Below are 55,816 nucleotides of genomic sequence, written 5' to 3' on the forward strand. Positions count from 1 at the left end.
TGGCCGAAAGCCCCTCTGGGTAGACGGTCCGCGACGGGAAGGCGAGGAGCCGTAGCCGTCGATGCACGATCCGGAGAAGTCTGACTCTGCCGTAGTAGCTGGGAAGTCGCCGAACAAAGCCGGGCCACCGGCGGCGGAGGCGGCGGAGCAAAGGGCAGGGACCAAGGGGAATGCGGATCAGCAAAGCACGCACCGGACGCAGACCCGGGCGCGCGTGACCCAGGCGCTGAGCCGCGTACGGCAAGCCGCAAGGCAAAGGAAGAAGGAGCGGTTCACCGCGCTTCTCCATCAGGTCAACGTCGACACGCTCCAGGTGGCATTCTACGCGCTCAAACGCAAAGCTGCCGCTGGAGTCGATGGGGTGACCTGGCAGGACTACGAAGTGAACCTTGAGCGCAATCTCGAGGATCTCTGCGGAAGAGTCCACCGAGGAGCGTATCGGCCTCATCCATCGCGTCGGACGTACATACCGAAGGCGGATGGCCGACAACGGCCGCTGGCGATCGCGGCCCTGGAGGACAAGATCGTCCAGGGCGCTTGCGCCATGGTGCTCAACGCCATCTACGAGGAGGATTTCCTCGGGTTCTCGTACGGGTTCCGACCTGGACGAGGGCCGCACGATGCGCTGGACGCCTTGGCGGTGGCGGTCACCAGCCGGAAGGTGAACCACATCCTTGACGCCGACATCCGGGACTTCTTTGGCAGCGTCAACCATGACTGGTTGATCCGCTTCCTGGAGCACCGCACCGGCGACAAGCGCATCATCCGTCTGATCCGTAAATGGCTCAAGGCGGGCATCCTCGAAGACGGGATCGTATCCGTAGCTGACAGTGGGACTGGCCAAGGTTCGGTGATCTCACCACTCCTCGCCAACATCTACCTGCACTACGTGTTCGATCTGTGGGCCGATCGCTGGCGACGGCAAGAGGCCCGCGGCGACATGATCGTCGTGCGCTATGCAGATGATCTGGTCGCAGGCTTCGAGCATGAGGACGACTCCCGTCGATTCCTTGATGCACTGCGTGAGCGGTTCGGGGCATTCTCGCTGTCGCTCCATCCGGGCAAGACCCGCTTGATTGAGTTCGGACGCCATGCGGCAGTCGAGCGCAAGAAGCGTGGCATCGGTAGACCGGAGACCTTCGCGTTCCTGGGCTTCACCTTCATCTGCGGGAAATCTCGACGGGGTGCCTTCCAATTACAGCGGAAGACCCGGCGCGACCGCATGCGGGCGAAGCTGCAGGAAATCAAGGCGGAGCTGCGGCAAAGAATGCATCAGCCTATCCCGTCTCAGGGACACTGGCTAAGGCAAGTCATCACAGGCCACTTCGCCTATTATGCCGTGCCCACAAACAGTCGGGCGCTCTCAGCGTTCCGGCATTACGTGGCCGACCTCTGGCGCCGCACGCTTCGGCGGCGCAGCCAGAAAGACGGCTTCACGTGGGAGCGAATGACGAAGTTGGTCGCCGACTGGCTTCCCGCGCCGCGCATCCTTCATCCATGGCCCGACCGGCGCTTCGCCGTTAAACACCCGAGGTAAGAGCCGGATGCTCGAATCGGGCTTGTCCGGATCTGCGCGGGGGGTGTCCAGCAATGGGCATCCCTACCGCGAACCAAGACCCGGAGCAGAAGTCTAACCGCACCGCGGCAAGCAGGTCGAGGAGGCGTCAGCCGGAGAACGGCAACCGCCACCGAACTTTCGGCAAAGGTGGGATGAAAGTGGTACTGTTCCCCTTGCGTGCCGTGAGCCGCAGAGGGTTTATCGCCGGGAGGGAAACCCGGATGGCTTCGGATCAGGTCAAGCGCCAGCTCGCCTCCAATTTGGCCGAGGCGTGGCATTACGGCGGCTGGGTGAAGAACTTTCTCGGCGAGCCGGAACCGGCGATCGAACGCTTCGCGCGCGCCATGCGCCTGATCCGTGGGCGATAGGAATGCGAGTCGGGACCACGTCTGCACATTTCTTCCTGGGCCGCTATGACGAAGTGGCATCATGGGCGGCCATGGCGTTGCAGGACAATCCGGACTTTCAACCTGGATTACGTATCGCCGCCGCCAGCAACTCAATGGCCGGGCTGCCGGAGCAAGCACATAAGGCCGCCGCTCGGCTGCGGCAACTGAATCCCGCGCTGCGTGTTTCCACTCTCAAAAACGTGCTGGGCCCTTATCGGCGTGCTAAAGACCTCTCGCGATTTGAAGAAGGATTGCGGCGAGCTGGGTTGCCCGAATGACAATCGCAGCCAAGGTGGCTGCGACGCGGCGACGAGCTGAGAGTGCGACGTCCGCTAGTGGCACCAGTCGGAAGCCGCAGGTGCGACTCACTAAAGATCAGTAGTCGGTCGACAACACCGCACGCGGAGACGGCAATGCTGAGGGACGACAACGGTAATGGAGGTGGTCGGTCGAGCACACCCCGTAACGTGCTAGGTGAGCGGCTCGAAATCTGCTCGATAAGCCCAATGACGGGGTTCTTTCGAGACGGCTGCTGCGACACTGGGCGAGAGGACATCGGTAGCCACACGGTCTGCGCCGTCATGACCGCCGAGTTTCTCAAGTTTTCCAAATCCAGCGGCAATGATCTTTCGACACCGATGCCGGAATTCGGCTTTCGTGGCCTGAAACCCGGCGACCGTTGGTGCCTCTGTGCTCCGCGTTGGCAAGAAGCACTCGAGGCGGGCCAGGCGCCCCGCGTCGTCTTGCGCGCCACTCACGAAGGCGCTCTGGGCCACTGCTCGCTCGCCGATCTCAAGCGCCTCGCAGTGGACCTAGCCTAACTCCTGCACTTGCCGACGAGGTGATCGGATAGGCAAGCCGATGTCGGTTCCTGGCCCTCATGCGAAGTCCGGTGTGGCTCTCAAATCGTCTGCTTATCGGTGAAACCGGAAGAAGCCGACTGACTTTCAGAACGACGCTTTTGACCCTGGCTGTGTGAAAACACTGGGCTGCTGTTATGATTCTCCTGTGATTCTTTGGAGGAATCGATGAGGCGCTTCGTTGAAGAGGCGGATCGTGGGCAGCGGACGATGTTGCCCGAATGGCTCGATGACTTCATTGACGAGAGCAATCCAGTTCGCGTGATCGACGTGTTTGTCGATGCGCTCGGTTTGGCTGAGATGGGTTTTGAGGGTGTTGAGCCGGCGGCCACCGGTCGGCCGTCGTACCATCCCTCGGTGCTCCTTAAGCTTTACATTTACGGCTATCTGAATCGGGTGCAGTCGAGCCGGCGGTTGGAACGAGAGGCCGGGCGCAATGTCGAGGTGATGTGGCTGCTGGGTCGGCTTGCTCCCGATCACAAGACGATTGCGGACTTCCGCAAGGACAACGGCCTGGCGCTGCGCAAGGTATGTGCGGGCTTCGTCGAACTCTGCCGAGAGATGGGTCTGCTGGCGACGGCGAGCGTCGCCATCGATGGCAGCAAGTTCAAGGACCGTGAACAACCGGGACAGGAACTTCACGCGCGCGAAGATGGAGCGACGGCGTGCTCAGTTGGAGGAGAGCGTAGCACGCTATCTGAGCCAACTTGACACGGCCGATCGCCAGGAACCGACGGAGGCGCTGGCCACGAAGGTGACGAGGCTTACCGAGAAGCTGACAAAGCTGAAGGAGGAAATGGGCAAGCTTGCCGTCTATGAGAAGCAAATGCTTGCTTCGCCTGACCAGCAAATCTCGCTGACCGACCCCGACAGCCGTTCGATGGCGACGAGCGGCCGCGGCTCTGGCGTTGTCGGCTACAACGTACAGGTCGCCGTAGACACCGAGCACCATCTGATTGTGACGCACGAGGTGACGAACAGCGGCTCGGATCGGGCACAACTTGCCAATATGGCCAAGCAGGCGAAGGCTGTTCTGAAGACTGAGACGCTCGAAGCTGTAGCCGATCGCGGCTACTTCAACAGCCGAGAGATCCTCGCGTGAACCGCTAACGTCCGGCGCTAAGCAGACGGACGCTTCGGTAAACAGGATTTTGCCTATTTGTTAGAGGAGGACGCTTATCGCTGCCCGGCCGGGGAGCGGCTATCATATCGCTATACGAATGAAGAAGACGGCAAGGTGCTGCGGCGCTACTGGACCACGGCCTGTCAAAGGTGTTCGCTCAAGACCCAATGCACGCCAGGGTCAGAACGGCGGATTACGCGATGGGAGCATGAGCATCTGCTCGAGGCTGTGCAGCATCGCCTTGATGCAAACCCGCTCGCCATGCGTCAGCGTCGCGAAACAGTCGAGCATCCGTTCGGCACCATGAAAGCCCGCATGGGAGCGACACACTTCCTTACCAAAACGCTTCCGAAAGTGGCGGCCGAAATGGCGCTCTCCGTCCTGGCCTACAATCTGACACGGGTCATGAACATCGTCGGGATCAAGCCACTGATGGCTGCAATCGCGGCCTGACACCAAGCCAGTCATGGCTTCCGCCCGACGGCCTAAGGACCGGCGTTTTTACACGACCAAGACCCAGAGCTGACGTTGTCAGAGCGCCACGGCGGAGGCAGCCTTGCGTTCTCCAGTATCGTCACGCAAGCTTGGTATGCCCTCTCTGGAGACTTGAATATGCGGATACTCTTTATCGGCGATGTCGTAGGTACGTCAGGAGTCACCGTCCTATCTGAAATGCTTCCAAGCCTGAGGTCGCGCTGGAGCATCGATCTAACGGTGGTGAACGGTGAGAACTCCGCAGAGCAAGGGTTCGGCATCACGTTCGAGACATATCGAGCCATCAGAGATGCTGGCGCTGACGTTGTGACACTCGGAAACCATTCTTGGAACCGCAGGGAGGCACTCGAACTGGCAGCGCGGGACCATCGTCTTGTACGGCCCATCAACTACTTGCCCAATACGCCGGGGGCCGGCTTCGTCAAGGTTGACACCGCAAATGGAAAGCATGTTCTCGTCATTAACGCATTGGGGCGGCTATTCATGGAGCCGGTGGATGACCCTTTCGGCGCCATCTCTCGAACCTTGGACCTCTATCCATTAAGCTATGAAGTTGATGCGACCGTGCTTGATTTTCATTGCGAAGCGACTGGGGAAAAACAAGCGATGGGACGTTTCTGCGACGGGAGGGTCAGCGTGATTGCGGGCACTCACACTCACACTCCCAGTGCAGATCACCGTATCCTGCCTAACGGCTCAGCTTACATCACGGACGTGGGCATGACCGGAGACTACAACTCGGTCGTGGGCATGGATTGGCGTGAGCCGGTCAACCGCTTTGTCACAGGTCTGACAAACGGCCGGTTTTTGGCTGCTAAAGGCGCTGCCACGCTATGCGGTTTGGCCATTGAGGTCGAAGACCGCACAGGTCTGGCAGCGCGAATAGCTCCGATTAGGATCGGGCCGCATCTTGAACCACACGAACCCACGTTCTGGGCTTGAACTACTTTGGTCATGGGGTTTCTGCTGTTGGCCCTTCGCGTCATTTGCCGCGGTTGCACAAAGGCGGTCGCTATCGGGACCGAAGCGGACATCGATTGCTAGCGAGCGCTGCCCGGCTCAGTCGCGAATGACCCGAAGCGGCTGTTGGCGTCTCCACAGGAGGCCACAAAGAAGCGGTGGAGCGCTGTCCAAGACTGCACTCATTTTGGCAGCTTGCCTACCCATTCCCAGACAGACTGCAGCGACAGCGGCCGGCAAAACCGCAGCTCCTCCTGCAAGACATAAAAATGGTCGACGTAAAAGCATCCCCCGTCGGCGGCCGCGTAAGATGGGCCGTAGCCGCACAGTCCAACGATTTTCTCGTGCCCGCGACAGATGGTGCTTACGGAAGGAGCGAGCCGATGCTAAGTTCGCAATCTATGAATGCTGTATTGAGCAGACCCTGCTAGAGATGTTCATGACAGCTCGTCGCTCTGTACTGCTACTTCTGATCGCCGTCGCGTGGCTGCTCTTAGCGGCATTGCCCGGGGCTCACCTGGCTGCTCAGCACGTTTCTGAGGGCGTCCGCTGCACACCTATGAAAGAGCGTACGGGCGAACTGGGATGCTGGATCATAACAGATCAACCTCTCGGGCAGATCGGTAAATCAGAAACGTTCTGGCACCTCGACATTTACCCCACTCGAGCGGACGCGGAGCGCGCCAGACAACCGGGTGGAGCGGTTGTGGAGACCTTTGGCAAAATCTGGCTGCTAAGCATCGAAGACAAGAACTGGCGGCCCATTGGGGGCGAACACCTCGCTGACATCGGCCCACTTCCTGTTAAGGCAGGGGAGGCGTACTCAGCTCAGTACATGGAGGCGATTTTCACTCCCGGAATGACCTCCTCGGCGCACTTCCATTCCGGTCCAGAGGCTTGGTACACCCTGAGCGGCGAGACTTGCCTGGAGACCCCGCAAGGCAAGCAAGTCGGCCGGGCGGGCGGGGAGTATGTAATTGTGCCGGGAGGACCGCCTATGCACCTTACCGCGACCGGCACCGAGACGCGCCGCGCGCTGGTATTGATCCTTCACGAAACATCTAAGCCGCCGTCCACCCTTGTGCACGATTGGACGCCGAAGGGACTTTGCAAGCAGTAGGAATTCGCGTTGACGCGTGGCGGCGTTCAATGCACGAGCACGCGTCCGACCCAGGAATCATCGTTCAGCGAACAAGTGCGACTTCCGCTCGTGGCCCTTCGCTACGTTTTGCACCGCCACGCACCATCGGTCGCTAACGGGGCATGGCGGAAATAGACAGGCCGACGTGTATTGCGGAGGGCGACGCTCGTGACCCGAATGTATGGTCCGGCCGCGCGTTGCAAGAGGTTTTCGTCGATCTGGTGGTAAGCGGTCTTGCATCAATGTATCCGGTCTCTAGTTGGAGCTGTTTTGCTCCGGACCATCATGGATATCAGCGCGCGTGCGTTCTCATTACCGGACAGGCCTCGAACGGGCCATTCGGGTCACCAGTGTTCGCATGCGCCGGGAAGACCGAACCTCCATCTCGTCTCATCCTCTCGCAGACCTCGCTGGAACTGTTGATCGGATTACGTCATCGCTTGCTCCTCATATCCCGCTGTTCCTTTGTTCGTGCCCGGCGGTCGTTCCTTCGTCCCGGCCTGCGCGCGGCGCGAGGATCAAGCAGGTCGGGACCCCGTCTCCGCCGTCTTGACGCACGCGAAGGCGCGTCCCTTATTGAGGACCGCCCAGGCGATCCGGGCGAGCTTGTTGGCGAGCGCAATCGCCAGCACGTTGTGGTGCAATCGCTTCTTGGCGGCTTCGATCCAAGATTTGAGGCCATAGCGCTCCCAACACTTGACCTTGACCAGCACAACCCATGCGGCTTGCACAAACAGCGCGCGTAGGTAGCGATTGCCGCGCCTTGATATCTTGCCGAGGATCGTGCGGTCGCCGGTCGATATCTGCTTCGGCACCAGTCCAAGCCAGGCGCCGAAGTCGCGACCTTTCGAGAACACGTCGCCGGTGCCGATCGCGGCCACCATTGCGCTTGAGATAAGCGGGCCAATGCCGGGCACCGTCATCAGCCTCTCGCAGGCCTTATCTTGACGGGCCAGCGTTTCGATCTCGCCAGATAGCTCCTCGATACGCGCATCCAGCCGGCGCCAGTCGCCCGCCAGCCCCTCGATGATCCGCAACATGCGAGGCGAGAGCACATCGGTGCGTGTCGCCAAGATACCTGGCAACTCGAACCGCAGGGAATGCAGGCCTTGCCGCACGGCGATGCCCCGCTCCAGCAGGAACGCACGGATCTGATTGATGACGCCGGTACGCTGACCGACCAATCGATCGCGGACGCGGTGCAGTGCCTGAAGGTCGAGTTGATCGGCGGTCTTGGTCGCGACGAACTTCATGGTCGGGCGTTGGACAGCCTCGGCGATGGCTTCCGCATCTCGGAAGTCATTCTTCTGTCCCTTCGAATACGGGCGCACGTATTTCGCCGGCATCAGGCGGGCGTCGTGGCCAAGCCTTTGGAGCTTGCGACTGAGATGATGGGCGCCGACGCAGGCCTCCATGCCGATCACGCAAGGCGGTATATTGGCGAGCCGCGCTTCTACTTGGCCACGCGACCACTTTTGCCGCAGCGCGATGGCGCCGCGCGCATCGTGGCCCACGACGTGGAACGAGTTCTTGCCGATATCGATGCCGATCACGGCGGTCGCGGTATTGGGTGTCTGAGACATGGCGTGCTCCTTGTCTTGAGCGCCCCTTGCCAGCTTCTCGTGCTGGCAGGGCCGGAGCACGGCCGGACCATTCCATTACCGGTCATTGCGGGCGAGAGAAAATCAGCGCTATACTCTCAAGACGCCGACAGCTGAGGAGGCGGTCATGCCCAAAGGAATCCGTAATCCTTCGGGGGACATCGGGGGACCCTGTAGCTGGAAACGGTCTGATTGACCGGCGTGCACTGCTCGGGCAGGGCGTCGCCATAGCAGGCGCACTCAGCACGGGCGTCGGGGCCTCGCTGACAAGCGCCGCGGCCGAGCCACTCAAGGATGATCCATGGAGCCTTGAGCCCGGTTCGAGCATCAAACCCTATGAGCTGCCGTCTCGGTTTGAGAAGAACGTCACGCGAACGCTGAACAACCCCGACGGCTTGCCATTCGTTCAAACTGCGCGTACTCCGCATCACTTGCTAAACGGAATGATCACGCCTAATGGCCTGCATTTCGTGATCGCCTATGGCGGCCCGCCCGACATAGATCCGGATGAGCACCGTCTCGTGATCCACGGCCTCGTCAAACGCCCTTTGAAGTTCACGCTTGAGGCACTCGCGCGTTACCCGATGGTGTCGCGTATCAGCTTCCTGGAGTGCGGCGGCAACAGCGCGCCGCTGTTTTCCCCCCAGCCGCTGCAGGGTAACGTTCAGGCACTGCACGGCCTCGCGTCTTGTGCTGAATGGACGGGTGTGAAGCTCTCCACCCTGCTCGAAGAAACCGGCATTGATCCGAAGGCAAAATGGTTCATCGCCGAAGGCGCGGACGCGCCTCACCTAACACGCAGCGTGCCCGTGGCGAAGGCGTTGGACGACGCCATGATCGCCCTCTATCAAAATGGCGAGCGCCTCACGCCGAGTAACGGGTATCCGGTGCGCCTGCTGCTGCCCGGCTACGAGGGCAACATGAACGTCAAGTATCTGCGGCGCATCAAGCTCGTGGAGGAACCAGCCATGGGCTTCTGGGAGACCAAGACCTACACGCAGCTTCTCCCGAACGGCGAGGCATACCAGTTTTATTTCCTGCAGGAAGTCAAATCGTTCATCACGCAGCCGTCTCCCGGAATGACCCTAAAGCAGCCCGGCCTTTATCAGATTTCCGGTGTCGCATATTCCGGCACTGGCCGTATCGCCAGGGTTTTGGTTTCGGCCGATGGCGGGCAAAGTTGGGCCGAAGCGGCGCTGCAGGAGCCGGTATTGGCGAAGGCTTTCACCCGTTTCCGCATGGCTTGGCATTGGAACGGTGGCCCCGCAATACTTCAAAGCCGGGCTTGGGATGAAGCCGGGAACTTCCAACCCACACGCGCCGAATTCGTGGCTCGGCGCGGCGAGTTGAAGAATGTCCCACCGATCGGGGCGTTTCCCAACCAGCACTTCAACGCGGTCACTAGTTGGGCAGTCGACGCCAAAGGGCAGATCAGCCATGCCTATACATAGAATTTCCCTCTACAGCGCTCCGTTGGTGTTCGCTCTGAGTATCAGCGTAGCGTTCGCCGACGGGCCCAATCTTGGCGCGCCTATCGACCCCGCCGACGTCGCGGCTTGGGATATCAGCGTTATGCCTGACGGCTCTGGCCTGCCGCCAGGAAGCGGTACGCCGGCGCAAGGCGAGCGGATTTACGCGGAAAAATGCGTTGCCTGCCACGACAAGGACGGCAAGAACAAATTCGGTTTTTCAACACTGTTCGGAGGCGGCAAGATCACCGACATATCGGCCGGGATGAAGACAATTGCGAACTTCTGGCCTTATTCCACGACGCTCTTCGACTTCATCCGTAGAGGGATGCCGTGGCAGCAGCCGAGGTCACTCACCGACGACGAGGTGTACGCGCTGACCGCGTTCATCCTAGCGAAAAACAAACTCATAGGTGAGACCGATACGATGAACTCCGAGACGCTGCCCAAGGTGCGGATGCCGAACCGTGGCGGCTTCATCATCCGTTTCCCCGATAGAATTTGAGTTGAAATGTCGGCTTGTGGCGTGCGCCGTGAGAAGGCGGCGCTTTCCAGTGGGTGCAAGTCCCACCCGGCGAAACGCTCCAGCCGGAAGCAACCGGAGCAGCTATGGAGGCGACGAAGTGGCTGAAGCCTTCGGATAGCTGTCACGATATACGGTGACAGCGCGAGTGTGCAGGCCGTAACGCGAGTGAACGCTGAGCAAGCCTCGAAAAGGACGATGCACAGGCCGACCTGACGGCCATATCAGGGAAGGCTGACACGACTGGGGCGACGTGAGCGAAGCAATACCTCCAGTCGCTGTGCCGGGGTAGTGGCGACGGCATGTAGACAAGGAAAGCGTACGCAACACGGGAGGCCCCAAGGCGTGGTCAGGGATGATCAACCGGACACCCGCGAGGGACAGGCCGGGCGCCTTGGGGTGGCGGAGAGGTTTGTAGTACCGCTGAAGCCGGGTAACGCCGGCGGAGGGAAGGGACCTCAGTTCAAGACGAACGCAAGACGTGGTGAGGGACCTGGGGATTGGGCAACCTAACAACTCCAAAGAGTGTTCAGAAACTGCAGACGGCGTTGCACGCGAAAGCGAAGGCAGAAGCCGGCTACCGCTTCTATGCCCTGTACGACAAGATCAGCCGGGAAGACATCTTGGCCCATGCCTATGCTCAATGCCGCTCCAACAAGGGCGCAGCGGGTGTAGATGGGCAGGACTTCGCGGAGCTCGAGGCGTACGGGGTGCAGCGGTGGCTTGGCGAACTGGCGCTTGCGCTCAGGCAGGAGACGTATCGACCGGACCCTATCAGAAGAGTGTACATACCGAAGGCCAATGGCAAACTCAGGCCATTGGGCATCTCGACCGTGCGTGATCGGGTCTGCATGACAGCAGCGATGCTGGTGCTTCAGCCGATCTTTGAAGCCGATCTTCCACCAGAGCAATATGCCTACCGCACCGGGCGAAACGCCCAGCAGGCGGTGGTCGAGGTGGAAGCGCAGCTGTTCCGTGGCCACCCGGAAGTCGTGGACGCCGACCTCGCGGACTACTTCGGAAGCATTCCGCATGCCGACCTTCTCAAGTCGGTAGCGCGCCGGATTGTTGATCGGCGCGTGCTGCATCTGATCAAGATGTGGCTGGAATGTCCCGTGGAAGAAACCGACGATCGAGGAAGGAAGAAACGGACGACCGAGGCACGGGACAAGCGGCGAGGCATCCCGCAAGGCTCACCCATCTCACCACTGCTGGCGAACCTGTACATGCGCCGGTTTGTGCTGGGATGGAAGATGCTCGGGCTGGAGCGAAGCCTCGGCTCTCGCATCGTGACCTATGCCGACGATCTCGTAATCCTGTGCAGGCGGGGCAAAGCTGAAGAGGCCTTGCGACAACTGCGCATGATCATGGGAAGGCTGAAGCTGATGGTCAACGAGGAGAAGACACGAATCTGCAAGGTACCGGAAGGAGAGTTCGACTTCCTGGGCTACACGTTCGGGCGGATGTACTCAGCGAAAAACCGGCCAGGCGCGCCTGGGCTACCGGCCATCGCGCAAGAGCATCAAACGCGTGATCGAAAGCATTCACGCGCTCACCGCTCGATCAGGAACTTGGCGAGAGACCACGGAGCTCGTAGGCCAGTTGAACCGCACGCTGCGCGGATGGGCGAACTACTTCAATGTAGGCACCGTCACCAAAGCGTATCGGGCGCTCGACAATTACGCGGCTGCGCGGTTGCGCCGGTGGTTGCGCTTCAAGCACAAGGTCAGGCGACGCAGGGGCGGAACCTATCCACTCTCGCACCTATACGGGTACTTCGGGCTCGTACGCCTGACCGCGCTTGGGCGCGACATGCCGTGGGCGAAGGCTTGAAGTCTTGTCCGAGAGCCGGATGCGGGAAATCTGCCTGTCCGGTTCGATGAGCGGGATGTGGAAACGGAGCCAAGGGTGAACTACTAAGGCACCGCCAGACGAAAGAGGCGGCCAACAGATATGTTCAGCCTACCGCCACCGCGCCACATCTCGACTCTACCCTTCGCGTCATTTGCTGCGTCTGCTCAAAAGCGGTCGCTATCGGGACCGAAGCGGACATCGATTGGTAGCGAGAACTGCCCGGCTCAGTCGCGACTGACCCGACGCGGACTCGGGTTCCCAGTCGCTTGATCGCCGGCTGGGCCGGCGCGCGACTGCCAGACTTCTGTCGAATCTCCACTCCCTGCGGCATGGCGCCGCTGCCGGCGAAATGCTGGACATGCTTTGATGAGACACCTATCGGAGCGAGCACCGTGCCAGAGGAACGTGTTCAGCGGCGACTGGCGGCGATCATGGCGGCCGACGTGGTCGGATATTCCGCTCTCATGGAACGGGCGGACGAAACGACCTATGCAAGTTTCGAGCAGCTCAAGCGGGAGCTGATCGAACCGAGCTTGTCACGCAATGATGGGCGACTGATCAAGACAACGGGCGATGGAGCACTAGCCGAGTTTGCCAGTCCTCTCGACGCCGTCAGAAGCGCAATTGAGATACAGGACGGTCTCGCCTCGCGCGATTATGGTCTCAAGTTGCGCATCGGGCTCAATCTTGGCGACGTTATCGTCGGCAAAGATGGCGACCTCTTCGGAGACGGGATTAACATCGCGGTCCGGCTCGAAAGCCTGGCCGATCCGGGCGGCATCCTGATCTCTGGCAAGGTCCTTAGCGAGGTTGACGGCAAGCTGAACGCCGCTTTTGAGGACCGCGGCGAACGGCAGCTGAAGAACATTTCAAAGCCGGTCCGTGCATTTGCCGTGCGGCTACTGGCGGGCGCACAGGCTGTCACGGCGATAGCGGCCGCTGAACCTCCGCCGTTACCCGATAAGCCGTCGATAGCGGTCCTGCCGTTCCAGCACATGAGTGGCGATCCGGAACAGGAATACTTCGCCGACGGCTTGGTTGACGACATCATCACGGCCCTCTCGCGCTTCAAGGGGCTACTGGTCATCGCTCGCAACTCATCCTTCACCTACAAAGGAAAGACCGTCGACATTAAGCAGATCGGGCGGGAGCTCGGCGTGCGGTATGTGCTTGAGGGCAGCGTGCGCAAGGCTGGATCTCGCCTGAGGATCACCGGGCAGCTCATTGATGTTGCGACCGGCGCGCACCTCTGGACAGATCGTTTTGACGGCGCTCTTGGAGACATTTTCGATTTGCAGGACAAAATCGCGCAACAGGCGGCGGGCGCCATTACCCCGGAGGTCGACCGCGCCGAGATTGAGAGAGCCTGTCGACGAACGATGGGCAAAATAGATGCTGTAACGGCATATTACCGTGGCTCACAGCATATCCATTTCCCTACCACTCCAGCGAATAACGAGACTGCTGCGAGGTATTTCGAGCAAGCAATCGCTCTTGATCCAGACTTTGCCCCGGCATATGGCGGCGCTGCAATCTGCATCGCATGGCGACGCGCTAACAATTGGCCTGGAGACAAAGCCAAAGACAACGCCCAGGTATTGTGTTTTGCCGAGCGCTTAAAGGAGCTCGGAACCGACGACGCCTTTGCGTTACAAGTTGTAGGCTTTCTCCTGTTCTGGTTCGCGCTCGACTTCGACGGTGGACTCGAATTGATAGAGCTCGCTATCCGATCAAATCCGGCCTATGCGCGGGCCCTTAACGCTCGAGGCCTTATTCGAAGTTGGCAGGGCGAATCTGATGCGGCTATTGCTCAGCTTGAACTCGCCATGCGCCTTAGCCCGCGCGATCCCTTCGCGTTCAATGCTCTGCTGGGGATTGCTCTGGCTCATCATAACGCGGGCAGGCATGCAGAGGCGGGTGAGTGGACAGATAAGGCTGTTCGAGCGCTTCCTCCGGCGCATTATGTCGGAATGTGTCAGGCCATTCTGTGCTATGTGGGCGCGGGACGATTGGAGGCAGCCAAACGACTGATGACAGAATGCCTCCGTCTGTATCCCGAATCACGGCGGTCAACTTTTGCCGCCCCGCATTTTTCGGCCGAACTGAGAGCTGAACTCCTGGAAGCATTGATCAAGGCGGGGCTGCCCTAATAGGTTTCGCTTTATTGTGTCGGATAGAGATGCAGTTCGCGGCTATTTCCTAAGTTCTTCGATTTCCGCTCATGGCCCTTCGCGACATATCGCACCGCCATACGACCCTGGTCGCTAATGGGGCATAGCGGAAATCGACGGTTCGCCGTCTATCGCAGCGGACGACGCTCGTGACCCAACTGAGACATCAGCGGCCTGTTCTTGCTGCGAGGCGGTGCATAGCTCTCGCTTGAATGGCGCTGGCATGCCAAGAATGAAGATGCCACCGAATGTCGCTCGGCAATATTGCGGTATGTCAAAATAGGTACATTGATCAGAGGTAATAGCAGAACTAAGGTACAACCTGTACCGCCGGCATCACCTCCGCCGCCTTTGCGATCCGAGGACTCGTTTTAGCACACTTTTTGTCCGACCAATCACGCTTGTTGCCCACCAAATCGTAGTCTTGTTTTTTGGGAGAGCAGAAGTGGTGTGGAGTAGAGTTCTTTGCTTTACCGATCCGCTGGCGTGTCAAGCAGCCTTCCCGTATTCTGACATTGAAATACTTCCCACGACGAAAGATTTTCGGGTCGAGATGACCCAGGTCGCCATGAGCCGGCTCTGGTTGCAACGTACTCACTTATCCTCGCCAACAGTCAGCACCGCCACAAGCAAGCCCGGTCGGCGATCGATCGGCTTTCTTACCGAGTCCAATTTGTCACCGTACTATCACTGTGGAATTGAGGTCATCCCCGGCGACATCATTGAAAACACGCTTGAAGCTGAGCATCGACGATGCGGCCCTGGCCTTGACTACGGCGCGATGTCCATCCCAACCGACGAGCTTGATACTGCAGTCGAAGCGATAATTGGCTGCGAGTTGATGGAAAAGTCAGAACGGCACATTTTTCATCCGCAGCCTCAGTCGATGTCACGGCTACTGAAGTTACACCGGGCGATCGGACAGCTCGCACATGACACTCCCGATATTTTGCAACTGGCGGAGGTGCTTCGCGCGCTGGAGAATGAATTGGTGCACGTCATGGTCAGATGCCTCGCCGATGCGGTCGACGCAAAGACCAACACTCGTGGCCGACGCCATGACGTGATCATCGCGCGGTTCGAAGAGTTTCTGGAGGCAAATCCCGACCGACCGCTTTATCTCACCGAAATCTGTGCAGCTATCGGCGTCCCGGAGCGAACACTTCGCGCATGCTGCGAAGAGCATCTGGGCATGGGGCCAATCCGTTTTCTCACTCTCCGTCGAATGCACCTCGCGCATAGCGCACTGCTGCGCGCGGATCCATCGACGTCAACCGTCACCCGGATAGCTACCGGCCATGGCTTTTGTGAGCTTGGCCGTTTTGCGATGGCCTATCGTGCCGCGTTCGGAGAGTCGCCGTCCGAGACCTTGAAGCGCCCCACGAAGCAGATTGCGATCCACCTCAAGGGTCCGCCCGTCGAGCAGCCGCTTGATGGGTTCGGCGATCTCCCGTCGGTCATAGCCTTCCCGCTGCGGCAACCAGCGAAGGCGGCGGAGCATGCCTACGTGCTTCGCGCCGATCTCGATCTGTGCCGTCATCACACCGTCGCGCTGACGCTGGCGATAACGGGCATTGCGCAAGCGCTGCCGGTCGGATCGATCCGCTGATCGGCGATGGCGGGCGCTGAAGCCCGGGCATAAGCGCCGGTCACGCTCCTATCGTTGTGTTCAGGAGACACTAGCAGGGTTAAGGACTCAGCGCCGGTTGGCATTCATGAAGTCGAGGATCGAGTTCGGGACCTCGCCGAACTCAACGTAGCGTCGGCGCAGCTCGTCGGCGATATCCATGGTCGCGTCACGGGACCAGCCTTCGGCGGTATTGAAGGCCACGATGCGGACTGGATGACTATACTCGCCTTCCACTAGGTCGCGGATCAGCGTCTCGCGGTCAGTGTTGTCAGCGTCGGTTTCGCGCCAGTAGCAGCCCATCCGGCCGAAGTCCTCCAGCACGAGATAGGTGTTTTGGTCGGCCCCTTGGGGCACAATCGATGGCGAAGCACGCATGACGAAACTCCCGGACCAAAGCGTGCCACTAGCCTAGGTGCCAGTGAATGCCGCGTCAGCTTACAATTTGCTTCGCCAGAATTTTCGCGAGAGCCAATCACGCTGACCGGCATTTGTTCCACTTGAAGTCGGACCGCACGTATGCGCCGCGCTTGCCCCAGGTCGTGCAGGTGAAGTCGGCGCCTAGGCTGCCATCTTGTTTTCTTTTTTCTCGCCGCGCGCATCCAGACATCGCTCTCCTCATCCGTCATTAGGATCACCGGCATCGCCTTGGGATGGATCGGCTCGACCACGGCATTCGGCGTGGTCGTCAAAGCCAGACGTTGTGCGGGTCCTGCGATAGGCTTGGACCTGGTGCCGCGGTCCGCGCGGCGTCGGGTCGCGATATGTCTGTGTCCTAATTCCCACACTCCCGATCAAAAGAGCATCCGTTTGTCGACTTTCGAACAGACAGGCAAAATGCTCTCCGTTCCAACTGGCACTATTGGAAGGAGTCATCGGTTGGGGAGGCGAAATGGAACGTTCCCTGTTAATTGGGATGACGCGCGACAAATATGTCGAGCGGTGCAAGCAACGGGCCTTCGATCATCTCGAGCGAGGTGATCTTAAGAGCGCCGTCGCCGCGTTTGTCGGCGATATGAACGTCCGTCCCGATTGCGAATTGCCATCCTACTTGGCAACGCTTGGCGCTTCGCTGCTGACGGCGAACAATGCGCTTGGCTGGAGGACGCTCATTGAAGGATTCAAGTGATGATCCGATGATCAACACGCGAGACAATGAATGAAGGAGCGCGACAAGGCGTCTCCTCCGCGGGCTTTGGAGGGGTTGGGATGGCGCACTACCGAGCTTACCTTTTGGATCACGACGGACACGTTATAAGCGTGGCCAATTTGCAGTGTGCCGATGAGCAGGAAGCACGAGAACGTGCTCAGCAACTGGTTGATGCCAACGACATCGAGCTATGGCAACTCGATCGGCTTATTGCGGTGTTTGAGGCCGCCATCACTCGAACCTCGCAGGCGGCGAGACAGGGAAGCCTTAAGCGGACGCCGCCCCCGAAAGGCAAATGAAGCGTACGTTGAAAGCTTAGCGTCATCTCGCTCCCGGCTTCCGCGTTGCGGATCACAGGAGCTAAATAGTCGGGGGAAGACCCCGCACATCCGCGGCGAGTTGCCGACGTAGTGATTGACCTCGCGGAAGAGTGCGAGGATGGCGGCTTGGTTGGTGGTGATGCTGTAGAGAACACCGGCCGTGACCTGCTCGATCTAAATCGTGCGCTCCTTGGTGGCCGGCAAGCTGCGGACGTAATAGCCGTGTCTCTAAACGGCTAACCTGATCTTATCGCTGACCTGGAAACGCTTTTTCAGCTTTTACGCCACTTATGCCTAGAGCTAAGCGCGGGTATCGCAGAGCCTTTGCTTAGGACGAGCAAGTCGCATTTGTGATTGCGATAGACTTCAAACATTTTTCGCCGTCGGCATCAAAGTAAACAAGAAATATGTTTCAGTTATCTTGATCGAGCAGCTACTATCTGGAATGGCTTTGCGGCTTGCAAATGTGCAACGCTCGCCATTTTCTGCTTCACCGCGAGTCCGGCCAGATTGGGCAGCTTAGGCAATTGCTTCCGTGCGGGGTGAGCACCGATGCTCGCGCCGTAGGAAGCGAAGGTAGGCAACGCGGCATTGATCGAGCGGGAAACCGTCACCCTGCCGCTGGATCACCACTTCCGTTTCGAGCTTGCCGATGTATGCCCGCTGCAATCGAGGTGCAGTGCAAGTGCCGACGCGCTGACGGTCTCGCGCATGATCGACCACCGTCCAAATATAGCCCCGTTGGTGACGGCCTCGGCCATCAGCGTCATTCCTGTTCGTCCTGGCAGGACTCCAATTGCGGCGTCAGCGTGAAAGCGGAACCCAGCGGAGTTCGCCTTCACCCGCGACCCACGACGAGATCTGGCGCTGCGCTACGCCGATGGCTCCGCACCAGCTCCCGTCGCTACCATCGCCCGACAGAGGCCGCCTCAATTGACGGCCTCGGCGTCGAGCAAGTTCTAGCGAGCAACTTTCGATATTGCAGCCGGGTTTTACGGGCCGCATCGGGACTAGGCTGCGCGCTGCATACTCTCCGTGATATGCCTTCCCGCGTCTTCGACGACTTTGAGAGACATGTCGGCCAACCGGCGGCTGTTCTCGAGGGTTCTGCTCACGGTCTCCCGAGCGAGCTCGCTCTGAAGCGCCACAAAATCGTGCGGTGTCCGGCAGCGCCACAGATCGTTCATGCGATCCATGTTGCTCTCCATTTGCCGCCGCACGAACTCGAAATACTCGCGGGAAATCTCATTCACTCCCTTGCTCACGGCCGTCGCAGAATTCAACACCACCTGCGTATTGCGGACTGACTTTTCAGTCGCTTTCAATGCTTCGTCTCCTGTCAGTCCGAAAGTACGTCCAAACTGGTCGCTCGACCGGCCGATCATCGAGGTCGCTGCCTCCATACCGAAACGCCACGTGTTCTGCAGCATCTCGGCATTTTGCTGTAACAGGTCGGCGCTGACCTGGCTCACGTCTTCGCCAGCCTTAGCCGCCGCAAGCCCGATCCGTTTCGTCTGCTCAGCTGCTTGCTCGCCGGTTTGCCGAACTGTTTCCTCTGCTCTTTGGTGTTTATTTTCCTGCCTTGGATCGGCCATTTGGTGCTCCATTTTGCTGGTGAGTTCTGATTGTCCTGTGTTCTCCGTCACAGGTGCGCACCTCAACGTGTCTCGCATCAGGGACGTTCCAGCTCCTATCCCAATTTAATCCATGGTTGGACCACCGTCATGGCGCCAGTCAGCATGCGGTTGCTGACTTCTCAACCTGCGTTTGAGAAACATCCACGCGGAAACTGCTAAACGGATCTTTCAAAATGGCAGGCCGGCTCCAGCCTGCAACGACACGGGCGAACAATTCTCACACAACTCTTGCAAGAGATTACCCCAACCAAGAACGCCTCAGCACCAAATCCGCCATTTGGTTCGAATGCCTCAGGAGCATTGCGATCCACCTGCTTGTGAATTCTGAATTAATGGAGAGAACTTCAACCGGCGATGCAATTGTCATAAGCCTTTGGGCATACTCAAACGAAAAGTGTATGTTGGCGCCTAAGAGTTCGAGCAGATTTGCCTGATAATCGGGCATGTCAGACCCATTTTCCGTTTCCGACAGTTTATCGTCATCCTGTAATGGCTCCGAAATTTCAACAGAAGTCTGCTGTTTAAGGACTTTGGGATGCGTTGGCGATGGTGCAGTCAAACCTTCCCCGAGCTGGCTGTTCCTGGGGCATACACGGGACTTCTCGGTTTCATTACCCAAATGCTTCTGGCTATCCTGAAATCTCGTTTCAGGAACTTCGACGGTAGAAAGCTCTCCTTTAAAGGGCGTGAGGACTGAGGAATGTCTAGCTGAGACAGCTGGACTGTGTTTCGGACTTCTTGGTATGGCCTGTGTCGCGATCGCGGCCATTTTCCGACTACCGGTTTTTTTGCTTGGCGACTTACGTTTGCTCATCTGATTTCCAACGTACATTGTCTTCAACATAGAGCGTCCGATAGCTACAAGCCCATTCGTCCTCTATCCGTTCCAGAAGCGTTAGATGATGGTCCGTCGACGAGGCCTGGACCGCGGGCACGGACTGATCCTAACGGTTCGGTACGTCCGTCGGAGAGTCGGGCGAATAGAACCGCCTCAACCGTGATTTTCGAACGAGCTTGGCAGTCTGCTCTGAATGAACTTCACGGTCGAAATCGGCCATTCGCCGTCATGCCCACTGATCGATATGCGCAGCCCGTGCACATCGTCGAGGTGAATGTGATCGATTGCGCCAGCCATGCCATCGCTCATGACGACGGTCCTACCGATCAGCTCCTTCTCGGCGGCATGCAATTCGCGGAGGATGTTTATCGCTCGTTCCTCGCCAGTGCTCGACCAATTCATGGAAAAATGCACCGAATGCCTCTCGTGCAGCAGCCCATCTAAAAGCTAAGATGACCTTACTGTTTAGTCCTCGCTGGAAAAGGGTTCTTGGGTCTTGCGGCCTAGGAACGTGTCCGGCAAAGGATCGTCCAACAGCTTGATTGCCTTACTTGCCAGCTTCCGTGCTCGTTCGGCAGTGCGCGCGTCTTCATCACTCAGAGAATGCCGAAATTTCCGAAGCGACGCTGCAGGTGACACTCGGATGATCGGCTCGGCCCTTATGGCGGCCGTCCTACACTTCAGGCCATGGATTGCAAGACCCAACTCGCGATCCGACATTGGTCCTGTTGATGAAGGGGTCGGCCGGTTGCGGCTCCGGATGAAACGTACGCGATTTAGCACTTGCACCAAGAAGGAGTTATTTTTCATCGAGGCTCTCGCAGCGCGGAGGTCGTGGCCAGGGCACTCACTGGCCTACCGAAACTGCCGCCTCCATTCTCATTTGAAACCTTGGGCAGCAAGTCGAGTTTAGTCGGACAAAGCTTCGCCAACGTATCAAATGATGCTACGTGGAAACTTTTCGGATAGCCCTTTGGATCGGCCTCACGAAACTCTAGTACGTAATCTGAAGGGACACTCCCGCCTCTCAGATGAAGACGTCGCGGAAATCTGCAACTTTTCGATTACGACCCGAGATCTTACGCCTGACGAGGATTTCATTCGCCAGGGAGACCGCCCGGAAGTGGCGGTTCTGGTCGTATCGGGGATGGTCGCCCGCTATCACCTGCTGCAGGGCGGCCGCCGGCAATACCTTTCGTTCCATATGTCAGGCGATCTCCCCGACGCACAGGGGCTCTTCATCGAAAGAATGGACCATGGCCTCTGCGCAATTGGCGCTGCGACCGTAGCCTTTATACCGCACAAACAGATATTGAGGGCCTTCCAACGACGCCCCTCGCTAGGCATCGCCATTTGGAGGGAAACGCTGCTGGATGCTGCAATTTTCCGGGAAGCCATAACGAACAACAGTGCGCGACCAATGCAAGCCCGAATGGCGCACCTGTTTTGCGAACTGTTCTATCGCGCCCGCGTCTCTCGGCTGAACAACGGGAATAGGTGCGCGATCCCGCTAACACTCGTCCAGCTGGGGGAGACGCTGGCCATGGCAATCGCCACGGTCAATCGGACGCTTCAACAATTGCGGATGTCAGGGACCATGGATTTTCGCGATGGCGAACTAGTGGTTCTGAAATGGCGAGAATTGCAGGAGTTAGCTGATTTCGATCCAGACTACCTTCACATGAAGAGGCAGTCATCGCTTTGATGAAGCAGCAGGAAAGGGGGCCAACGCCACCCGAACAGGTGTCCACGGTGTCTTAGGAACCGCAGCGCCAATGCCCCGTTGCTTCACCGGAAAAACTGCACTGATTGGGGCGCTCGTTAGCCACCTCAACAGGGCAAGGGTCTTCGGTCATCTCTGCATCAGCTTAATGGTTGAAACGGGCCACTTTCCATGATGGCCAGCAACCGAAAAACGCAAACCGTGCGCTTCGTCCAAAAATAATCGCTCGCCGGTCCCTGCCTTGCCGTCGGTCAGCACGACGGCCTTGCCGACCAATTCCGTCTCGGCTTTCGATATTCTCGAAGAATAGCGGTAGCTCGCGCTTTGACTCGGGCTATTGCCTCGGATGTCTCGATCGCACTTGGAGCGACGGTGCAGATGCAAACCGGCAGAATTGAGCAGCGTTCCTCTCAGCGCGTCGCTGCAGTAGCACTTTAGTAGAAGCTCAAAGTGTGAATTTAGCACTGCGCGATTAACCTATGAAATCGCCGGAACAGACTATGCCGGGAAAATGCGGCAACTAAAGGCAGGGTCAATGCTTTTGGGGGGCGCTCTCCAATGCCGTCTACCATTGAAACGCTCGTTTCCGTCCACGTGCGTTTGAAGAACCGGCGAGCGCTGGAGGAGATGAGAGAGCTCCGGCGTCAGTTGCTGCAAAACCTCCAGTGCACGGCCAGCATCGACCCACGCCATGCACTAAAATATCTTCTTGATGATCTGCGAGTGATCGAAGAGGGGCTGGAGCAGCTCCGGCCGCCACGGTACGGCTGACGCCCTCGCGTTCAGGGCTGCTTCCACTGCTTGCTAGGCTTCGAAGCAAGAAACAGCGAGGTTTTGGCAAATTGAGGCAAACGCTTGCTTGGCTTCAGCAGTCTCAAAGCAAAACCGCGTCCCAATCTCGCCGCGCTCAACCCACCAGTCGATTTTATTTCCTCGTGAAACGGGGGATGCCTCTCCGCGCAACTGATCCAGTTGGCTTCCAACAGCTCGTACAATCAAACAATTCGTCTTTGCCTGGAAAACTCCCTCCGGGAATATTGCCAAAGAAACGGTGGGCACCAACCTCCGTTCCTGGGCGAGCCGAATTCTCCAACCGGTTTCCAATGACTGGCGGTGGAACGACTCTCGACAGAGCTAGTCAACTCCATGCTCTCGGTACAACCTCCGATGAAACCACGCCGAGAGAAAACCTTCGTACAAGGTTGGCGGCCTCGGCACCCTCTCGCTGGGGTCGCTTGTCGGAGAGCTGCGGGTTTGGCGATGTTAAACGACGCACTTCTGGATGAGTTGAGACAGCTGGAGCGCGAGGTAGTTGACGGTGAGCGGCGCCTCGCGGAACAGGAGGCATTGGTCATTAGTTTGAAACAGCAGAATCAAGACACCAGCAGCGCCCAAGCCGAACTGGAAGGATTGCGTGAGAACCAGCGCCGCCGTCAGCAAGATCGGCATCGCATCTTGTCTCTGCTGCAACCGTAAGTCTAAGTCCGTAATCACAGAAGTGGCATTACGTAGCGGTCGGCTTGGTCCAACTAATAAGCCAAGCAATCCCCAACGGGCTGGATCGCTCAATTGCGCTACCGCTTTCGCGGGACAGGACCTGCGAGGCACCCGGTGCCGATCGCAAAGAAGAAGCCCCAGTCCGGGGCTGGCGCGACTTGGGCTTCGGATGAGTGGGTTCATCGGCCTGGCTTTGGAGGGCGCGTGCAGGGGTAGCGATCTCAGGTCGTCGCCGCCCATCGCCAGAATGTCGAACGCGTAAAGCTGGACTTCATGATCGTGCTTGCGGGAGTGCAGCGCGTTGAAGCCGGAGATGCCGTCGATGCCGAGGATCACGGCTTCGCCGTCGATGACAAAATGCTTCTGCCGGTTCTTCAGAGCAGCCTCGGCGATCCGCGGATAACGTTTCGTCCAGTCGCTGCCATTGCGGGATAGCAGACGCGCGTGCTCGTTCTCCCGGATCACCAGCAGCCGGTAGCCATCGTGTTTGACTTCATGAAACCACTGCGGTCCCGAGGGCCCGCGGTCGCAAGGCGAAGCTCGTACCCATACGCATTCGGGAAAAATAAGCATGGCCCGCAAGAAATGCGCCCCTCTTCCAGCAACCGCCTCGAGCCGGACAAGCTGGCGCACCAGTCAAACGGGCCCCCGCTGGGGGCCGCCAACCCGAACGATGTGGGTTTTCCTCCAGCAGTCGGGGGGGCACCTTGGGCTGGGGCCTCAAGCAGACGCGCTGCCAAGTCGTTGGTTCCTAGCTCTTGCTCGTTAGGGCGACTAGGAACGAGTGCCAAGTGGCCGCGTTCGATGGATGCTTCGGTCCTGCCCTGACACCATGACCGAAGACGGACGACCTCAACGGCCCCAGCCCTCCTCTTGCTGGGGCCGTTGTTTTGGCTTTCGCGTCTCTCCGCAAGTCGCCTTCAATCATCGGCCACAATTCATGGGGTGGCTGAGCTGAGGCCATCAACACCAGCGCATTCGAGCTTCATTCACCAGATCTAGCGCGATTCTGGCTTGAGAAAATGCTCGTCATGGGGAGGTCGCAAGGGGACGAGCTACTGCCGCTATGAGGCTGGGATCATTGATTGAGATGACAAGGCCGGAACCAATTGCGCATTCCAGGGATGATGATCAGCGGTTCCAGGCGATGGTGATCACGGATTCCAGATGATGGTGATCACTTGCAGAGGCAAACACGACTGACGGGATTATGTGTGCTGGAAATGATCCTCCTGGTCAAGACGGGCGGGAGGGTTTGAAGATCGTCCCAGCGGTCCATGGGAAGGTCCCGTGCGCGGCGCGGAGTGCCCCACGAGCGACGCAGCGGCGCGCGCGGGAGGCCTGTGGGCCGGTGGGACGATCGGGCGCACGGTGGTCACGCTTTTGTTCTATCATCGGCCCGACGCCGCAGGCTGTCGCCTTTGAGCTCGATGCGGTGAGCGTTGTGAATGATGCGATCCAAGATGGCATCGCCAAGTGTGGGATCGGCAATCACGTCATGCCATTGCGACACGGGGAGCTGACTTGTGATCAATAATGATCCCTTGTCGTAGCGATCATCGACGATCTCGAGCAGGTCACGGCGCTGGTCGGCGGTGAGCGGTTCGGGCCCCCAATCGTCAAGGACCAGGAGATTGACGCGCTCCAGCGCGGCGATCAGGCGAGCGAGACGGCCTTCGCCGCGCGCCTGCGCGAGATCGGCGAACAGGCGGGACACGCGCTTGTAGAGGACGGAGAAGCCATCGCGGCAGGCTTTGTTGCCGAGCGCGCAGGCCAGCCAGGACTTGCCGGTGCCGGTCGGGCCGACAATCACCAGATGGTTGTGATCGCGGATCCATTGGCCGGAGGCGAGGGTCTGGAAGAGCGAACGGTCGAGACCGCGGGCAGTGCGATAGTCGATGTTCTCGATCGTGGCGGCCTGGCGGAGCTTGGCATTGCGCAAGCGGCGCGTGAGGCGACGGTTGTCGCGGGCGGTGACCTCGCGATCGACGAGGAGGCCGAGCCAATCGGGGTGCGGCATCTCGGCGGCCTCGGGATTGTTCTGCAGTTCGATGACGGTATCGGCCATGGCAGTGAGGCCGAGTGCGCGCAGGCGTTCGACGGTCAGATGGATGAGCACGATGATCTCCTGATCAGTTGTAGTAACCGCGGCCGCGGATGTTGGCGTGGAAGAGGATGGGTGCGTCCTGGGTCGGAGGCGCGGTTTTGTCGGTGCCGTTCTTGAGGATGGCAGCGACCGATTTGTAGGAACGGGCATTGAGCAAAAGGGCACGGGCGCAGGCGGCGTCGACGCGCTCCTGGCCATAGCGTTTAACCAGCCCGAGAATGCCGATGACCGAGCGGAAGCCCTGCTCCGGATGCGGCCGCGAGCGCAGGATGACGTCGATCAGGGTCTCGGCGTCGGGCCCCACCTTGGCGGCTTCGGAGCGGATGCGCTCGTGGGTCCAGTCGCGGTAGCGGCGGTGCGAGCTTGGCATATGCTCGGGGATCGTCGTCGGACGATGCGGCAGGGTGCTACGCAGATGCGAGGCGACACGCTTGCCGCGCAGGAAAATCTCGACGGTTTTGAGGGTGATCCGTGCCTCGACCTCCTGATGCACGAGGTGGTGAGGCACGCTGTAATAATGTTTGGCAATCTCGATATGATAGTCGAGATTGACCCGGCAGCGCTTCCACTCGGCATACTCGTAGGGCTCATCCGGCAAGGGGGTCAGCGCCGGGCGATCGAGCTCCTCGAACAGGTCGCGCCGGCTTCGTCCCCAGCTCCGGAGAGGTCGATCGTTCAGCTCGACAAGGAGCGCGTAAATTGCCTCGTTGAGGACGGCGAGCGAGAAGAAGCGGCGGTTGCGCAGGCGCGCCAGAATCCATCGCCCGACGATCTGGACCCCGACTTCGACCTTGGCCTTGTCGCGCGGACGATACGGCCGTGCCGGCACAATGGCGGTGCGGTAATGGCGGGCGAGATCGGCATAGGTCCGGTTCACCATCGGCTCGTGAAAGCAGGCCCGGGTGATGCCGGCCTTCAGATTGTCGCTCACCGTCTGCCGGGCGGTGCCGCCGAAATAGGCAAAGGCCCGGACGTGCGAGCCGATCCAGTCCGGCAGGCTCTGGCTGAGGCTGGCCTCGGCGTAGGTGTAGTTCGAGGCACCGAGCACGGCGACGAAGATCTGCGCGCTGCGCACCTCGCCGGTGAGCCCGTCAACCACCTCCATGGTGTGGCCAGAATAGTCGACGAACAGCTTCTCGCCGGCGACATGAACCTGGCGCAGGGTCGGCTTGAGGCGGCTGGCCCACTCCCTGTAGCGTTCGCAGAACCACGAATAGCTGAAACTGTCGGAGTGGGAGCCGCAATACTCCTCCCACAACAACATCAGCGTGACGTTCCTCCGCCGCAGCTCGCGATGCACGAGCGCCCAATCCGGCTGCGGCCGCTCGTTGCTGGGCAAATCGGACGGTGGCGGAAACAGCCGGTTCTCGAGCCGGACATCGTCATCGAGCTCCAGCGGCAACGGCCAGGTCAGGCCGGCCCGGCGTGTTCGGTTGAGGTACTTATTGACCGTGCCCTGGGCCAGGCCGAGGCTGCGGGCAATCGCGCGTTGCGACATGCCGACGCTGTGGTGCAGGCGCAAAACTTCGCGAATGTGGCGCATGGACAGTCTCTCTGTCGGCATCTCGATCCTCTGCGGTTGGGCAAAAGACCAAGCTACCTGGGTTGCAGACTGTCAGTGGTGTGCGCCTCGCTGTCCCCGATCACGATCCGCTGGAAATAGCGATCACAATCCCCTGGAATTGGCGATCACGATCCGCTGGAAACGGTGATCACGATGCTCTGGAATGAGTGATCACGATGGCCTGGAATTGGTGATCACCATCGTCTGGAACGCGCAACCAATTCCATATTTGCAAAAGGTAATGCGCCAATAGACGTAGCCGGGCAGCATCGGCTCTGCCGGAATGATCCCGGCAGCAGAAGGTGGAGAGAGCGGGCATGGCAACTCGCTCATGATTGCACAGTTGAGCTTTGGCAGGCCAATCAGATGATCGCAAAATATCCGGCCCGACACTGAGGCCCGAGCGGACCTTATCGGTAGCCCCCATCGCAGACGTCGTCGGCTTATTCCAGTTGAAGGCTGGCCCGACGTTGGCACCGCGCCCGTTTTCGGACAGGCGCACCTACCCGCGCTTTCGTAACGCTACTGGACGCGCGGCCAGTACGCCGATGTTAGTCAACCAGCTTCGGATTTCCTTCACGGCCATGGCAGTCAACGTGGCGCTGGTTCTGGGGTTGCTCTACAGCTCGCGCTCCATCGCGGGATGACGCGATCAAATCACCGCTTATTCTTGCCTGTTTTCTCTTTCGATTTCAGAACAGCGGCCTGGCTTTCGAAGCCGCGTGCTAAGGCTTGCAGTTCCTCGGATACCTCGGCATCTGCGGTATCCTTTGCTGCGCGCGCAGCCTTTTCAGCTTGCTTGCGCAGTTGTTTGATCACCTTTGCCATGAATCAGTCCCTTTGCGAGCCGGACGCTTGTCCGCGTCCGGCTGGTGGCGTGCCCTACCGCGGGCCTACGAGCAGACGTTTCTAACGCCGCGGCCTCTCGACGAGCCTCATCATAGGGCCAGAAATGCGTTGTCTGCTCCCTAGTTCCTGGGCGAAAACCGATCCTTCTGCGGCCGGCACGTGCCGGCGGGCCTCCCTCGTCAGGCGGCTGTGCCTCCAATGCCGGCCTCGCTTCCCCGAACAAAGCCTTCGGCTTCTCCGGAGGCGTCGACGCGATCTTGCCCGTCCCGCCGCACGCCGGGCACGACCGAAACGGGATCTTCTGCGTCGAGTGCGGTGACAACGTCATCCGCGGCTCATTGCCGGTGCCGAAGCAGGCCTGGCAGTCTTTGGCTTGATCGCTCATTTTGTTCTCCATCGATTCGAGGCGGTGTTGCCTCGCGACGGATTGAGCGCCGGCTCAACAACGCACCAATACATGGCGCATGACGAACCTGGGCTCGGGACTACTGTCCCGAGTAGAAACGGATCGCATGATTAGAATTTCGTCCAGGCACGACACGGCGTCCCGTCATAGTCATTGGACCATGGGCGTTGAAGTTTGCCCTCGGTGAAAGTGGCTCATGGAACGAAGCGGCTTTGCAACCGCCCTAAACCGTCGCAACTTGCGACAGCGGTGATCCTTATCCACCGGCGATCTCCACGGACGATACATTTCGTTTAAAATTGTGAGTTTAGTCTGAACCAAGTCCGGTGTTAGATCCTCCAACAGTGGTTGAGGAGATTGGTGGGGCCTTCCTAAGTTCGGGGGCAAGATGATCGCCGAGATAGTGTATTTTACTGCCTTGGCTCTAGCCGAGATTGCTTGGCTCTATGCTCTTGCAAAAACAACATTGACCGTTGGCAATTGGATGATGTCCTAAGCGCATCGTCTCCCAAGATGCTTGTGAATCCGCGAGATCAGAGAGGCGTTCCACTCAGCCGGCCGCGCCGCTGTATTGTCTAGAACCGTCGCGATTGGAAAGTCACACAGTAGATTTTCAGAAGTTTTCGCGTGGCCCCCCAGCGGGAAAAACCCAGCCACCGGAGGGTTCGATATGTGCCAGCATATTGCACCTCGTCGGAATGAAACTAAGCCGCCGCCAATAGCCAATAGGAGAGATGAGTGGCGGCGGCAGGTGGATGGCTCATGATTAGTAACGTGGAGCTCTTGCCTAGCGGCGCTCGGACCAGCACCATGACTCTAGCGTTTCGCGGTAGGTTAGAATGTGAAAAAAATGTCAGGCCGCTCGCTGCTTGTGAGATGTGATCTCGCATCAGCCAGAAAAATCTCCCTCATGTCCGGATCGCGCGCTCGAGCCGACCCTGCGTAGATCGACAGCCGATGATATTCGCCTGTCGATCTGGAAGCCGCGGCGGCCGGAAAAGTACTGCGCGGCCCGGCATCCGGTTTGCGGCCTACGTGACAGCGGCTGGAGCTTTGGTCGGGGAGCAATAGCGGAAGTGCGGTCTTACTCCGCAAGCGAGCCCCGGGGCGCGTTCCGCGCGAGCAGCGACTTGAGTTTGTTGACGGCTCGGATCGCGATGCCAAACGGATAGGTCAGGTGGACGAAAACAACCCCCTTCACATAGCCCTCGACGTGCCATTTGGCGTGCGCACCCGTGCGAAAAAATATCACGTCACCAACGCTATAACGCTTCGGCGGCATGCCGTCGCTTTCGAGCACGATTGATCCTTCGAGGACCAGGATGGTCTCGTCGAGATCGTAGTGCCAGTTGAATTTGCCCTCGGTGCACGACCAGATCATGGTGTGGGCAGTGTGGCACGCGCTCGACGACAGCAGGCGGGAACGGGCTTCTGGATTGCCTTCAATGATCCAGGATGGCTCGATCGGCGACGGATCGAGATCTACGTTGTAGTGCCCCGTTTCAATGGGTGCGAGCGGCATCGGTTTTCCCCACGCAGATTACTCGGCCCCAGGTTCCAGGTTTTCGCGCGCTCAGAAAGGCTCCCAGCTGACTTCAGAAGAGGTATTTCTTTCGGGTTGGTATTTCAGGATTTGCATCAAGTGTTCGGCTTCCTCCATCGTCAGATTGGCTGCCAAACGGGGCCCAATATGCGCCGGTCCTTTACGCTCTCGATCGTAAACCATCCAACCTTTGGCGCCTTGCCGAATGAGAAACCTACCCTGTGAAGATGCATCGCCGCTCAAGGATTGTTCCTCCCAATCGCTAACTCGATCAGCGACGATAGGGGCGCTCATTTCCTCGGCCTGCATTTGCCTATGTGAATCGTTTGTAGATTTCGGGCGGCTGATTCCGGGTCGGCGAAGGGACGTTCGGCGGTGAGCTTCACGCAGCGGATGCTCCTCGTTGGCGGGGCCACTGAACCTGAGCCCGGGCAAGGTCTTGCCACGCCAGAGCGACACGCAACCACTTTAAGTGGTCAACCGCGCACGTAGCGGTTGCGGCGTTGCGCATCGCCTCTTCGGCTTCGATCCGCGGATCAGCATCTTTGCTCATCCTGCCCCTATAGCCGGTACAGCTTAATGGCCGACGAATAAACACAGCCGGGAAACTACGGCCGGTAGGAGTCGCTTGATTCAGTCGCTCCCGTTGCGTGACAGCAGGCGCACGCGGATGACCAGCATCCCGTAGCCGTCGTGCTTCACCTCGTGGATCACAGCAGCGCCTGCGATCCAGGTGTTATCAAGCTCCGGCTCGCCACCACGAGCAAGTTGCCGTTGGAGCGAACCGGCTTCGCGAAGGCATACGCTCTGATCGCCTGGATGACCATCTGGGCCACAGCTTTGTTTCGGCTTTTCGATCACTCCAATTTTGAGCAGCCTTTACCTCGGCAGTACCGCGCTTACGGCTTGCGGAGTCGAAAGCCAAGTCGTCGAAAAGGGTACTGCAAGAAGTCGGTCTAGCTATCGACTGAGAGCACGACCCGCACTTCGCAGCCATGGGACAAAGAAGACCGGGTCATCCTTCCGTTCATCTGTGCGGTCAGCAGGTTGATGAGGCGAGTCCCCAAGCCGCTCTTGACCTCGCTGGGGCAGCCGATGCCGTCGTCGCGTACAGTGATCGTGACCTGGCCGCCAGTCCTCGTGATGTCCACTTCTACTGTACCCGCCTGTCCTTCCGGAAAGGCGTACTTGAATGCGTTCGTCACCAGCTCGTTGACAATGAGCCCGATGGATCCCGCTTGTGAGCTCTTCACTGAGAACGACTCGCAATGCACCTGTATCGCGATCGAGCGCACTCCGCGATGAAAGTCGGCTAGGCTGCCGCACAGCCGCTCCGCATAGGACGTAAGATTGACAAGGTCGCTGTCGGCGACGCGCAACGTGTCGTGCACCTTCGCGACCACCTCTACCCTCGCAACGGCGGAGGCGATCGCGGCCTGCACTGCGGGATTGGAGTCTGAGCGCGCCTGAAGACGAAGGAGCGAGATGATGGTCGCGAGATCATTTCTGGTCCGATGCGCGAGCTCCTGTAGGAGCAGGTCGCTGTATGACTTGGCCTGCGCAAGCTTGTCCAGGGTTTTACGCAAAGCCTCGGTGACCGCGGCAATCATCAGTCCCGTCACCAGGAAGACGACCAAGGGCAAGAGCGCCGAGGTCGCTGGCGGAGGCACGAAATAGGCTGTGGCTATGATCGCGCTTGCCCCGATGGCCAGCACTCCCGATCCATGGTCGAAGATCACCGACGCAAGAAATACCGCCGGGATAAACAGTAGCAAAGGATAGGAGTCCAGCGTGTCAAACAGCAGGAGCTTTGCGATGAACGTGATCCCGACCAGGCCGAGCGTTAAAAGGTACCGCAACCAAACCGGGTATCGCGGCGTCACGACGATCAGGCGAAGCAGCATGCTTTCCATGTCCAGTAACGTCGCCGTTCTGGCGCGTGTTCCTGAATCACTTCGTTGCCGCGGCTCGATGGCCGGGCTAGTGCCAAGAACCAGCTTCATTCAGGAAGGAGGCTGCATGCCGCCCACGTCGCTCCTTGAGCTTGAGTTTTCAGACATCGCTCGGGAGCTCGCGCGGACCTGCTGCACATGCGCCGCGGCCTCCGATAGTGGTTCTAAATTGCAGGAACTATTATCGATTCGCCGCGTCAGAATGGGAGAGCGTCTCGACACCTTTCACCGGGACCATTTACGCCATGCGTTATGTCGCACATGCAACAGATTTGGCCAATGTGGCGCTCGCCGTCCATGAGATTGAAGCTGGCTGCGATGACGACGCAAAGCGCCGCGCTCAAACGTTTCTTCAAGCGCATCCGGCAATAGAGATTCTGGGACGGAGTCCGGCGTGTAGCGCGCCTTACTCGCGCTGAAGCCGGCAGCGAGCAAATGTCCCACGCTGCAAAGGCGGGGCATATGTGAGCAGGCGGCCTGATTCCAGGAAGGAAGCGCGGAGCGTTTCCCAGTCGGGAACAAACGGCAACTCGGCGCCGTTCTTGAACGGGGCAAACTGGAGGAAAGAAATGAAAAAGTTTGTTGTTGGTTGCGCGCTGGCCGTGGGGCTCGCCGCCAGTGCTCACGCCGCGACGACCGTGATGTCCGCAGCGCCGAGTGAGAGCTGGACCGTCACCAACTACTACAAGCAGTCCGTGTATGATCCCAAGGAGAACAAGATCGGCGACGTCGATGACGTCCTTGTAGACAAGGCCGGCAAAGTCACCGGCCTGGTTGTTGGTGTCGGTGGCTTCTTGGGCGTCGGCGAGAAGGATGTCATCATTCCGTTCACCGCTGTGAAGACGGCGAAGAAGAATGACAAGTGGTGGCTGACTTTGGACGAGACCAAAGACAATTTGAAGAGCGCGCCCGGCTTCAAATACGACAAAGCGAGTACAACCTGGGTTCCTGAAAAGAGGTGATCCGCCCAAAGCCCCGCTCCCGAACGGGGCTTTGACGTATTTGGTGCATTCCGTGGCATTGGAGAGTGCCAGCTCTCTCCAGCTCCGGAACGAGATGTTCGATCTCGTGTTCTCCGGACGAGGGACGATGGAGGAGATGAAGATGAGCCAAGCGGACAGACAGGGCGACGCGGGGACGGTCCCTCTTAAGGGCAATCACACGGCCGGTCAGTGGGCGCGCGCAGCGTGAGGCGTATGGTCCGCGCTGCTCCATTGCCCTCGCTGGCGGCAGCGTTCTTGCTGGGAGTGCTTATTGCGCCACGATAAGAAAGTAGCCCGCCCGCTGATCAGTCGGCGATGGACGGCCGAAGACGACGAAAGGCTGGTGGAAATGACCAAAGCCCGCGTCAGCCCCTTGCGGATAGCGAGCAAACTAAAGCGCACGGTGAGTGCGATCCGCGCACGCCAACATGTGCTTCGCGGTGGCGTCGACCTCACAGAGGCGGGGGTCGACGCAGTTCCTGCCCCCGCCAGTGCCGCCGCCTCATCGCCGGTTAACACATAGGGTGACAAGCATCGGCTTTGCCGTCTCGAGCTTCGCAATGGACAACGACAATGAAAAGCTAGAGCATCAGATTGAATTGGCCACCCGTGCTGCGTCCTATATTCGTGACGAAACGACTGTACGGAGGCTGCTCCGATTTGCTGACGAGCTAAGGACGAAAATGTTTCGGTCAGCTCGGCGCCGCCGGACGACGGCTCGCGCTCGCGAGCTTTGGGAAAAGGCGGGCTGCCCCTCTGGCCGGGACCTGGAATTTTGGTTCGAAGCTGAAAGGCAGATCGAAGACGAAGATCGGTCCGGCCGGGGCGGGTAGGGTAAGTGCTTCCAGGTGGTCGGACGTCCTCTCTGAAGAGGACGTCGAAATCGTGGAAGCTCGGTCTGCCTGCAAAAGAAATTGGTTTCTTGCGCGTTGCTCAATCATGAGCGGCCGCTTCGTCAGGACATGGCCCAAAGCAGGCCGCTCGGATCACCTCGGGAAGCCGAACGGCTTGTTGCAAGGAGACTGGTCTCGCCTCGCGTCCGAATGGACGAGTCGCTGAAATCGCCCGCAAGGACGCGTCGCTACTAGGCGACTCGAGGAACCATTCCCGCTTCCTGGCTATTGTCCGGCTTTAGGAGGGTGAACCATGAGCGACGAAGGAACATCCGCAAGCGATCCGTCGGCATTCTCCGAGGCAACGGCCACGATCCGTGACGTTGCGCGCAGCGGTCGGCAGGCCTTGGGTCAGGGGCAGGAGCCCGGCCAATGGAAGGCCATCCTCAGAGACCTCGTTCGCGAGGCGCCGCTGCCATCTTTGGCTGTAGCGTTCATGCTGGGGGTCTTAGTCGCGCGTCGGTAGATCTCTCTGTCGGGCTGCCAACGTCCGGCCGAAGAAGACTTCTAAATGAAACCGATCCTCGCTGCGGCATGTATGGCCGTATTGGCATTTGCTTCGACCTCCGGCGCGGAGGCGAAAGGGTGCCTCGAGGGAGCTATCGTCGGCGGCGTCGCGGGGCATATGGCGGGACACGGCAAGCTTGGCGCGGCGGCCGGATGCGCGATCGGCCATCATGAGGCCAACAAGCAGAACCCGAACAACTTGAACGCCCAGGCGCCATCTAGCCGGAAGTGATCTTCGGGCTCAAGGCGCGCTGGGGGCGACATGCCAATACTGCGGTACTTCTTCTTCACCGGCGCGCTACTGCTTGCGGTGCTTTTCGCGGCAAATCGCCATCTGCCGCCGCCTAACGAGCCGGCGAGCGTTGCGGGTCTGAACAAGACGTTTATCCGTATTCATTCGGCTTGGAAACCACCCGACCGGATTGTCTTCGGTACCAATAGTCGGTTGCCCGCAAGTCCTTCGCGCGGAGCCGGCGAGCTGCCCGCGAGTGGCCCATCGGACGACATTAAGCAGGTGCAGGGGCCAGCGCTTCCTAAGATTGCGCAAGAGAAGCATCCTTCTCCCAAGCATTCGATAGAGCGCTCGGCGAGGACGCGAGCCCACAGATTCGCCGCGACGGCGCCTGATCGACGCCTGGCATTCGATCGGCAGATCTTCTTCGGTGGATGGTGAGTATCAGACGGCTTTTTCTGATAGCGTAACAATAGTGCGAGGAACTTCGCGTCTACCACGAAAGTTCTAGGTGTGCCGCATGTCGCGGCGAGGAGAGATCAATGAAGAAGACGTTTCTAATTGCTGCGGCCGCGGCGCTGCTGTCGACTAGCGCATTTGCTCAGTCCACCACCGTAGAGACAACCGGCAGGGCGCATGCAAGCACGGTGCAAATTGAGCCGGAGTACCGCACACGCATTCATAGCTACGTCACGGAACACAAGATTCGGCCTGTCGAAACACGCGAGAAAATCGTGGTTGGATCGCCGGTGCCGCGCGACGTCGAACTCGAGGCAGTCCCAACCGAATGGGGCCCGTCACTCACCAAGTATCGCTATGTTTATTCGGGCCAACGCGTGATGTTGGTGGATCCCGAGACCCGCACTGTGGTGCAGGAAGTCGAATGAGGCCGTCGCGGCGGGCCGAGGAGGAGGCGGCTCGCCGCGAAGAAGGTCGATGTGAGGAAGCTTCGCTTTGATGTGCCCATGCATCGGTGGTTTCCCTCGGGGAGCCCCTTTAAGATGGCCTTCCTTGATTTTGACAAGGGCGGCCCGAGCGGTTTGGCGAGGGCTGGGGCCTAGGGTCGGCTCCGGTCAGGCAACAGGGGGGACATTTGTGACCAGAGCGAGTCGAAAACTCGCGGCTCTTCCCGGTTGTTCCTAACTCGTAAAGCGTCGAGAACGTATTATCGGATCCACAGCGTGAAGCACGATGGGGTGCCGGCTGCTGCTCATCCGAGAAGACAAACGTGTGCGCCTCCTGTCCAGCAAACCCAGCTACTGGACCGGGCGCTAACCGTGGATCGTCGAAGCGGCGATGAAGACCCGCAGAAGCATCTGCGCGTCCATTAGTCGAACAAGTGGCCGCGACCACGTGCAGAGTTCAGAGTTTCAATCTCTCGAATTGCGCTCTTACGCTGAGATCAGGCGGTCCTAAAATGGAAAGTGCTGGTGGTGAACTTTCTCGCGACCTCGTTCACTTCATTCTCATCAGTTTCAAGCGCGATCTTCTGCGCGAGCATCACGTCGCCGATTGGTAAGTCACCAACCGGCATGAAACACAGACCTTCCTTCGGGTGGCCGTTTTCATCCAGCGCGCACACGTTTGCAGATCTGCCAAGGTGAACTCGGTAGGGCTTACCGCTGGCGCTCCCTATCACCTCGAAGTAGCCCTTCCTTACGAACTGCTCGCGCTGCATCGGCGAAAGCCATTCCCGGAGCAGCCGTAAAGACCGTCCCTCCGGCGTGCGTTCTGCGCCGTACGCGATGAAGAGCGCTCTCGTTGCCTTGACGCGCGAGCGGCTGCCCGGCCCAAGGGGCCGAAAGGCGGACATGCCAAAACCCTGCTATCCCCCGACAAGGCGGGGGAAGAATAGCGTTTCTTCGGCCTTGGGATCGAACGACCGGATGTGCGAGACCTGACCCGGACCGGTCCGGATCGCTGCCGTAAAGTCATGGTTGGTCAGCTCGTAGAAGCGACGCTCGGCCTGTGCCAGCTCTTCTGCGTCCGTCGGGTCGAAGGTATGGCGGCTGTCGCCCGTGCGGTTCATAACTGTTTGGGTCGCCATATTCTCGTCCTCGATTATTGATGTTCGGTAGATCCCCCCAATCAGCTGCACGGCTGCAGCCGAGCGGACTCATAGAGTATCAGGGGTCTTGAGCTCATGCTTCACCTGCTCCTCTTTGAGCTGGCGCTCAGCCTCATGCCAAAACTCGTCCATACGCGACTTCGGGCCTGCCAGCCTCTTCCCAGAGCTTGTATGCGCGTCTGCGAATGTCGTCCTCGTAGGCACTCATGCGAACCTCTCGAGAATGCACGGCCTCCCCTTTGGTCATTGTGTGGAGGCAAGTGTCGGATAGGCCAGCTATCGGTGGGAAAGCTGGCCTACGGATTTAAGTCGTCGGCGCCACGGTGGTTCCAAGGCGCCCTTCTCACATGCTTTTGCGCAGTCAGAACTTTGATTATGCTTTTCCTGCGCCGCCCGGATCGCTCCGAACACCTCCGGCCGCGCGTTAATTTTCATTTTCACCTAACCTTGCGCTCGACCGATGACGGGAGCGACCTACGAGCCGCAGCATCCCTCTCGGGATCGATGACGATTTAGCCACTTGACCGGTAATCCGCTGCGCCGCCCGAACGGCGGCGTCGCGAGATGCGTGCTGGCATCCAACAATTATAATCAGCGCGTGCCAGCACTATCGGTACACGCAACTATGTCGCGGGGAGTTCTTCGACTCGCTTCTTGCGGTGGAAGAAACACCGCCAAGTATCCTCCATCGCCCGCGAGCTGATACGTGGCGATCTCGCCATAGCCAACGGCGGATAGTTCGCAACGCAACAGCTCAATCGGCGTGCCATGCCTTGATGTTGGACGCTCGAAATCGACAATTCCGATCCGCACGCCCGGCTTCATGGCGGGCACGAGATTATAGAGAAAGGCATAGGGTTGGGTTATCTCGTGGTACATGTGCCCGAGGATGGCGGCATCCAGCGACAAAGCCGGCAGGCGAGGGTCGTGTGGTTCGCCCATCGCGAAGATGATGTTTGTCAGCCCCAGTCGCTCCGTTCGCTTGCCGAGTTCGACGAGGTACTCTGGCGTGACGTCCTGGGCGACGACGGAGCCGCTGGGGGCGATGAGGGATGAGAAGCGGATCTTGTAGTAGCCGCCGCCCGCACCGATATCGCCGACCGTCATGCCTGCTTTCAGCCCAAGAAGAAGTGCAACCTGACCGGCCTCATTCAAAGAGTCGCGGTGTTCCTCGGCGGAGCGGCTCAGGCTGGCAATCGGTGCCACGGGACGTCTAGGGGAGGGAAACTCCGTTGCAGGGACTCCTGGCGGGGCCAGATGACCAATGTCGGCCGTGAACGCTCGAGTTATGCCCAGTGCAACGACAAGCGTCAGCGCCGCCCAGCGTGATCGTGGGACCGCCAAGGATGAGGCGCGCTTGTCTTTGCGAAAGACGTGGGCCCAGGGTCATCTCTCCCACCACACGCTGGAGGCTTGGAAAACGGTCTTGGCAACACGGCCAATCGATCGATTTGCCACGATCCTGATCCTGTATTCCGAAATGGTGCCACCAGCCGCAGATGCATGGTGTAAATTGATGTCGCTATCCGGGTCTCTCCGAATCGCTCGATCGAAGAGACGGTCATGATCTGGCCGCAACGCACCAGGCCAGTGAACCCGAACAGCGCAAAGATGGCTTACGAGTCCTGTCGGCAGATCGTCATCGTGCTCAGGGGACGGTTAATAGCCTTGAATCTCCAAGTCGGCTGGTGTTGACTCTCCTTTTGCGAGACCACAGCTCTCGGAACACTCGACGACAGGTGGATGAGATGGGTCGGCCTCGTCCCGATCAGGAGCCGGTAAATAGGCGAGGGCAAATCGTCTGGTGCGTCACGCGAGCAGCTTATCCACCGTAATCGGGAAGCGGCGGATGCGCTTGCCGGTCGCGTGATAGACGGCGTTCGCAATCGCCGCGGGAACGCCGACGATGCCTATTTCGCCAAGGCCCTTGACGCCCAGGGTGTTGATGCGGTCGTCGCGCTCCTCGACAAAGATGACATCGATGTCATGGATGTCGGCATTCACAGGGATGTGGTACTCGGCGATATTCGCGTTCATGATCCGGCCGAAGCGGTGATCCATCAACGTCTCCTCATGCAGGGCCATCCCGATCCCCCAGACCACGCCGCCCATGATCTGGCTGCGGCCGGTTTTGGTGTTGAGGATCCGTCCGGCCGCGACCGCGCTCACGACTCGCGTGACGCGGATGACGCCCAGCTGCTCGTCGACTTTCACCTCGGCGAATACGGCCGAATGCGTGTTGCGGGCGTGCGACTTGTCCTCCGCGAAGTGATTGAGCTTCTGCTTCTCGATCCGCTCGAGCTTCCCGTATCGCATCGCATCCGCCATCGAGACCGCGCGGCGTTTTTCGCCGTTGCTAGCGATCGCGCCTTCGACGAGGATGACGTCGGCCGCATCGATATCAGCGAGCGGCGAGCCGGGCATCGCGCCGGCAAGATGCGCGAGCTCCTGGCGAACGTCCTCGGCTGCCGCAAGAACCGCGTGCGCGCTGGATGCAGCCATCCAGGAACCGCCCTCGACGGGAGCTTGCGGCAGGGTCGAGTCCGCGAGCTTGACGCTAATGTTCTCGATCGGCAGCCCAAGTGCATCGGCCGCCACCTGCGCCACGATAGTGTAAGTGCCGGTGCCGATGTCGGATGCCGCGCAGCATACCTCGGCATGACCATTTGCGGTCAGCACGATGCGGACCGCGACCGGTATCTGCAGCGCCTCCCACACGCCTGTTGACATTCCCCAGCCGACCAGTTCCTTGCCATCACGCATCGAGCGAGGAGCAGGATTGCGCTTGCCCCACCCGAAGGCCTCCGCGCCGCGGGCGTAGCATTCGCGCAGCTGCTTGCTGGTGTAGGGGAGGTCTTCGCTCTGGTCGCGATCCGAGTAGCACTTCAGCCGCAGCTCGAGCGGATCGAGCTTGAGCGCGACGGCTAACTCGTCCATGGCGCATTCGAGCGCGCAGACGCCGGAGGCCGCTCCGGGCGCGCGCATGTCGCAAGGAGTGGAGACGTCGAGACGGACGAGCTTGTGGGAATAGCGACTGTTCGGGCTCTTGTAGAGTTGTTCCGCCCAGCCGCTGTCGTTGCGCGAGAAATCTTCGTAGCGTGAGGTGATGGCCGTGGCTTCGTGCGTGACCGTATCGAGCATGCCGTCGGGCTTGGCGCCGAGCGCAACTCGCTCGATCGTCGCCGGCCGGTGACCGAGTCCGTACATCTGCTGCCGCGTCAGCACGACGCGAACCGAGCGCTTCAGAGCGAGGGCGCCAAGCGTTGCCAGGACCACCTGGTATTGCGGCCGCAGGCCGGAGCCGAAGGCGCCGCCGACATAGGGCGAGAGCACGCGGATGTCATCGGGCTTTTTGCCGAACACGCTGCAGAGATATTTATGGACGTTCTGGACGCCTTGCGTCTTGTCGTAAACTGTGAGCCTGCCGTTGCCGTCCCAGACAGCCGTGGTCGCAAAGAGCTCCATCGGGTTGTGATGCTCGGTCGGGATGAAGTAATCCGCCTCGTGCCGCACGGCCGCTCCGGCAAGGGCTCCTGCGGCGTCGCCGCGCGGCTGGTGCGGCTCCTTCACCTTGATCGCAGTATTGCGCTCGGCTTCGAGGTCGGTCGCAAACGCTCGCTCCTGCTGATACTCGACTTGCACCAGCGTTGCGGCGAACTTTGCGGTTTCCCAGTCCTGCGCCATGACGAGCGCGATCGGCTGGCCGTTGAACTTGATGCCGTCGTCATAGAGCGGACGGAATGGCGATCCGTCGTCCGGCGCCACCTCGTCCATCCAGGCCTCGTCGTTGTCGGCGAGCGGCGGGCGATGCGTATGGGTAAGCACGTCGAGCACGCCCTTCACCTTCAACGCCTCGCTGGTGTCGAGGCGGGCGATACGGCCCCGTGGAATGGTGGCCTCGACGACGAAGCCATGGACGAGTCCGTCGGCCGTGAATTCGCCGGCGTATTTGGCTGCCCCGGTGACCTTGGCCCGGCCGTCGACGCGGGACGTTGCTGTTCCGACATAGGCGTTCATCGGTCCCTCACGCGATCTTCTTGTGAGCCTGCGATTGCGGCGTGGCGTTTGCTGCCTGCATCAGCGTCCGGACAATGGTGCGGCGCGCGAGCTCGATTTTGAAGCCGTTATGCGAATGGGCGTTTGCGCCTTGCAGCAAGAGATCCGCAGCGTGCGAGAAATGATCTGCTGTCGCGTCCTGGCCGCGCAACGCCGCTTCGGCGGCGAGGCTGCGCCAGGGCTTGTGGGCGACGCCGCCGAGCGCCACGCGCGCCTCGCTGATCGCGTTGCCCTCGAGTTCGAGTGCGGCGGCTACGGAGACCAAAGCGAACGCATAGGAGTGCCGGTCGCGAATCTTGAGATAGCTGTAATTGTGGGCAAAGCCCCGCGGCGGCAGTTCGATCGCCGTGATGATCTCGCCGGGGCCGAGATTTGTGTCGATATGAGGAGCGTCGCCGGGAAGCCGATGGAAATCGGTCAGCGCCATCGTGCGCTCGCCGGACGGACCGGCGATGTGGACGAGCGCGCCGAGCGCGGCCAGCGCCACGCTCATGTCGGACGGATTGGTCGCGATGCAGGAGGCGCTCATGCCGAGGATGGCATGGTTGCGGTTGAGGCCGTCGATCGCGGAGCAGCCGCTGCCGGGGGTTCGCTTGTTGCAGGGCGTTGCCGTATCATAGAAATAGGCGCAGCGCGTTCGTTGCATCAGATTGCCGCCGACGGAGGCCATGTTGCGCAATTGCGCCGAAGCGCCGGCGAGGATGGCGCTGGCGACCAGCGGATAGCGCCGCTCGATCAGTGGATGGTAGGCAAGATCCGAGTTCGGCACCATGGCGCCGATGTGCAGTCCTCCGTCGACCGTCTCCTCGATCTTGCGGAGCGGCAGGCGGGAAATGTCGATCAGCCGGGAGGGCTCTTCGACATTCTCCTTCATCAGGTCGATCAGATTGGTGCCGCCGGCGATGAGCTTGGCGCCGGGATGGGCGGTGAGCAGGAGGATCGCGTCGGCGACATCGGTGGCGCGGGAGTACTGAAAGTTGATCATGGCCGTTGGCCCATTGCCTGCTGGATGGCAGCGACGATGTTTGGATAGGCGCCGCAGCGGCAGAGATTTCCGCTCATCAGCTCCCGGATCTCGTCAGCATCCCCGGCGCGGCCTTCGGCGAGCAATCCAGCCGCCGAACAAAGCTGCCCGGGCGTGCAATAACCGCATTGGAAAGCGTCGTGGTCGATGAAGGCCTGTTGCAAGGGATGCAGCACGCCATCCCGGAAAAGTCCTTCGACGGTCGTGATCTCCGCGCCATCCGTCATGATGGCGAGCGTCAGGCAGGAATTGACCCGCCGGCCATCGATCAGCACAGTGCAGGCGCCGCACTGACCGTGATCACAGCCTTTCTTGGTGCCGGTCAGCGCGAGATGGTCGCGCAGGGCGTCCAGGAGTGTGGTCCAGGGCACAAGGTCGAGCGTGCGCCTGACGCCATTGACGACAAGATTGATTGTAATGCGGTCGGGAATTTGATTAGCGGCATGGGCCATATCGGTTCCCCTGCGATGGAGGCCGAGCTGAGAAATCAAGCCTGTTGGCGCGAGCGCGCGTCAGTTTCCGCTGGCCATTAGCGCCCAACGGTCAGCCAATCGCTTGGTTCCATGCGGCAAATGTTCCTTCCGGTAGAAAGCCGTCAGCGCTGCGCTTCGCCGAAAACCTCTTGGCACAGCGCGGTTAACAACCTCGCGGGCGGCTCCTTGCCAGGTTTGAGTCAAACAGCGACCAGGCAGGAATACAGGTCAAAGCGGAAGTTCGTCTCATCGAGCAGATCGCCCACGGCGATTTAAAAAAGGCCGGCAGTATTTCGTTGTGATGACTCCGTCGCTATGCGGACAATCTGCTCGACGAAGTCCCATGCGGGCCGCGGGGCGGGCATCGGGATCTACTTGGCCGCCATCTTGAAGGTTCTGGGCTGTGGCTGCGAGAGTGAATTCGTCGCGCGCGCCTCAGTCTCAAAACGGTACGCTGCCGGGCTCGAAATGCAGGTCCCGGCAGCGTTTCATACTCAAACTGAGCGCTGAAATCCCAGTTGGATTTGGTTTAGCAAGGCTCATGCCACAGGACCGTGACAAAGACCACCGGTTCCGGCTAGCGGGCCATCTATTGCCGACAGGAGGTTTTCTTTGGGGCTCACAATCCCGGTAAGAAAAGCGACCCTTATGATAGGCTGTCTCTGCCTGTCACGCGTTATGCAAATTTCCGTCGCGAACCGCCGTCATGTGGAAGCAACTCTGCTTCCTCACGCAGGCGTTTCGCTGTGCTGCCAAGGCGCTCCTTGAGGGATTGAAACTCTTTGAAGCGGCGTTGCCGGAACATAGTGATGCTCTCCCTTCGATTGGGCGGGAGCGCGGGTGGTCTTTCTGTCACTGATACAGGAGCTGGACTTGGCAGCTTTTCCTGATCGGATCCCATATGTGATGGCATTGCTCATTCTCGCGCTGCTCTTTTGCTGAGCCGGCCCAGTTCACAAGGCAGATCCCAGGGTGAGCCGTTGACGATAGAAACGGTCTCACCAAAGAAACGCCGCCAGTTGCTTTTGATGAAAGTTTTATGACGCATCGGGCGTGCGTAGCGAGCGCGTCGCGCTGATAATCGCTGATCGCGGGTCGTCCACTGCGCCCCGTCTGTATCCCAATTCCCACACCAGCGACTGAAACGGCACCGTTTGTCGGTTTGCGAACAGACAGGTCAATCGTTCCATTTTCAACTGCTCTTATTGGAAACATTCATTGGACGGGAAGGTGGAAAAATGAATCGTTCCCTGCTAACCGAAATGCCGCGCGACAAATATGTTGGGCGGTGCAAGCAGCGGGCCTTCGATTATCTCGACCGACATGATCTTAAAAACGCGGTCGGCTCGTTTGTCAGCGATATGAGCGCTCGTCCCGATTGCGAATTGCCACACCACTTAGCTGCCCTCGGCGTTTTGCTGCTGATGGGGAACGATGTGCTTGGCTGGAGGACGCTGATCGAAGGAATTAGGTGATGATCGCTCGCGAGGGGCGAACAGCGGCTCGATAGGGTCTCGCATAGCCTGCAAGGGCTGCGACCTGTAGGAGCAGCGGCGGGCGATGGGAACAACACCCGTGTTGTCATGCAATGGAAACATTCACGTTAGTGGTCGATAGCCTTGCGCTCGCCGCCTTCGCGTTAGGTCTCATCTTCGCAAAGCAAACACGCGCACGAAGGCACAGCGGCGAACAGCCATCAGGGCCGGCGCGCTGCCGCTCCGGAGGACGGCACCTGCCTTCCTCCTTGAAGTATGCTCGGGGTCCGGAGCCGAGGCAGTCGTAGCAAATGCCGCTCCGGCCGCACTTGCCCAGACCACGACCACGAAAAGCCGGACGTCTCGGTGCTCCAAGCTCGCAGAACTCGAGTGCCGGAAGAACGGTCCGCTGGTCAAGGAGTCCGATCGCAAGTGATGCCGAAGGTCCGCGGGTTGTCCGCCGATAGAGCACGCTAATTCGGCGACATCCGCCTCTTCCCGTCGAGCTCCTTCACCATCCGGACGATTTCGTCCGGATGGAAGGGCTTCTTTAGGGTGAGGCTGCCGGGCACGGGATTTGGTGAAGTTGGCGAGAAGCCCGTGGCGTAGATGACCGGCAGATCCGGATCGTGCTCGCGGCAGCGCTCAGCCACCTGCCATCCGTCGACCTTTCCGGGCAGCCTGATATCGGTGACCAGCACGTCCGCGACGTGGCGCTTGCACCAGGCCAGGGCCTCCTCGCCGGTGCTTGCGTGGATTACGTGATACCCTGCCTCGCGCAGCGCTTCGACGACGAATTCGCGGATCAGAGGGTCGTCCTCGACGAGAAGTACGCTCACTGGCAGCTCTTGGTGGAATAACATTTGTTACGCATGTCAAACGGCTCAAAGGCGTGGTCGTTCCTGACGGGCGCCTCGCCGGGCGAGCGTGACAGGAAGTTGCTCTAGCGGTCTCGTGCCCGAGAAAACTCAAGACCTATCAGACGTCGCTAGGCCTTCTACGATCTCGCGATCGCCGCGCCATCGATAAAGGCGGCGCTGGAAGCCTGCGGCGCGCCTGCCATCGATCGAGCGGCGCGTGCGCATAACCGCCCTCCCTCCGTAGTTGAGCTCCGTTGAAGCGTCAGGCGCTGAAATCGCAGCATGCTCGGCCGGCGCCTATCGATTGGAACCAACATTTTGTCTCGCGGTTTCCCCGGGTAGCTACTCGAGAAGGAGGGATTCGAATGCCGAGCGAAAACAGTTTGCATGAGCTATTTCACGACACGCTGAAAGACATCTACTTTGCAGAAAAGAAGATCCTGTCGGCTTTGCCGAAAATGGTGAAAGCGGCCCAGTCCGAGGATCTCAAGGCCGCCTTCCAGAAGCACGAGACCGAAACTGAAGAGCACGTGGCCCGGCTTGAGAAAGTTTTCGAGGAGATCGACGAGACGCCACGGGGCAAGACCTGCGACGCCATCATGGGCATTATCGAGGAAGGTCAGGAGGTCATGAAGGAGTTCAAGGGCGCGCCCGCGCTGGACGCCGGACTCCTTGCTGCCGCGCAGGCAGTCGAGCATTACGAGATCGCCCGTTACGGCACGCTAAAGACATGGGCAGCGGGGCTTGGCCTCAAACAATCCGTGAAGCTGCTGGAGGCAACACTCGCGGAGGAAAAGAAGACCGACGAGACGCTAACTAAGCTCGCCGAGAGTGAGGTCAACCAGCACGCACAAGCGGCTTAAAACACCACGCCGGAAATCTGAGGGTTCGCCCGTGTGTGCCGCAAGGCGGGTCGCATGGGACGTTGGAACTCGCCAGTCATCTCTGCCTTGGCACATTGTTCAAAAGAAACGTACGCTATGGCAAATTACTTCAACCTGCCGCCCTTTACGGAAGACGGGGACGTCCATGTCGTTGTGGAAACGCCTCGGGGAAGCCGTGCCAAATTCGCCTATGACCCTAAGCTTGAAAGCTTCGGGCTCAGCAAGTCACTGCTGACGGGGCTTACATATCCCCATGACTGGGGCTTCGTGCCCTCTACCAAAGCAGACGACGGAGACCCGCTCGACATCATGGTGATCCATGACGCCGCGACCTTTCCGGGACTTGTCGTTACCTGCCGCGTTATTGGCATCCTTCAGATCGAGCAGAAGAGCAAAAAGAAATCCGAGCGTAACGACCGCCTGTTTGCCGTACCGCGAAACTCGCACTCGGAGCAGGCATTGCACGACGTTGATGATCTGACAAAGCCAATCCGCGAGGAACTAGAGAAGTTCTTCATTGCGACTGACGAACTGGAGAACAAGAAGCTCAAGATCATCGGTTGGAAGGGGCCGAAGATTGCGGTACAGGCCATCAAGGACGCCGCGAAATCTTTCGCGAAGGACGGCAAATAGAATTAGGCGGTGGCGTGCTGCTTCTTGGATGCTCGGCGCTCAGTTTCTTTCGCGAGCCCGCGCAAGTTTATTCGAGCTGCCCAATCGGCCGGTTTGCTTCGGTCGCGCCAATTCCAGGAAAGGAGTTCGTCGCGCCCTTGACTGAATAGCAGCGATGTGCGCCACGACGGCGGCGAGTTACCTGGTGATCCACGTCGTTCAGAAGTAGACGCTAATAGGCCGCCAAAACCGCTGTTGCTTGTGATCGGATGCACTTGGAACCGAAATCAGTCGCGCGGTGCGCGTCGTCCTTACTGCTGCGCGGCTGACAAGAGAAGATCGGGAACGGCTCGCGTAAGCAAAAAAGACCCCGCATCTGCGGGGTCCGTGAGTGAACTCTTTATCACCACTTCTGACGGCCGTACCAGTCATTCACTTCCTTCTGCGCCTGATCCTTTGCGTAGCCGTACCGCTGCTGCAATCGGCCTTCGAGTTGATCCTGTTTGCCGTTGATCACATCAAGATCGTCGTCGGTAAGCTTGCCCCACTGCTCCTTCACCTTGCCCTTCACCTGCTTCCAGTTGCCTTCGACACGGTTCCAGTCCATCACGCTCCTCCTTGAACGAGTGAGATCGACCAACGGATCGACCGATCCTTCGTTCCGAGACTGCAAGCGTCACTAGGACGCGGGTGAACGTAGGAGGGTTTGCACTCGCTCCTTTCTCTCGCGTCGGGACTTCAATGATCACTAGGAACGAGCGCTCGAGCGTCCTATTGCCGGCAAATTGCAGCAGGCGGGTTCTGGAGGCGGAAACAATTCGGCAGCAGCCACCGATCAAGGTGCATCGAGCAGTCCGCGTTCGGCCAACCCCGGTGCGACTATGAATGACACGAAGTCGCGAGGGCGATAGCGGACACTGTCCCGGGGGCAATGGCCTTGGCGCAAGTGGATCATCCGCGCAGGCCGCACCTGTCGGCGGCTCAACGAAGAACTCCCGCGGGATGGCTGAAGATCTCGAAATCGCTTCCGCGTGCGATGCCGATCAACGTGATCCCGGCGACGCGTGCGCTTCGAATTGCAAGTGCGGTCGGGGCCGAGACGGCGACCACAATGCCCACACCGATGGCAGCGGCCTTCTGGACCATCTCGACCGATATCCGGCTGGTAAGGACGACGGCGCCCATGTGGCCCGAAATCCCTTGTGAGAACAGCGCGCCGGCGAGCTTGTCGAGCGCATTGTGGCGTCCGACGTCCTCGCGCAAGATCATGTCGTCGCAGCCGAGTGGAAAAAAGCCGGCGGCATGGGTGGCGCGAGTCGCGTGGTTCAGGATCTGCGCTTCGCCGAGGCGCTCGACCGACGCGCGGATCTGTTCCGGGGTGAGGTTGATCCGCCGCTCGACGATGCGCTTCATCCGGCCCGCTTCGGCCAGGCTCTCGATGCCACACAGGCCGCAGCCGGTCGGGCCAACCAGCCGCCGCCGCCGATCCTTCAGGAGGCGTCCAGCCCTTGGCCGCAGCCAGGTTCGGACCTCGATGCCGTCGGGACCGGGGACGACCGACAATTCCTCGATCTCCCCGGCATGCTCGATGATTCCTTCAGTCAAACTGAAGCCGAGCGCGAGGTCGGTTAAATCGGATGGCGTGGCCATCAGCACGGCCATGGCCGTTCCGTCAAAGACGAGCGCAACGGGACACTCCTCGGCCACCACGCGCTCGTCCTGCATCCCTCGTGAGGTCAGCCGGGGCATCTTGACCGAAGCGGTAGGAGCAGACGCGCGATCGCATTTGGCGGAGCGAGAGCCGTGCATGGTGTTTGTCCTGCAACGAAGTATCGACGCGCCAGCGCGCGCAATGTTCCGAATGGGGAGGAACCAGCGTTGCCGCCTTCAGTTTTCCGTGCGGGGCTTGCAATCGAAGGGCCTGCCATGCGGCAAAAAGCAAAAGTCGAAACCTATGATGCGCCGGCCGGTGGCTGGGGCTCGCTCAATGCCGTCATGCATATCCTCACGCAGGAAGAGGTCGCGATTCTCGGAAGCGAGATCCTGCTGAAGCAGAACAAGCCCGGCGGTTTCATGTGCGTGAGCTGTTCCTGGGCCAAGCCCGCGAGCCCGCATCCGTTCGAGTTCTGCGAGAACGGCGCCAAGGCGACCGCGTGGGAGATAACAGGCAAGACCGTCACGCCGGAGTTTTTCGCGCAGCATACGCTCGAAGAGCTGCGAACGTGGTCCGATCATCAATTGGAAGAGCTGGGCCGGCTGACCAATCCGATGCGCTACGACCCGGTCCGCGACAAATATGTGGCGGTGGACTGGAGCGAGGCCTTCCGTGAGATCGGCGCCGAGCTGAACAAGCTCGATCCGCATTCGGTCATTATGTACACCTCCGGCCGTGCCTCGCTGGAGGCGAGCTACATGTACCAGTTGTTCGGCCGGATGTATGGCACCAACAATTTTCCAGACAGCTCGAACATGTGTCACGAGACGACGTCGGTGGCGTTGCCGCAGGTGATCGGATCTCCGGTCGGCACCGTGCTCCTGAAGGATTTCGAGCACACCGATTGCATTTTCTTCTTCGGCCACAACACCACCACGAACGCACCGCGCATGCTGCATCCGCTCCAGGAGGCGGCCCAGCGCGGCGTGCCGATCGTGACCTTCAATCCGCTCCGCGAGCGGGGTCTCGAACGCTTCGTCAATCCGCAAAATCCGCTTCAGATGATCGCGGGCGGCACCCGCATCAGTACGCAATATCATCAGGTCCGGGTCGGGGGCGACGCCGCGGCGATCGTCGGCATCTGCAAATGGGTGATCGAGTCGGACGATCTCGCGCTGGCCAATGGCACGCCGCGGATGATCGACGTCGATTTCATCGCGCAGCACGCGGCGGGGTTTGAGGAGTTCGCAACGTTCTGCCGCGGTCAGGACTGGAGCGAGATCGAGCGGGAATCGGGGTTGTCGCGGTCGGCGATGCTCGAGGCGGCAAACACCTATATGACCGCAGAGGCTGTCATCGTCAATTACGGCATGGGCGTCACCCAGCACAAGCACGGTGTCGAAACCGCCAAGATGATCGTCAATTTGCTGCTGCTCCGCGGCAATATCGGCAAGCCGGGCGCGGGCATCTCGCCGATCCGCGGCCACTCCAACGTCCAGGGCCAGCGCACGGTCGGCATCTCCGAAAAGACAAAGCTGGTGCCGCTCGACAAGCTCGCTGAACTCTACGGCTTCGAGCCGCCGCGATGGGATGGCTTGTCGACGGTGGATGCCTGCGAGGGCATTTTGAAGGGTGACGTTCGCGGCTTCGTCAGCCTCGGAGGCAACTTCGTTCGCGCCATTCCGGAGCGCTCGCTGATGGAACCGGCCTGGTCCGGCCTGCGCCTGTCGGTGCAGGTCGCGACAAAGCTCAACCGCAGCCATATCGTGCCCGGCGAAGTGACCTATCTCTTGCCATGCCTCGGCCGGATCGAAATCGATGAGCAGGCGAGCGGCGCGCAGGCGGTGTCGATGGAGGATTCGACCGCCTGCATTCATGGATCGCGCGGCCAGCGCAGGCCGGTGGCCGAGCATGCCCTGTCGGAGCCGGCGATCGTCGCAGGCCTTGCCAAGGCAACATTGAAGCCAAATCCTACGGCCGACTGGGACGGCTGGATCTCCGACTATTCGCGCGTGAGGGACGCGATCGAGCGCACCTATCCAGACCAGTTCAAGGACTTCAATAAGCGCATGTTCGAGCCGGGCGGCTTTCCGCGTCCTCTCGCTGCTCGGGAACGCAAGTGGAAGACACCGAACGGCAAGGCGAACTTCACCGTTCCCAAGGCCGCCTTTGCGCCGCCGCGGGAGAGCGATGACGTCTACGAGCTGATGACCATGCGAGCCGACGGACAGTTCAACACGACCATCTACACCGAGGACGATCGCTTTCGCGGCATCCAGGGCAGCCGATACGTCGTGCTGATGAATCCGGCCGACATGGAGGCGGACGGGTTGAAGGCGGGAGACACCGTCACGCTGGTGACGGAGGCGAACGACGGTGTCGAGCGCAGCCTCAGCGAGCTTCAGGTCGTGCCCTACGACATCCCGCGCCGGAGCCTCGCCGGCTACTATCCCGAATGCAACGGGCTGATCCCGCTCTGGCACTACGCAGAAGGCAGCAAGGTACCAGCGGCAAAGTCCGTTCCGGTGCGGCTCTTCAAGGACGTGGTGCCGGAAATCATCGAGGGCGGAGAGATGCTGATCTCGGCCACCTAGTGGACATCACAACAGCGGGACTTTCGGATGAAATCGAAGACGATGAGCGACGGCGCGGAGCGGGTGTTTGTCCTGATTCTGGATCAGGGCGAGGAGGCCTTCAAGACGATCACCGAATTCGCCGATCGCGAGAAGATCACGGGCGCGTCGGTATTGGCGATTGGCGCCTTCTCACAGGCGAAGGTCGGCTGGTTCGATTTCGCGGCCAAGAAGTACAAGCCGATCGAAGTTGGCGAGCAATGCGAGGTGCTGAGCCTGCTCGGCGATGTCGCGCAGGGGGATGACGGCAAGGCCAGCCTGCATCTTCACGCCGTGCTCGGTTTGCAGGATGGCACGCTGCGCGGCGGCCACCTCCTGTCGGGATCGGTCCAGCCAACGCTGGAGGTGACGATCACGGAGACCGTTGTTCACCTTCGCCGCAGGAAGCGGCCGGATCTTGGTATCGCGCTCATCGGCATTTAGTAACCGGAGACCACATGTACCTGAAACGAACAGGCGCGCGCGATGATGGTTCCAGGCAGCGGCGCACCCGCGAGGGATCGTCAGCGCTCTCGATCCGTTACCCCACCGGAAGCGCTCAAGGGGGAGGAACGATGCGAGACAGCCAATCCGAGATTGCCCAAATCCGGAACGCCGTGCACCTCTGCACCGACATGCAGAACATCTTTGCGCCAGGCGGCCTCTGGGCAACGCCCTGGATGGAGCGGGTGCTGCCGACGATTGTCGCGATCGTGTCGCGCTATCAGGCGAGAACCGTTTTCACACGCTTCATCACGCCGCAGGCGCCGGAGGATCGTCCCGGGCAGTGGCAAAACTATTTTCGGCGCTGGCAGCAGGCGACGCGAAATCACCTTCCGTCGTCCGCTCTTGAACTCGTGCCGGAGCTGGCCCACTACGTGCCTCCGGTTCGCGTCGTCGACAAGCCGGCCTATTCGGCGTTCAGCAATCCGGCTTTGGCAAGTCTGCTGATCGAGCAGGGGATCGGTACGGTGGTCATTACCGGTGCCGAGACCGACGTTTGCGTCCTCTCGACGGTGCTCAGCGCCGTCGATCTCGGCTTCAGGGTTGTCATCGTCGAAGATGCGCTGTGCAGCTCGTCCGACGTCGGGCACGATGCGCTCATGACGATGTATCAAACGCGTTTTCACGGGCAGGTGGATCTGGCAACCACCGACGAGCTGATGGACGTCTGGCGCGAATGACTAGACGACAGGCTGCTTTTCCTTGCGCAGTTTCTCGATCACCGCGCGATCGATGTTCAGATGCGCCGCGACCAGCTCAGGTGGGGTCAACGCCATCCATTGCGCGAGCGAGACATCCATGAAGCGCGGCGACCTGAACAGCTCGAGGAAGCGGAGCGGTTTGTCGCCGGTGTTCTCGATGAAATGGCTCATCGACATCGGCACGTAGCCGACGTCGCCGGCGCGGTAGTCGAACGTCCGCGCCCTCGCTTCGGCTGCGAACGCGGTCATGCGTGCGTGGCCCGCGATGTAGTACTGCCATTCGTCGGCGTTCGGATGCCAGTGCAGCTCACGCATGTGGCCAGGATTGACCTCGACCAAAGCCGCCGCGACGTGCGTCGAGATCTTGAAGTTGCGGGTATCGGCGATGCGGACGTTGCCACCCGGCGATTGGGTTGGCGGCTGCTGCGTCAGATGGAACACCATGTCGAGCGGTACGGCGCCAAGCGTATCGTGCACCGCGTCCGCCTCCAGTTGCGGGGGCGGCGGCTCGGCCTGGAAGATGAAGCGCTCCTGCCTGGGAAGCCGGTCGAGCGCCTTCGCATCGATGGCCAGGTTTTTCGCCAGCACGCCGGGGGCGTTGTGGGCGAACAGGTCGGTGATCGCAAACGTGCTGTCTTCCGAAAACTCGCCGTCCGGAAAACGCGAGCAGGAACTCGCAACCTTCGTCCGGCAATCCCTGGATCGAATGTGGAATGCCGGAAGGGAAATACCAGAGGTCGCCGGGTCCGACATCGGCAATGAAATTGTGGCCGTCATTGTCGACCGCCGTGATGCGGGCCCTGCCAGCCAGCATGAAGGCCCATTCGGCCTGCTTGTGCCAGTGCAGCTCGCGCACGCCGCCCGGCGTCAGGCGCATGTTGACCCCCGCCATCGTGGTCGAGATTGCCAGCTCGCGCTGCGTGACCTCGCGCGACCAGCCGCCGGTTCGGATCTTCATATGCGCGTCTGCAAACGAGAACCGCAGGTTCGGCACTGAGCCGTGGTCGGTGGACGGCGGCCGCAATATCTCCGGGTTCTGCAGCTCCCGCTCCGGATTAGGCGGACCAATGATGGTTGCGCCCTTGTCCCCGATCATCTGTTCGTTGCGCGGCTGGGCCGAGGCCGCCGCGGTGGCGCCAAACGCGGCTGCCGCCGCCAGCAGGGAGCGTCGGTTGGGTGTGCTCATGACATGCTCCCGTTCAGCCGCATGTCAGCACGATCTTGCCGGTGGTGTGGCCGTGCTCGACGGTCGCCAGGGCCTCGGCTGCCTGCTCGAGCGGGTATGTCGCCTGGATGTGCGGCTTCAACTTGCCTGCATCGGCCAGCCTTCCGATCTCGGCCAGCTCTTCGCCATCGGGCTCGACGGTGTACCGCATCGCGGTTACGCCGAGCGCCTTTGCGCGGTCCTGCGATGGCTCGGTCAAGGTCGAGATCAGCCGCCCGCCCTTGTTGAGAAGCGCCCATGACCGCTCGCGGGTTTCTCCGTCGATCAGGTCGAATACCATGTCGAGAGTCTTGGCAACTTCTTCGAAGCGCTGGGCCTTGTAGTCGATCACCACGTCGGCTCCGAGCGATCGCGCGAAATCGACGTGTTCGGTGGACACTGTCGTCAGCACGCGGGCACCCATGACCTTGGCGAACTGGATCGCGAAATGGCCGACCCCGCCCGAGCCGCCATGGATCAGGACTGTCTCGCCTGCCTTGAGCTTGCCGTGCCGAAACAGGCCTTGATAGGCCGTTTGCCCCGCGAGTGGGATAGCCGCGGCCTGAACATGATCCAGCCCCGCGGGCATATCGGCAACGGCGCGCTCGTCGAGCACAACCTGCTGGGCATAGCCGCCGCCGAACACTGGGACCATGCCGAACACAGCGTCGCCCGGCCGAAAGCGCGTCGCCTGGGCGCCGCAGGTCTCCACCGTGCCGGAGACGTCACGGCCTAGCGTGTAGGGCAGGCGGTCCCTTTTTTACGGAGGGATATTTGCCCGACCTGATCTTGAAGTCGACGGGGTTGACGCTGGCCGCGCGTACCGAGACCAGGATCTGGCGCGCGTCAGGGCCGGATTGCTCGAGCCGCTCGACGCGGAGGACGTCGTTGCTGCCGAATTGGTGGAATCGGATTTTGATTGACTGAGCCATGTTGGCTGACGCCTCAGCTCAGCACGGGTTCCTATGCGCCTATCGATCGAAGCTGGAGGCGCCGTCAACCGGCCACCCTAGGCTTAGGAACTGCAGGCGAAAGTCTCGGTTGGTCGAACTGCACCGAGTTATCAAGGAGCCAGCATGACGGAACCGGACGTTCGCAAAGGGATGCCGCCCGTCAAGCTGACACGCGAGGAGTTCAAGAGCCGTTACAAGAGCCAGTTCGTCGATCCCGCCTTCACACCGCTGGAGGGGGAGCTGGATGCGATCATTGGCGCGGCTTGGGACGCCTACAGCCATACGCGCAAGTCACCCGTGACGCAAAAGGCCGGCGCGGGATTTGCCGATCCCGCCTACGACCTCTCTGTCGACTGGCTCGCGACGCGCGCCGCCATCCTTGAGGCGCAGCGACGGCATGACGATGCCAAGGCGACGCCGCGCATCCTCATCGTCAACGGTTCGGCCCGCAGCGAGCATACCTGCTCCGGCGAGATGTCCAAGACCTGGCGCATGGTCAAGCTGGCCGAGCCCGTCTTCACCGACATGGGATTTGCCGTCGACATCCTCGATCTCTCGCGCCTTGCGTCCGAGTTCGGCAAGAACATTCATCCCTGCAAGTCCTGCGTCTCGACGGCCATGCCGCTGTGCCACTGGCCGTGCAGCTGCTATCCGAACTATTCGCTCGGCCAGACCAGCGACTGGATGAACGACATCTATCCGCTCTGGGTGGCCGCCCATGGCGTCCTGATCGTAACGCCGGTGAATTGGTATCACGTGCCAGGCGGACTCAAGGCGATGATGGATCGCCTCGTCTGTGCCGACGGCGGCAATCCCGATCCGACCTCGACCCACGGCAAGAAAGTCGATGAAGCCAAGGTCCTCGAGCAGAAGGGTTGGTCGTACCCGCGCCATCTCGCAGGCCGGCATTTCGGCCTGATCGTTCACGGCGATAGCGTCGGCGCCGAGGGCGTGCGCCGAACCCTGTCCGATTGGCTTACCGACATGCACCTGATCTCGGCGGGCCGCTTCGGCGAGATGGACGGTTATGTCGGCTACATGAAGCAATACGCGACCTCGCACCACGATCTGGATGAAGACCGCGCGTTCCAGCAGCAGGTACTGAATGCAGCCCGAGCGTTGGGCCATGCCGTGAAGCTGGCCCGGAGCGGGCGGCTCGAGCGTCCCGGAGCTGGTCTGTCCGATCCGGTTCCGAAGTGAAATCGCCGAGCCGTTCGACGTCCGACCGATGCGGATGGGCTCGGCGATGCGAAGAGAGATTTTCGGTGACATGGCCGCAGAAGGACCGAGCAAGACCATCGTCTACGCCGCGCTCGTCGGCAACGTCCTCGTCGCGGTCACCAAGATCGGAGGCGCAGCGTGGACCGGAAGCTCGGCGATGATGAGCGAGGCCGTGCACTCGGTGGTCGACAGCACCAATGAGGTGCTGCTGCTCTATGGTTAACATCGCGCAAGCCGCTCGCCGCTTCGGTCCCGATAGCGCCAGCATATGAGCAACCGCAGCAAATGACCCGAGGGGCCAACAGGCGACGTTCGCGAAATGAAAGAGGCCGGTGGTCGAACGGCCCGCTTGGGCGCTTAGCTAGCTTTTCGATAGTCGGCCGCCATGACGAGCAGAGTAGCTCGCACCGTTCGCCCTCGCAGCGCCGCCTGCCTCTCGCAGACAAGTTCAAGTGATCGGGCACCGAAGTGTTGGTTACTCGTCGTCCTCGCGAAGGGAACGGTTCGTAGGTCTTCCGTCAAACGAAGCTGTCAGGTGGCGGTATGTTTTTAAGAAGCTCTCGGTGTTCGGTACGTGAGCTGCAACAACCAACGGCGCAGACGGCCCATCGCATGTATTTCCGCGCTACGTTTCATCCGAAACGCGTGAAACTGTATTCGCCTTTCGATTTTCCAGAGCGGCGACAACCCTATCGGCCGTTTCCAAGCCAAGCCGACTAACCCTAGCCGTATCGGAGCGCGCCCATTGCAACGTCCTCTGGACGCGCGTACGCGCAGCCTTGCCTGCATCAGCCTCGCAAGGCACCGTTCCCTGATGGACTGTTGTCTCGTATCGCTCTATCGGCGCGCTCTAGCAAGTCGTCATTCATTGCCGTCCATTTCCTGCTCGACGTTGTATATGCGCTTGCGAAGCGGGCAGCAACTCGGGCCTTTACCGAAAGCGTGCACCTCTCCAATGGGGGCACCAGCAGTGTGCTCTGACCGATCGGAAGATTTCCTCTCGGCCCTCAGGAGCCGAGTCCACGTCCTAGATCGGATCGCTGGTGGTCAACCGGATCGCAGGCATCCCCTCGTACTTGTCAGCATCGGGACCGTCCCGATCAAATTTGTCACTGGCAGCCGCCTCGATGCGGGCTCGAAACCTCTCGAAATGCTTGAAGGCAGCAGCGAAGTCTCGATCGAATGGATCAAGTTGGGCCAGGGCCTCGTAGCTGACGAAAACGCGTACTGGCTGGACAGGAGCGGCTCCCTTAACCGTCATCCAGAATGCTATTGCCCGCAGTTCGCCGTGAGCTACAGCCTTGCCTTTCCCGTCGGCAGCCAGCGGCATGGCATTTCTCCCGCCACCAATTCAACCGTAACGAGCGAACACGCGCAACGATGCGGCCGCAATCGGGACGGATTTCTGGCTTGGCGCACTACGGGCGCGGGGCGTGACAGGCGCCCCTTATGGTAGCCGTCCGGCGAAGCTTTCAATTACCCACAAGTGCTTGATTCATTTGCGGGAGGCTCGATCGAAGAATCTTGAATCGGATGAATCGCT

The 55,816-nt window shown here is 60.1% G+C and carries 53 protein-coding genes and 5 pseudogenes; 29 read left to right on the plus strand and 29 right to left on the minus strand.

What is annotated here, in order from left to right; translation table 11 throughout:
• Positions 1-61 precede the first annotated feature (61 nt).
• The 7 genes and pseudogenes from ltrA to Q2941_RS29790 all read left to right on the plus strand — a co-directional run bounded on the left by ltrA (position 62) and on the right by Q2941_RS29790 (position 6,505).
• The gene (gene ltrA / locus Q2941_RS29760) at positions 62-1,537 is read left to right on the plus strand and encodes a group II intron reverse transcriptase/maturase (RefSeq protein ID WP_458194597.1); all 1,476 of its coding nucleotides are present in this window, start codon (positions 62-64) and stop codon (positions 1,535-1,537) included.
• Positions 1,538-1,710: 173 nt separating this feature from the next.
• On the plus strand, positions 1,711-1,926 hold the full coding sequence (locus Q2941_RS29765) for a hypothetical protein (protein ID WP_458194598.1): 216 nt from the start codon (positions 1,711-1,713) through the stop codon (positions 1,924-1,926).
• 2 nt (positions 1,927-1,928) lie between these two features.
• On the plus strand, positions 1,929-2,225 hold the full coding sequence (locus Q2941_RS29770; protein WP_458194599.1) for a hypothetical protein: 297 nt from the start codon (positions 1,929-1,931) through the stop codon (positions 2,223-2,225).
• A 135-nt stretch (positions 2,226-2,360) separates the two neighbouring features.
• On the plus strand, positions 2,361-2,768 hold the full coding sequence (locus Q2941_RS29775) for a DUF2237 family protein (RefSeq protein ID WP_458194600.1): 408 nt from the start codon (positions 2,361-2,363) through the stop codon (positions 2,766-2,768).
• 207 nt (positions 2,769-2,975) lie between these two features.
• Positions 2,976-4,383 (plus strand): annotated as a pseudogene (locus Q2941_RS29780) (IS1182 family transposase).
• A gap of 159 nt (positions 4,384-4,542) precedes the next feature.
• Positions 4,543-5,367, plus strand: a complete 825-nt coding sequence (locus Q2941_RS29785; protein WP_458194601.1) for a TIGR00282 family metallophosphoesterase — start codon at positions 4,543-4,545, stop codon at positions 5,365-5,367.
• A 457-nt stretch (positions 5,368-5,824) separates the two neighbouring features.
• Positions 5,825-6,505: a cupin domain-containing protein gene (locus Q2941_RS29790; protein ID WP_458194602.1), complete on the plus strand. Its 681-nt coding sequence runs from the start codon at positions 5,825-5,827 to the stop codon at positions 6,503-6,505.
• A gap of 539 nt (positions 6,506-7,044) precedes the next feature.
• On the opposite strand, the gene Q2941_RS29795 is transcribed toward Q2941_RS29790, so the two are convergent.
• The gene (locus Q2941_RS29795; protein ID WP_458194603.1) at positions 7,045-8,109 is read right to left on the minus strand and encodes an IS110 family RNA-guided transposase; all 1,065 of its coding nucleotides are present in this window, start codon (positions 8,107-8,109) and stop codon (positions 7,045-7,047) included.
• On the opposite strand from Q2941_RS29795, the gene soxC reads away from it, so the two are divergent.
• The 5 genes from soxC to Q2941_RS29820 all read left to right on the plus strand — a co-directional run bounded on the left by soxC (position 8,097) and on the right by Q2941_RS29820 (position 15,753).
• On the plus strand, positions 8,097-9,578 hold the full coding sequence (gene soxC / locus Q2941_RS29800) for a sulfite dehydrogenase (protein WP_458194604.1): 1,482 nt from the start codon (positions 8,097-8,099) through the stop codon (positions 9,576-9,578). The genes Q2941_RS29795 and soxC overlap by 13 nt on opposite strands.
• A gap of 25 nt (positions 9,579-9,603) precedes the next feature.
• On the plus strand, positions 9,604-10,101 hold the full coding sequence (locus Q2941_RS29805; RefSeq protein ID WP_458194644.1) for a c-type cytochrome: 498 nt from the start codon (positions 9,604-9,606) through the stop codon (positions 10,099-10,101).
• 518 nt (positions 10,102-10,619) lie between these two features.
• A complete protein-coding gene (locus Q2941_RS29810) occupies positions 10,620-12,002 on the plus strand; it encodes a reverse transcriptase domain-containing protein (RefSeq protein ID WP_458194605.1) in 1,383 nt (460 codons plus the stop codon).
• Positions 12,003-12,365: 363 nt separating this feature from the next.
• Positions 12,366-14,123, plus strand: a complete 1,758-nt coding sequence (locus Q2941_RS29815) for an adenylate/guanylate cyclase domain-containing protein (protein ID WP_458194606.1) — start codon at positions 12,366-12,368, stop codon at positions 14,121-14,123.
• A 466-nt stretch (positions 14,124-14,589) separates the two neighbouring features.
• A complete protein-coding gene (locus Q2941_RS29820; protein WP_458194607.1) occupies positions 14,590-15,753 on the plus strand; it encodes an AraC family transcriptional regulator in 1,164 nt (387 codons plus the stop codon).
• Between the two features lie 87 nt (positions 15,754-15,840).
• Here Q2941_RS29820 and Q2941_RS29825 read toward each other — a convergent pair whose 3' ends face one another.
• Together Q2941_RS29825 and Q2941_RS29830 are read right to left on the minus strand one after the other, a co-directional pair.
• Positions 15,841-16,149 carry a hypothetical protein gene (locus tag Q2941_RS29825; RefSeq protein WP_458194608.1) on the minus strand — a complete coding sequence of 103 codons (309 nt, stop codon included), beginning with the start codon at positions 16,147-16,149 and terminating at the stop codon, positions 15,841-15,843.
• Between the two features lie 215 nt (positions 16,150-16,364).
• Positions 16,365-16,520, minus strand: a pseudogene (locus Q2941_RS29830) (SOS response-associated peptidase); the annotation flags it as partial.
• Between the two features lie 143 nt (positions 16,521-16,663).
• Between Q2941_RS29830 and Q2941_RS29835 the strand changes: the two are divergent.
• Positions 16,664-16,900 carry a hypothetical protein gene (locus Q2941_RS29835; protein WP_458194609.1) on the plus strand — a complete coding sequence of 79 codons (237 nt, stop codon included), beginning with the start codon at positions 16,664-16,666 and terminating at the stop codon, positions 16,898-16,900.
• 80 nt (positions 16,901-16,980) lie between these two features.
• A complete protein-coding gene (locus Q2941_RS29840; protein WP_458194610.1) occupies positions 16,981-17,220 on the plus strand; it encodes a hypothetical protein in 240 nt (79 codons plus the stop codon).
• Positions 17,221-18,251: 1,031 nt separating this feature from the next.
• Here the strand turns inward: Q2941_RS29840 and Q2941_RS29845 are convergent.
• The 3 genes from Q2941_RS29845 to Q2941_RS29855 form a co-directional block, all read right to left on the minus strand.
• The gene (locus tag Q2941_RS29845) at positions 18,252-18,836 is read right to left on the minus strand and encodes a phasin family protein (protein WP_458194611.1); all 585 of its coding nucleotides are present in this window, start codon (positions 18,834-18,836) and stop codon (positions 18,252-18,254) included.
• 280 nt (positions 18,837-19,116) lie between these two features.
• Entirely contained in the window at positions 19,117-19,692 is a 576-nt protein-coding gene (locus tag Q2941_RS29850) for a hypothetical protein (RefSeq protein ID WP_458194612.1), read from the minus strand.
• Between the two features lie 177 nt (positions 19,693-19,869).
• A complete protein-coding gene (locus Q2941_RS29855; RefSeq protein WP_458194613.1) occupies positions 19,870-20,025 on the minus strand; it encodes a hypothetical protein in 156 nt (51 codons plus the stop codon).
• A gap of 634 nt (positions 20,026-20,659) precedes the next feature.
• On the opposite strand from Q2941_RS29855, the gene Q2941_RS29860 reads away from it, so the two are divergent.
• Entirely contained in the window at positions 20,660-21,421 is a 762-nt protein-coding gene (locus Q2941_RS29860) for a Crp/Fnr family transcriptional regulator (protein WP_458194645.1), read from the plus strand.
• A 147-nt stretch (positions 21,422-21,568) separates the two neighbouring features.
• On the opposite strand, the pseudogene Q2941_RS29865 reads toward Q2941_RS29860, so the two are convergent.
• Positions 21,569-21,777, minus strand: a pseudogene (locus Q2941_RS29865) (PRC-barrel domain containing protein).
• Between the two features lie 220 nt (positions 21,778-21,997).
• Here Q2941_RS29865 and Q2941_RS29870 point away from each other — a divergent pair.
• Positions 21,998-22,210: a hypothetical protein gene (locus Q2941_RS29870; RefSeq protein WP_458194614.1), complete on the plus strand. Its 213-nt coding sequence runs from the start codon at positions 21,998-22,000 to the stop codon at positions 22,208-22,210.
• Between the two features lie 492 nt (positions 22,211-22,702).
• On the opposite strand, the gene Q2941_RS29875 is transcribed toward Q2941_RS29870, so the two are convergent.
• The 8 genes from Q2941_RS29875 to Q2941_RS29910 form a co-directional block, all read right to left on the minus strand.
• Complete coding sequence (locus Q2941_RS29875; protein ID WP_458194646.1) at positions 22,703-23,509, minus strand: ATP-dependent DNA ligase; 807 nt, start codon at positions 23,507-23,509, stop codon at positions 22,703-22,705.
• Between the two features lie 802 nt (positions 23,510-24,311).
• Entirely contained in the window at positions 24,312-25,055 is a 744-nt protein-coding gene (istB, locus tag Q2941_RS29880; protein ID WP_458194615.1) for an IS21-like element helper ATPase IstB, read from the minus strand.
• A gap of 13 nt (positions 25,056-25,068) precedes the next feature.
• Positions 25,069-26,607, minus strand: coding sequence for an IS21 family transposase (gene istA, locus Q2941_RS29885; protein WP_458194616.1), 1,539 nt, complete (start codon positions 26,605-26,607; stop codon positions 25,069-25,071).
• Between the two features lie 657 nt (positions 26,608-27,264).
• Entirely contained in the window at positions 27,265-27,435 is a 171-nt protein-coding gene (locus tag Q2941_RS29890) for a hypothetical protein (RefSeq protein ID WP_458194617.1), read from the minus strand.
• Between the two features lie 1,511 nt (positions 27,436-28,946).
• Positions 28,947-29,384 (minus strand): cupin domain-containing protein, encoded by a 438-nt coding sequence (locus Q2941_RS29895; protein ID WP_458194618.1) that lies wholly within the window; start codon positions 29,382-29,384, stop codon positions 28,947-28,949.
• A 51-nt stretch (positions 29,385-29,435) separates the two neighbouring features.
• A complete protein-coding gene (locus tag Q2941_RS29900) occupies positions 29,436-29,714 on the minus strand; it encodes a hypothetical protein (RefSeq protein ID WP_458194619.1) in 279 nt (92 codons plus the stop codon).
• 324 nt (positions 29,715-30,038) lie between these two features.
• On the minus strand, positions 30,039-30,266 hold the full coding sequence (locus tag Q2941_RS29905) for a hypothetical protein (protein ID WP_458194620.1): 228 nt from the start codon (positions 30,264-30,266) through the stop codon (positions 30,039-30,041).
• A gap of 95 nt (positions 30,267-30,361) precedes the next feature.
• Entirely contained in the window at positions 30,362-31,408 is a 1,047-nt protein-coding gene (locus Q2941_RS29910) for a sensor histidine kinase (RefSeq protein ID WP_458194621.1), read from the minus strand.
• Positions 31,409-31,899: 491 nt separating this feature from the next.
• On the opposite strand from Q2941_RS29910, the gene Q2941_RS29915 reads away from it, so the two are divergent.
• The 5 genes from Q2941_RS29915 (at position 31,900) to Q2941_RS29935 (ending at position 34,859) form a co-directional block, all read left to right on the plus strand.
• Entirely contained in the window at positions 31,900-32,319 is a 420-nt protein-coding gene (locus Q2941_RS29915; RefSeq protein ID WP_458194622.1) for a PRC-barrel domain-containing protein, read from the plus strand.
• A 704-nt stretch (positions 32,320-33,023) separates the two neighbouring features.
• Entirely contained in the window at positions 33,024-33,173 is a 150-nt protein-coding gene (locus Q2941_RS29920; RefSeq protein WP_458194647.1) for a DUF2934 domain-containing protein, read from the plus strand.
• A gap of 313 nt (positions 33,174-33,486) precedes the next feature.
• Entirely contained in the window at positions 33,487-33,699 is a 213-nt protein-coding gene (locus Q2941_RS29925; RefSeq protein WP_458194623.1) for a hypothetical protein, read from the plus strand.
• A gap of 45 nt (positions 33,700-33,744) precedes the next feature.
• Positions 33,745-33,972 (plus strand): hypothetical protein, encoded by a 228-nt coding sequence (locus tag Q2941_RS29930; RefSeq protein WP_458194624.1) that lies wholly within the window; start codon positions 33,745-33,747, stop codon positions 33,970-33,972.
• Positions 33,973-34,514: 542 nt separating this feature from the next.
• Complete coding sequence (locus tag Q2941_RS29935; protein ID WP_254107598.1) at positions 34,515-34,859, plus strand: DUF1236 domain-containing protein; 345 nt, start codon at positions 34,515-34,517, stop codon at positions 34,857-34,859.
• A gap of 515 nt (positions 34,860-35,374) precedes the next feature.
• Here the strand turns inward: Q2941_RS29935 and Q2941_RS29940 are convergent.
• From Q2941_RS29940 to Q2941_RS29970, 7 genes are all read right to left on the minus strand, one after another.
• Positions 35,375-35,785, minus strand: coding sequence for a hypothetical protein (locus Q2941_RS29940; protein WP_458194625.1), 411 nt, complete (start codon positions 35,783-35,785; stop codon positions 35,375-35,377).
• A 12-nt stretch (positions 35,786-35,797) separates the two neighbouring features.
• Positions 35,798-36,019 carry a hypothetical protein gene (locus Q2941_RS29945; RefSeq protein ID WP_458194626.1) on the minus strand — a complete coding sequence of 74 codons (222 nt, stop codon included), beginning with the start codon at positions 36,017-36,019 and terminating at the stop codon, positions 35,798-35,800.
• A gap of 133 nt (positions 36,020-36,152) precedes the next feature.
• Positions 36,153-36,287, minus strand: a complete 135-nt coding sequence (locus Q2941_RS29950; RefSeq protein ID WP_458194627.1) for a DUF2934 domain-containing protein — start codon at positions 36,285-36,287, stop codon at positions 36,153-36,155.
• Positions 36,288-36,631: 344 nt separating this feature from the next.
• Positions 36,632-37,354 carry a class I SAM-dependent methyltransferase gene (locus Q2941_RS29955; protein WP_458194648.1) on the minus strand — a complete coding sequence of 241 codons (723 nt, stop codon included), beginning with the start codon at positions 37,352-37,354 and terminating at the stop codon, positions 36,632-36,634.
• Positions 37,355-37,849: 495 nt separating this feature from the next.
• Positions 37,850-40,057 (minus strand): xanthine dehydrogenase family protein molybdopterin-binding subunit, encoded by a 2,208-nt coding sequence (locus tag Q2941_RS29960; protein ID WP_458194628.1) that lies wholly within the window; start codon positions 40,055-40,057, stop codon positions 37,850-37,852.
• Positions 40,058-40,064: 7 nt separating this feature from the next.
• Positions 40,065-41,081 (minus strand): FAD binding domain-containing protein, encoded by a 1,017-nt coding sequence (locus tag Q2941_RS29965; RefSeq protein WP_458194629.1) that lies wholly within the window; start codon positions 41,079-41,081, stop codon positions 40,065-40,067.
• Positions 41,078-41,572 carry a (2Fe-2S)-binding protein gene (locus Q2941_RS29970; protein ID WP_458194630.1) on the minus strand — a complete coding sequence of 165 codons (495 nt, stop codon included), beginning with the start codon at positions 41,570-41,572 and terminating at the stop codon, positions 41,078-41,080. The genes Q2941_RS29965 and Q2941_RS29970 overlap by 4 nt, the downstream gene beginning before the upstream one ends.
• Positions 41,573-42,831: 1,259 nt before the next feature.
• Between Q2941_RS29970 and Q2941_RS29975 the strand changes: the two genes are divergently transcribed.
• Positions 42,832-43,068 (plus strand): hypothetical protein, encoded by a 237-nt coding sequence (locus tag Q2941_RS29975; protein ID WP_458194631.1) that lies wholly within the window; start codon positions 42,832-42,834, stop codon positions 43,066-43,068.
• A 473-nt stretch (positions 43,069-43,541) separates the two neighbouring features.
• Here Q2941_RS29975 and Q2941_RS29980 read toward each other — a convergent pair whose 3' ends face one another.
• On the minus strand, positions 43,542-43,907 hold the full coding sequence (locus Q2941_RS29980) for a response regulator (protein WP_458194632.1): 366 nt from the start codon (positions 43,905-43,907) through the stop codon (positions 43,542-43,544).
• A gap of 386 nt (positions 43,908-44,293) precedes the next feature.
• Between Q2941_RS29980 and Q2941_RS29985 the strand changes: the two genes are divergently transcribed.
• Together Q2941_RS29985 and Q2941_RS29990 are read left to right on the plus strand one after the other, a co-directional pair.
• On the plus strand, positions 44,294-44,791 hold the full coding sequence (locus Q2941_RS29985) for a YciE/YciF ferroxidase family protein (RefSeq protein WP_458194633.1): 498 nt from the start codon (positions 44,294-44,296) through the stop codon (positions 44,789-44,791).
• Positions 44,792-44,908: 117 nt separating this feature from the next.
• Positions 44,909-45,445, plus strand: coding sequence for an inorganic diphosphatase (locus tag Q2941_RS29990; RefSeq protein ID WP_458194634.1), 537 nt, complete (start codon positions 44,909-44,911; stop codon positions 45,443-45,445).
• 382 nt (positions 45,446-45,827) lie between these two features.
• Here the strand turns inward: Q2941_RS29990 and Q2941_RS29995 are convergent, their stop codons facing one another.
• Both Q2941_RS29995 and fdhD read right to left on the minus strand, forming a co-directional pair.
• Entirely contained in the window at positions 45,828-46,031 is a 204-nt protein-coding gene (locus Q2941_RS29995) for a CsbD family protein (protein ID WP_458194635.1), read from the minus strand.
• Between the two features lie 374 nt (positions 46,032-46,405).
• The gene (gene fdhD, locus Q2941_RS30000; protein WP_458194636.1) at positions 46,406-47,149 is read right to left on the minus strand and encodes a formate dehydrogenase accessory sulfurtransferase FdhD; all 744 of its coding nucleotides are present in this window, start codon (positions 47,147-47,149) and stop codon (positions 46,406-46,408) included.
• A gap of 201 nt (positions 47,150-47,350) precedes the next feature.
• Here fdhD and Q2941_RS30005 point away from each other — a divergent pair, with 201 nt between their 5' ends.
• The 3 genes from Q2941_RS30005 to Q2941_RS30015 all read left to right on the plus strand — a co-directional run bounded on the left by Q2941_RS30005 (position 47,351) and on the right by Q2941_RS30015 (position 50,874).
• Positions 47,351-49,672: an FdhF/YdeP family oxidoreductase gene (locus Q2941_RS30005; RefSeq protein ID WP_458194637.1), complete on the plus strand. Its 2,322-nt coding sequence runs from the start codon at positions 47,351-47,353 to the stop codon at positions 49,670-49,672.
• Between the two features lie 27 nt (positions 49,673-49,699).
• The gene (locus Q2941_RS30010; protein ID WP_458194638.1) at positions 49,700-50,134 is read left to right on the plus strand and encodes a PPC domain-containing DNA-binding protein; all 435 of its coding nucleotides are present in this window, start codon (positions 49,700-49,702) and stop codon (positions 50,132-50,134) included.
• A gap of 131 nt (positions 50,135-50,265) precedes the next feature.
• On the plus strand, positions 50,266-50,874 hold the full coding sequence (locus tag Q2941_RS30015; protein WP_458194639.1) for a cysteine hydrolase family protein: 609 nt from the start codon (positions 50,266-50,268) through the stop codon (positions 50,872-50,874).
• On the opposite strand, the pseudogene Q2941_RS30020 reads toward Q2941_RS30015, so the two are convergent.
• The 3 genes and pseudogenes from Q2941_RS30020 to Q2941_RS30030 all read right to left on the minus strand — a co-directional run bounded on the left by Q2941_RS30020 (position 50,875) and on the right by Q2941_RS30030 (position 53,031).
• Positions 50,875-52,081, minus strand: a pseudogene (locus Q2941_RS30020) (oxalate decarboxylase family bicupin).
• Between the two features lie 13 nt (positions 52,082-52,094).
• Positions 52,095-52,811 carry an NADP-dependent oxidoreductase gene (locus Q2941_RS30025; protein ID WP_458194640.1) on the minus strand — a complete coding sequence of 239 codons (717 nt, stop codon included), beginning with the start codon at positions 52,809-52,811 and terminating at the stop codon, positions 52,095-52,097.
• A gap of 13 nt (positions 52,812-52,824) precedes the next feature.
• Positions 52,825-53,031 (minus strand): hypothetical protein, encoded by a 207-nt coding sequence (locus Q2941_RS30030; protein WP_458194641.1) that lies wholly within the window; start codon positions 53,029-53,031, stop codon positions 52,825-52,827.
• Between the two features lie 144 nt (positions 53,032-53,175).
• Here Q2941_RS30030 and Q2941_RS30035 point away from each other — a divergent pair, with 144 nt between their 5' ends.
• Complete coding sequence (locus Q2941_RS30035) at positions 53,176-54,252, plus strand: flavodoxin family protein (RefSeq protein ID WP_458194642.1); 1,077 nt, start codon at positions 53,176-53,178, stop codon at positions 54,250-54,252.
• Positions 54,253-54,322: 70 nt separating this feature from the next.
• A pseudogene (locus Q2941_RS30040) lies at positions 54,323-54,493 on the plus strand (cation efflux transmembrane domain-containing protein); the annotation flags it as partial.
• 807 nt (positions 54,494-55,300) lie between these two features.
• Here the strand turns inward: Q2941_RS30040 and Q2941_RS30045 are convergent.
• Positions 55,301-55,603, minus strand: coding sequence for a DUF1488 family protein (locus Q2941_RS30045; RefSeq protein ID WP_458194643.1), 303 nt, complete (start codon positions 55,601-55,603; stop codon positions 55,301-55,303).
• Positions 55,604-55,816 lie beyond the last annotated feature (213 nt).

This window comes from Bradyrhizobium sp. UFLA05-153, assembly GCF_054185185.1.

Excerpts from the sequence above, each read along its gene's own strand:
- istA (WP_458194616.1), bottom strand. The coding sequence starts at position 26,607 with ATGCCGACAGAGAGACTGTCCATGCGCCACATTCGCGAAGTTTTGCGC.
- Q2941_RS30010 (WP_458194638.1), top strand. The coding sequence starts at position 49,700 with ATGAAATCGAAGACGATGAGCGACGGCGCGGAGCGGGTGTTTGTCCTG.
- Q2941_RS29855 (WP_458194613.1), bottom strand. The coding sequence starts at position 20,025 with ATGAGCGATGGCATGGCTGGCGCAATCGATCACATTCACCTCGACGAT.
- Q2941_RS29950 (WP_458194627.1), bottom strand. The coding sequence starts at position 36,287 with ATGACCAAAGGGGAGGCCGTGCATTCTCGAGAGGTTCGCATGAGTGCC.
- Q2941_RS29835 (WP_458194609.1), top strand. The coding sequence starts at position 16,664 with ATGGAACGTTCCCTGTTAATTGGGATGACGCGCGACAAATATGTCGAG.
- Q2941_RS29995 (WP_458194635.1), bottom strand. The coding sequence starts at position 46,031 with ATGGACTGGAACCGTGTCGAAGGCAACTGGAAGCAGGTGAAGGGCAAG.
- Q2941_RS30045 (WP_458194643.1), bottom strand. The coding sequence starts at position 55,603 with ATGCCGCTGGCTGCCGACGGGAAAGGCAAGGCTGTAGCTCACGGCGAA.
- Q2941_RS29785 (WP_458194601.1), top strand. The coding sequence starts at position 4,543 with ATGCGGATACTCTTTATCGGCGATGTCGTAGGTACGTCAGGAGTCACC.
- Q2941_RS29895 (WP_458194618.1), bottom strand. The coding sequence starts at position 29,384 with ATGCCGCTCGCACCCATTGAAACGGGGCACTACAACGTAGATCTCGAT.
- Q2941_RS29790 (WP_458194602.1), top strand. The coding sequence starts at position 5,825 with ATGACAGCTCGTCGCTCTGTACTGCTACTTCTGATCGCCGTCGCGTGG.
- Q2941_RS29795 (WP_458194603.1), bottom strand. The coding sequence starts at position 8,109 with ATGTCTCAGACACCCAATACCGCGACCGCCGTGATCGGCATCGATATC.
- Q2941_RS29900 (WP_458194619.1), bottom strand. The coding sequence starts at position 29,714 with ATGCAGGCCGAGGAAATGAGCGCCCCTATCGTCGCTGATCGAGTTAGC.
- Q2941_RS29935 (WP_254107598.1), top strand. The coding sequence starts at position 34,515 with ATGAAGAAGACGTTTCTAATTGCTGCGGCCGCGGCGCTGCTGTCGACT.
- Q2941_RS29940 (WP_458194625.1), bottom strand. The coding sequence starts at position 35,785 with ATGTCCGCCTTTCGGCCCCTTGGGCCGGGCAGCCGCTCGCGCGTCAAG.
- Q2941_RS29840 (WP_458194610.1), top strand. The coding sequence starts at position 16,981 with ATGGCGCACTACCGAGCTTACCTTTTGGATCACGACGGACACGTTATA.
- Q2941_RS29890 (WP_458194617.1), bottom strand. The coding sequence starts at position 27,435 with ATGGCAAAGGTGATCAAACAACTGCGCAAGCAAGCTGAAAAGGCTGCG.
- Q2941_RS29930 (WP_458194624.1), top strand. The coding sequence starts at position 33,745 with ATGAAACCGATCCTCGCTGCGGCATGTATGGCCGTATTGGCATTTGCT.
- Q2941_RS29770 (WP_458194599.1), top strand. The coding sequence starts at position 1,929 with ATGCGAGTCGGGACCACGTCTGCACATTTCTTCCTGGGCCGCTATGAC.
- Q2941_RS29920 (WP_458194647.1), top strand. The coding sequence starts at position 33,024 with ATGTTTCGGTCAGCTCGGCGCCGCCGGACGACGGCTCGCGCTCGCGAG.
- Q2941_RS29985 (WP_458194633.1), top strand. The coding sequence starts at position 44,294 with ATGCCGAGCGAAAACAGTTTGCATGAGCTATTTCACGACACGCTGAAA.
- Q2941_RS29975 (WP_458194631.1), top strand. The coding sequence starts at position 42,832 with ATGAATCGTTCCCTGCTAACCGAAATGCCGCGCGACAAATATGTTGGG.
- Q2941_RS29965 (WP_458194629.1), bottom strand. The coding sequence starts at position 41,081 with ATGATCAACTTTCAGTACTCCCGCGCCACCGATGTCGCCGACGCGATC.
- Q2941_RS29960 (WP_458194628.1), bottom strand. The coding sequence starts at position 40,057 with ATGAACGCCTATGTCGGAACAGCAACGTCCCGCGTCGACGGCCGGGCC.
- Q2941_RS30005 (WP_458194637.1), top strand. The coding sequence starts at position 47,351 with ATGCGGCAAAAAGCAAAAGTCGAAACCTATGATGCGCCGGCCGGTGGC.
- Q2941_RS29825 (WP_458194608.1), bottom strand. The coding sequence starts at position 16,149 with ATGCGTGCTTCGCCATCGATTGTGCCCCAAGGGGCCGACCAAAACACC.
- Q2941_RS30015 (WP_458194639.1), top strand. The coding sequence starts at position 50,266 with ATGCGAGACAGCCAATCCGAGATTGCCCAAATCCGGAACGCCGTGCAC.
- Q2941_RS29845 (WP_458194611.1), bottom strand. The coding sequence starts at position 18,836 with ATGGCCGATCCAAGGCAGGAAAATAAACACCAAAGAGCAGAGGAAACA.
- Q2941_RS29775 (WP_458194600.1), top strand. The coding sequence starts at position 2,361 with ATGCTGAGGGACGACAACGGTAATGGAGGTGGTCGGTCGAGCACACCC.
- Q2941_RS30035 (WP_458194642.1), top strand. The coding sequence starts at position 53,176 with ATGACGGAACCGGACGTTCGCAAAGGGATGCCGCCCGTCAAGCTGACA.
- ltrA (WP_458194597.1), top strand. The coding sequence starts at position 62 with ATGCACGATCCGGAGAAGTCTGACTCTGCCGTAGTAGCTGGGAAGTCG.
- Q2941_RS29990 (WP_458194634.1), top strand. The coding sequence starts at position 44,909 with ATGGCAAATTACTTCAACCTGCCGCCCTTTACGGAAGACGGGGACGTC.
- Q2941_RS29945 (WP_458194626.1), bottom strand. The coding sequence starts at position 36,019 with ATGGCGACCCAAACAGTTATGAACCGCACGGGCGACAGCCGCCATACC.
- Q2941_RS29910 (WP_458194621.1), bottom strand. The coding sequence starts at position 31,408 with ATGAAGCTGGTTCTTGGCACTAGCCCGGCCATCGAGCCGCGGCAACGA.
- Q2941_RS29970 (WP_458194630.1), bottom strand. The coding sequence starts at position 41,572 with ATGGCCCATGCCGCTAATCAAATTCCCGACCGCATTACAATCAATCTT.
- Q2941_RS29765 (WP_458194598.1), top strand. The coding sequence starts at position 1,711 with ATGAAAGTGGTACTGTTCCCCTTGCGTGCCGTGAGCCGCAGAGGGTTT.
- Q2941_RS30030 (WP_458194641.1), bottom strand. The coding sequence starts at position 53,031 with ATGGCTCAGTCAATCAAAATCCGATTCCACCAATTCGGCAGCAACGAC.
- Q2941_RS29925 (WP_458194623.1), top strand. The coding sequence starts at position 33,487 with ATGAGCGACGAAGGAACATCCGCAAGCGATCCGTCGGCATTCTCCGAG.
- Q2941_RS29875 (WP_458194646.1), bottom strand. The coding sequence starts at position 23,509 with ATGCTTATTTTTCCCGAATGCGTATGGGTACGAGCTTCGCCTTGCGAC.
- Q2941_RS29850 (WP_458194612.1), bottom strand. The coding sequence starts at position 19,692 with ATGAGCAAACGTAAGTCGCCAAGCAAAAAAACCGGTAGTCGGAAAATG.
- fdhD (WP_458194636.1), bottom strand. The coding sequence starts at position 47,149 with ATGCAGGACGAGCGCGTGGTGGCCGAGGAGTGTCCCGTTGCGCTCGTC.
- Q2941_RS29860 (WP_458194645.1), top strand. The coding sequence starts at position 20,660 with ATGCTACGTGGAAACTTTTCGGATAGCCCTTTGGATCGGCCTCACGAA.
- Q2941_RS29870 (WP_458194614.1), top strand. The coding sequence starts at position 21,998 with ATGCCGTCTACCATTGAAACGCTCGTTTCCGTCCACGTGCGTTTGAAG.